Raw genomic sequence first — 57671 nt, 5'->3', positions numbered from 1 at the left:
TTGTAGAACCTGGGTTAACCACATACTGTAAATTTGGACGCAGCATGAGCCATTTAGCTAGGTTGTAGCTGTAATTCAGTTCAATATTGTATTCAGCATGCGCGTCATATTGCGCTTTGCCTTCAGAGAAACGGTCATTCACATGCACACGGTTTAGGCCCAAGCCAATATAGTCATTTGGCAATGCTGCAGACAGGCCCACATATTTCAAGCCAATTTGCTGTGAATTGTCCACCTTATTGGTGATGCGGTCATGCCAAGTAAAGTTTGCAAAGCTATGCAGCCCCTGTTTGCCTGCGCCCGTTGAAGTCAGCTGCTGTTCCACTGCCAGCCAGCCGGCAAACGTACGGTCTTGCTGCTCGCCGGTTTGAATGTCTTTTTGGTTTTTAACTTCATCGGCAGTATTGTACATGCCGCCAACACGGTAGCTGCCCGGCAGGCCATTCACAAAAGACTTCGGTGTCCAAATCAATTCCACAGGAATCGTTACACCGTCTGCATTTTTGGTATCTAAATTCCAGCCGTGGCGTTCCAAGGCATTTTCCGGGTTGTATTCATAAACCCCCACTTGCGCAGCCACTTCAGGGGCCGCTTGATATTTCACGCGTCCGCCCCATTGAGAAACCGGCGTATTCATCCAGATATTGCCTTGCCATTTGCCCATTTGCGCCGCGCAAAATGCATTGCTTTGGAAATCACAGGCCATGACATTAAAGTCCATGCCCAAACCTAGGCGGCCGGCTTTAATGCTGATGCCTTGTTCCTTAAAGTTCTTTTCAATGGACAGTTCAGACAGGCGGCTTTTTTGATTGCCGCGGCCAAAATTGGCTTGAACATTGGCCCACTGCGGCGCCGAAGGATCCTGCAAATCATCCAATGTGGTGCTTTGGCCTTGGCGCGCCGTCATCACGGCGCGCACAGTCATGCCATTCCAGCCCGCCAGTTTTTCCATATCGAATTGAGTGCCTAACCACAGCTGGCTGGCCACTGTTGCAGAATGCCCTGCGTTGCGGCCGCCATCCGCCAAATACGCCGCATCCGCTGCGATATTGGCTTCAAATTTCACGCCTTGCTGCGCTAATTCGCTGCGTTTGCCGTCCCAATCGCCCAGCATGTACTGGCCTTTGGTGTCGAAAGGCTGCTGCGCCGCTTGAGTTTGGGTCATGGCTGCCATTAAAAATGCCGGCAATAGAGCTAGACTGAACTTTTTCATTGGAAAAACCTGAATGCAATAACTTAATGTTTTCAATTCAATAAATTGAAATTAAATGAATAATTACATAATTGTTAAATTTTTAATCTGCAAAATTTTTATCATTTGCTAAACTTTTAGTTATTACTTTCTTAATTTTAATAACTAAATATTAAGTACTATCTATTAATTTCAATATTTATCAGAAACTTATTATCCTCCTATTTTTTTTAGTCGCTCAGAGCCGCCGCAATCATATCTTTTTAAAATTGACTATGCAGACTACTTTTTTAGGAAAAACAAAAAAGCGCTGGCTTTTACATCCATTTCGAAGCTTGCAATCCCTGCCATTCAGCCCGATATTAAGCGTATCCGCCACAGCTCTGTCCGCCCAATGCCTGAATTACCCGAAGTTGAAACCACCAAAACCAGCCTGCTGCCTTTGCTTGATCAAAAAGTTTTAAAGGTGGAGGTTCGCCAGCCCAGCCTGCGCTGGCCCATTCCAGAAGATATTCAAAAGCTGGCTGGGCAAAAGCTGCTGAAGCTGACGCGGCGCTCTAAATACATTTTGGCTGAATTTGAGCAGGACAGCATGCTGTGGCATTTGGGCATGTCCGGCAGCTTTAGAATTTGCGACGGTCATGAAGAACTGCGCAAGCATGACCATTTGATTATCCAGTTTGAAGGTTTGCAGCTGCGCTATCATGACCCTCGGCGTTTTGGCTGCATTCTTTGGCTGAATGCAGACTCACAGGTCAAACTCATTGACACCTTAGGGCCAGAGCCCTTAAGCGATGACTTTAATGCCGAATATTTATTCAGCAAATTCAAAACTAAAAATACCGCCGTTAAAGTCGCTATGATGGACAATCACATTGTGGTCGGCGTCGGCAATATTTACGCCACAGAAAGCCTATTCAATTTAGGCATTCATCCGGCGCAGCCAGCATCTAGCCTGACATTTCAGCAAGTTGAAAAAATGGTGATAGAAATCAAGCGCATCTTAAAACAGGCGATTGACTTAGGCGGTTCAACCTTACGCGATTACAGTAACGCAATGGGTGAAAACGGCTATTTTCAGCAAACCTTGCTGGCTTATGGCCGCGCCGGTGAAATGTGCATCAACTGTGAAACGACTTTAGAAAATTTAAAGCTTGGACAGCGCGCATCGGTATTTTGTCCTGAATGCCAGCCTTTAAAAAAGGTTAAAATAGCCAGCAAGAAAACCCTTAAAGGAAGCAAAGCATGAAGTCTGCGATTGTCCGTCACATCTTGGTCAAAGACAAAGACCTGTGTGAACAGCTGAAAAAGAAAATTAAAGCAGGCGCTGACTTTGCCAAAATCGCCAAACAGCATTCGACTTGCCCGTCAGGCAAAAAAGGCGGTGAGCTCGGCGACATTAAAAAAGGCCAGCTGGTCGGCCCAATTGATAAAGCGGTATTTACCCTAGCGGAACGTGAGCTGCATGGCCCAATCAAAAGCCAATTTGGCTGGCATTTGCTGGAAATTAAATTTCGGATGTAACATAGCACCCACATTGAACATGCTATAACGAGTATATCGTGAATATGTGCTTTTCATCTTAAAGCACATAATCCCAGTATTTTTTTCAATCGTTCAGAACATTGGCTGGCGGTTTTCAATCATATAATATAAATCATAGCAACCAGATAACATTGCACTAAATCAATTCTACTTAATAATAAATAAAGGACATTCCATTGGGCTATTACAACTATTTTCGTCTTGGCACTGTCGATACAACAGATTTTACGATCATTCGAGGTGAACGAAAGCATGCACTTATCCAAGCATTATATGATGATCAAGATATGAACCCTCATGGTGAAGTCCAGTTGGCACTAGATTTAGATGGGAATCGTAACGATGAATCAAAATGGTATGATGCGATACAGCAAATTAGCAAATTATCCAAAAATCACCCCTTGGTCTTATTTATATTAGGTCAACAAGCCTGCGCACCCGAATCACCTGAAGAAGCAAATGAAGTATTTACAGGCATTCGAAATGGCATTGTTTTTTCGACATCAGAACCTAAGTTTATGAAAATGACGCCTCAACAAAATTCACAATAAAAAACGGCGCTTTAAGCGCCGTTTCGTTTTTTAATGAATTAACCTTTACGTTTCAACTCATCACGAATTTCACGTAGCAATTCGATATCTTCTGGCGTAGCTGCTGGCGCTTCAGGCTCTGCAGGCTGCTGACGGCGCATTTTGTTCATAATTTTCACCAGCAGAAACACCACCCAAGCCAAAAGCAGGAAGTTGATTAAGATGGTCAAGAAATTACCGTAGGCTAAAACATTCAAGCCTGCGTCTTGCGCTGCTTTTAATGTATTCAGGTTATTGGGATTATCGCCCAATACCAAGAACCAGTTTGAATAATCCACATCACCGCCAAGGATCCAAGAGATCACAGGCATGATGATATCTTTCACCATGGAATCAATAATCTTGCCGAATGCGCCGCCAATGATCACACCGACAGCTAAATCCATCACATTGCCTTTTACGGCAAATTCTTTAAATTCTTGAACAATACTCATCTTTATCTCCAGCCAACATTCGATGCTATTCTTTATTAAATTTTTTAAGTGATTTACATCACCAATTGTAATGTATAAGCATATTTAATTCCTTGTAATTTACTCGGAAAATATCCGCTTTAATATACAGCTTTGCGAATTCTAAACAAAAAAAGCCATCAATCACTTGATGGCTTTTTTTTTAATGATGCTGCGCTCTTAAGCGCAGTTTCACTTTTAAATCTTATTTACCAGAACGGTTACGCTTACGTTCGTTTTCAGTCAAATAACGCTTACGGATACGGATTGACTTCGGTGTTACTTCAACTAATTCATCATCTTCAATGAATTCAAGTGCTTGTTCAAGTGTATATTCAACAGCAGGAACAAGAGTTAACGCTTCATCTGTACCAGACGCACGTACGTTTGTTAACTGTTTTGCTTTCGTTGGGTTCACAGTCATGTCGTCTGAACGTGAGTTAATACCCACGATCATGCCTTCATAAACTTCTAACTGCGGTTTAGCGAATAGACGGCCGCGGTCTTGAAGTGTGAACAACGCATAGCCCAGGCAAGTACCTTGAACCATAGAAATCAGCACACCGTTTTGACGTTTCGCAACAGTACCTTGTTTCATTGGACCGTAGTGCGAGAAGCTTGACGTCATGATACCAGTACCAGAAGTCATGGTCAGGAATTCAGAACGGAAACCGATCAAGCCGCGTGAAGGAACAGTTGCTTCAATACGGATACGGCCTTTGCCGTCAACTTCCATATTGGTCATTTCGCCTTTACGGTGGCCCATTTGCTCCATTACAGAACCTTGGTGCTGTTCTTCAACGTCAAATGTTACGTTTTCGTATGGTTCTTGCTTTTCGCCATCAACTTCTTTCAAGATTACTTGCGGACGAGAAACACCCATCTCGAAACCTTCACGGCGCATGTTTTCAATCAGAACTGAAAGGTGAAGTTCACCGCGGCCAGACACTTTGAAACGGTCTGGACTGTCAGTATCTTCTACACGTAATGCAACGTTATGAATCAATTCACGGTCTAAACGTTCACGGATGTTGCGTGAAGTTACAAATTTACCTTCTTTACCCGCAAACGGTGAGTTGTTTACTTGGAAAGTCATAGTCACTGTAGGTTCATCTACAGAAAGTGGCGGCAAAGCTTCAACGTTTTTCTGATCACAAATGGTGTCAGAGATATGAAGTTCATCAATACCTGTTACACATACGATGTCGCCTGCTTGAGCAGAATCTACATCGATACGTTCTAAACCGTGGTAACCCATGATTTTCAGGATACGGCCGTTACGCGTCTTACCTTCTTTATCAATCACAGTTACAGGTGTGTTTAAGCTGATTGAACCGCGCTGAATGCGGCCAACACCGATAACACCTACGAAGCTGTTATAGTCCAGTGAAGAAATCTGCATTTGGAATGGACCGTCAACATCAACTGCTGGCGGTTCAACAATGTCTACGATTGTTTGGAACAATGGCGTCATGTCGTCTGCAAGTTCTTCTGGAGAAGGACCAGCAACACCGCGAAGGCCTGATGCATAAACAACCGGGAAGTCTAACTGTTCGTCAGTACCGCCTAAGTTATCAAACAAATCGAATACTTGATCGATTACCCAGTCTGGACGCGCGCTTGGCTTGTCGACTTTGTTGATAATCACGATTGGCTTCAAACCGCGCGCGAACGCTTTTTGCGTTACGAAACGAGTTTGCGGCATTGGGCCTTCTTGAGAATCGACAAGAAGCAATACGCAGTCAACCATCGACATTACACGTTCTACTTCACCGCCGAAGTCAGCATGTCCCGGGGTGTCCACGATGTTGATGCGGTATTCAGTATCAGTACGCTTATCTAACCATTTGATCGCAGTGTTTTTTGCAAGAATGGTAATACCGCGTTCACTTTCAATAGCGCCCGAATCCATTACACGTTCGATCTCGCCTGCGCGATCACCAAGAGCACCTGATTGCTGTAAAAGTTTGTCTACAAGAGTCGTCTTACCATGATCGACGTGCGCAATAATGGCAATGTTACGGAGAGTTTTGATATCTGACATGTAAATTCGATACGCCTAAAGTTTGAGGGCAAATTATACAGAAAAAATATAAATTTTAGTAGTGACAGTTTATTGACAGGCTCATTTTTTTGACCAGTAGCATGTTTTTTGGGTTTGTAAAGCTGTGTAATCAGATTAGAATAGCGCCACCTTGCCTTAATTTGCCCTGCACATGTCTGATTTAAATCAATCTCCCAGCCCCAAAGATCAACTTGATTTAGTCTATGGACTGAATGACCGTCCGAAACCTCTTGTTGCATTTCTTGCTGCATTTCAGCACTTATTGGCGATCATTGTACCGATCGTCACGCCAGGCCTGCTGATCTGTTTAGCTTTAGGCGTGTCCAAAGAAGACACCAATATGATTCTTTCCATGTCATTGGTGATCTCAGGCATTGCCACTTTTTTGCAATGCAAAAAAGTGGGCCCCTTTGGCGCAGGCCTGCTGATCGTTCAAGGCACCAGCTTTAACTTTATCGGCCCAATTATTGGCATCGGTTCGGCGATGGTTGCGGCAGGCACGCCTGTTGAAGCTGTCATGGCCTCTATTTTTGGCGTTGTGATTGCGGGCTCATTTATTGAAATGGGTGTTTCGCGCATTCTTCCCTGGGTGAAGAAACTCATTACACCGCTGGTTACAGGCATTGTTGTGCTGTTAATCGGCTTGACCCTGATTAAGGAAGGCCTCATCAGCATGGGCGGCGGCTATCAGGCCATGAGCGATAAAACCTTCGCCAATACAGACAATTTAATTATGTCCTGTACGGTTTTGGCATTAATTATCATCCTAAACCGTGTGCGCATCACTTGGGTAAAAAGCTCCGCCATCTTAATCGCTTTAATTGTCGGTTATGTTCTTGCGGGCTTTATGGGGCATCTAAATTTCTCAGGCTTAGAAGATGCGCCGCTGGTGCAAATTCCAACACCAATGCACTTTGGATTAAGCTTCTCTTGGAGCTTATTCATTCCCATGGCATTCATCTACCTGGTCACCTCTTTGGAAGCCATTGGCGACATTACAGCGACCTCTAAACTGTCAAACCAGCCTGTAGATGGCCCTGAATGGATGCAGCGCATTAAAGGCGGCGTCTTGGTGAATGGCGCGAACTCTTTGCTTGCCGGCTTATTCAATACGTTCCCGAGTTCTGTATTTGCGCAAAACAATGGCGTGATTCAGCTCACTGGGGTTGCCAGCCGCTACGTCGGCATTTGGATTGCAGCGCTGCTGGTCATTCTCGGCTTATTGCCAGCCGTTGCAGGCGTGATTCAGGCTGTGCCGCAAGCGGTGCTGGGCGGCGCCGTCATGGTAATGTTTGGCGCAGTGGCGGCTTCAGGCATTAATATTCTTTCAGGCATCCATTTAGACCGACGCGCGCTGCTGATCATTGCGATTTCATTAGCATTAGGCTTGGGTGTTGCGCAAGTGCCGCAAATTCTAGAACACTTGCCTGAACTGTTCCGCAATATCTTCAGCTCCGGCGTCGCTACTGGCGGCATCGCAGCCTTGCTATTAAATATTATCCTTCCTGAAACGAAGAAATAATTTCATTTCAGTATGCACGGCGCCCAGCATTGTCTGGGCATCGTTTTTACTTAGGAGTAACAATCAATGGATCCAAGAAGTGAAGTGGTTCTTCGGCAGCAGGATTATCTGACGGGTTCTGTACTTTTTGTCAATGCGCCATGCGATGAATTGCAAGCGCATTTGCCTTCACAGGTCGATGCCCAGTTTTGGACATGGAATTACAACGAATCCCTGTACTTTCAGAAGCAGCAGGCCCCTATTCATTTTGGCATCGAACTGCCTGAAGCCGATTTTGAACAGGCGGTCATCTTTGTTCCCAAATCAAAAGAACTGCTGAATTATGTGCTGCATAATGTGCTCAGCCGTTTGAAAATTGGCTCATCTGTTTTTTTAGTCGGTGAGAAAAAAGGCGGTGTTGAACGTGCAGCTAAACAGCTGCTGCCTTATGGCAGCGCCATTAAACTGGACAGCGCGCGCCATTGCCAAATGTGGCAATTGACCAGCAGCATCCGTACAGAACTGAAGCCGCTTGCAAGCTGGGTGCAGGAATATACAGTCCCTACCCCAAATGGCGATTTGAGCATTTGCGCACTGCCGGGTGTCTTCAGTCAAAGCAAGCTGGATGTCGGCACAGCTGTTCTTTTGCCTTACCTTTCAAAAGTAACGTCAGGGAAAATTGCTGATTTTGGCTGCGGTGCAGGGGTCATCAGCGCCTATTTAGCCAAGCTGAATCCGAAAAACCGTATTTTCGCACTCGATGTGGATGCATTTGCTTTAGCCTCTACACAGCTGACTTTTGAGAAAAATAATCTTTTGCCAGAACAGCTTGAGATTAAAGCAGTCAGCGGCATTGAAGATGCGCCGCTTTTTTTGCATGCCATCGTCAGCAATCCCCCATTCCATCAAGGCATACATACCGATTACAATGCCAGTGAAAATTTATGCAAGACCTCGCGCCGCCACCTGAAATCAGGCGGTGAGCTGTGGATCGTTGCAAACCGTTTTTTAAATTATCCTGTATTAATTGAGCAAAATTTTGGTCAGTGCATTACAAAAACGGATCAGCAAGGCTTCAAAGTGCTCTTCGCCAGCACTCAAAAAAATCTTAAGGAACAACGATGAGCGAAACCTCTCAACCGGCGCATCTCCAGCGTAAGCTTGGCGCCCGCCATCTGAATATGATCGCAATCGGCGGTTCTATCGGTACAGGTTTATTCCTTGCTTCAGGTGCAACCATTGCGAATGCCGGCCCAGGCGGCGCTTTATTGGCCTACTGCCTCATTGGCGTGATGATTTACTTCCTCATGACCAGTTTGGGCGAATTGGCGACACACAACCCGACTTCTGGCGCTTTCTTCACTTACGGCACAAAGTATGTTGAAAGCGGCTTCGGTTTTGCGCTGGGCTGGAACTACTGGTACAACTGGGCTATTACCGTGGCTTTTGAACTGGTTGCGGTACAGTTCATTATGAAATTCTGGTTCCCCGATATTCCAGGTTTCTATTGGAGCGCCATCTTCCTTGCTGTCGTGTTTGGCATTAACGCGTTGTCGGTAAGAGGTTTTGGCGAGAGCGAGTTCCTTTTCTCCTTAGTTAAAGTCCTGGCGATTATCATTTTTATTGTCATTGGCATTTTTATGATTTTTAAAATCATGATGACGCCTAATGTCAGCGTTTTTGCAAACTGGACCAAAGGCGAAGCGCCTTTTGTTGGAGGCTTATCCGCCCTCATTGGTGTCGCCATGATTGCCGGTTTCTCTTTTCAGGGCACCGAAATGGTCGGTGTGGCGGCTGGTGAATCTAAAGACCCGCAAAAAACCATTCCTATTGCGATCAAACAGATTTTCTGGCGCATCCTCTTGTTCTATGTGGTGTGTATTTTCATTATCGGCACACTGATTGCATATGATGATCCGCGCTTATTGCAAGCCGCGTCCAGTGAAAATATTGCGCTGTCGCCTTTCACGCTGCTGTATGAAAAAGCCGGTTTTGCCTTTGCCGCCGGACTGATGAATGCCGTGATTTTAACTGCAATTTTATCTGCCGGTAACTCAGGCATGTATTCCTCTACCCGCATGCTGTTTGATATGGCGAAAAACGGCAGCGCGCCCAAAATTTTCTCCAAATTAAATGCCCGCGGCGTTCCAATGAATGCATTATATGCAACCACGGTAATTGCGGCGCTTTGCTTCTTAACCACCTTCATTGGCGAACAAGCGGTATTTAACTGGCTTCTGAACATGTCCGGCATGTGCGGCTTCATCGTGTGGCTGGGGATTGCCGTATCGCATTACCGCTTCCGCAAAGGATATTTAGCGCAAGGCCATAAACTGGAAGATCTTGCATACCGTGCGAAATTCTTCCCTTTCGCGCCTTGGTTTGCCTTTATTCTTTGCGCCATTGTGGTATTGGGCCAAAACTATCAAGCCGTTCTGAATGGCGATTTATTAGGTGTCATTTCAACATACATCGGCATCTTCTTATTCTTAGTGATTTGGCTAGGCTACAAGTGGAAATACAAGGCCAAACTGGTGTCTTACCAAGCGATGGATGTTCGCCCAATGAACATTGACCGCGAGTAATTCCATTCCCGGATTACGCTCAGCGCTTATAAAAAAACAGTCTTCGGACTGTTTTTTTATGTACAGCATAATCGATCTGCACTCTGTAAGAGCATAACCTGCTGACTGATTTATTCAGCTACAGTACCAACAAAAACCTTGATCATCGATAACAATGGCCAGCCAATAGATTGCTTTTTGACACTTCACTACAGTTTTAATACCGCCGCTGGCACAGCATCAAAAACGATCAAATCACAAATCGCGCGTTCATCTATTGCGTTAATCCATGCATGATTGCCAGCTGAGTCAAAAAATGCCATGAAGCATAATCACAACGCCTTCTTCTGCATGCTGTATTTGCCGAGAAGCCAATGCTGAAGGCCGTCATCTGCATCTGGTTGCCGCTTTTTTTCGCTGTTTAAACGCCATATTGATGAAGCCATGCTGAAAAATCATCTGCACGGCAAAAAGCTTATCGTTGGCGGCCAAGTTCTATAAGGATTTAGCCAGCGCTAAGCTTACACTCAACCTGCCTGTTCAATGACAACGGCTAAAATCATTCTAAAAATAATAAGCAATAAAAAAGCAGCCTTACGGCTGCTTTTTAGATCAGTTCAATAATAAATTATTGAGCTTGTTGACCTTCTACAACAACTGTACGGCTGCCAGAGATAGTCGCGAATACACGACGGTTCATAGCACGGCCTTCTTTAGTGTTGTTGTCAGCAATCGGTTGATCCCAAGCGAAACCTTGAGTAGTCAAACGAGATGCATCAACGTTGTAGTCATTTACAAGTGCAGATTTAACAGAGTTAGCACGAGCCAATGACAAACGTTCGTTCAATGCGCGTGGACCAGTGTTATCTGTGTGGCCTTCGATGCGAGCAGTAGCGTTTGGATATTCAACTAACTTCTCAGCAACTTTAGCGATTTCTGGCTTGTATTGATCTTTGATGTTTGATTTGTTTGTATCAAAGAACACACGAAGTTCCATGTTCAGATCTTCAGTCAACTCTTGTGGAGCTGGAGCTACAGGAGCTGGAGCTACAGGAGCAACTTCTACCACTGGAGCAGCTGGTTTCAAGTGACCGCCAAGAACTACGTTAAGACCTGCCAAAGCAGTGTAGTTCCAGAAATCTTCGTCGATGTTGTAAGTCGCGCGAGCTTCAGTACGTAGAGACAAAGCATCGTTTAAGCGCCAGAAAGCACCTAGGCCAGCATTACCCAAAGTACCTTCTTCCTCTAAACCGCGAGTATCACGGCCAGCAGCTGAATCAAGTTCGTATTTGTAGTGACCAGCACCTAATAATACGTATGGCTTGATTTTGCTGTCGTAGTTTTTAGTGATCAAATCAGAAGTAGCATAGAAGTTACCATTGATTTGAGTTTGTTTGTATTCGCCTTGGTTTTTATCTGAATCACCTTTTACTTGGTTGTATTCAGCTTCAAAGCCTAACCATGGAGTTAGTTCAACACCAAGCGCAGCGCCAACGAACAAGTCGTCTTGAAGCTCTTGGCCGCCATTAGTCAAGTTGCCACGGCTGTTGTTGTGCTCAGAATCTTGGAAAGTGTAACCAAGCATTAATGGAGTAACAGTTACGCCTGCGTTTGCAGCTGCTAAAGGAGCAGCTACGAGCATTGCTAATGCAATACGACTCATTTTCATGGATTTATCCTCCAGAGATAAAAATTGTTGTTCAAGCTTAAGCCTAAATAAATTTGGCTATCCTGAGATAGGCTTTCTAATACCCCAGTTTTATTTTTAAGCTATTCACGTTGAATCATACAAACACTTTATTCTTTTTCCAAGTGCTTGATTAATCTAATCAAGTAAATTATTGACAAAATTACTTACAATTTCCGTTGTAATTCGGTAATTTTTTACTCAATTTATTCTTGTGAATCGCCTATTGTCACTTGCCTTTATTTTAGCAGTTTTATCAATTCTTGAGTAATAAAATTAACTGCTCTGTATAAGCAAGCATCAAAACCCTTTACTAATACCACGATTTTTATAAAAACAATATATAACAACAGGTCTAATTTCATGTTTTCTCTAATAAAAAATGGCTTTACATTATTTGAGCTCATAATTTCAATTGCTGTTTTAGCCATCATCACCGCAATCGCTTTACCGCATTTTCAACAGCTCATGGCCGAACAAGAAGTTAAGTCAACTCTTTCCAAACTAGCCTTAGCAAACAGGTCTGCAAAAAATTTAGCGCTTGTGCATCGCGCCAATATTGTGATTTGTCCAAGCAAAACATTGACGCAATGCGAACCTACAAACTGGAACAGCGGCTTCATTGTATTTATCGATATCAATAAGAACCGGCTCGTAGACAGCGCGGAAAAGGTTTTACAAACCGAAGTGCTCGATCTGAAATATGGCTCTCTGGACTGGAAAGGAACACTCAGCATCCCCAGCCTTACCTTTCAAGCCCTATCCGGTTTGCCGATTGGTTCAAATGGCGGCTTTTATTACTGCTCATTGATGGGGCTGCCTCATCAAAAATTAAATCTCAGTAAAATGGGACATACACGAATTGAAAATATCAGTGCTTGCTAGAACTCATGGGTTTCATTCTGCACACCAATTGCGCTTTATTCTGTGAGATTTTTCAATATACTGCTCGGGTTAGGATATTTTTTAATTAAAAAATTTAGGAGAAATAACAATGACGGACATCGTAATTGTAAATGGCGCACGTACGGCTATGGGCGGTTTTCAAGGCAGCCTTTCTGGTTTAACAGCGCCTCAATTAGGCGCTGCGGCAATTAAAGAAGCTGTTTCTCGTGCAGGCTTGCAGCCGAACGATGTTGAAGAAGTCATTATGGGCTGTGTCCTTCCTGCCGGCTTAAAACAGGGCCCAGCGCGTCAGGCAATGCGTCTGGCTGGCCTACCAGATTCTACAGGCGCAGTCACTATTAATAAGCTGTGCGGTTCAGGCATGAAAGCCGTCATGCAGGCAGCCGATATGATCAAAGCAGGTTCCGCCTCTATTGCTGTTGCCGGCGGCATGGAATCTATGACCAATGCGCCTTATGTACTGACTAAAGCGCGCTCAGGCTACCGCATGGGCCATGGCGAAATCAAAGATCATATGTTCCTAGATGGTCTTGAAGATGCTGAAACAGGCCGTTTAATGGGTTCTTTTGCGCAAGATATGGCAAATACCAAGGGCTACACCCGCGAACAAATGGATGATTTTGCCATCCGCTCTTTAAAACGCGCGCAAACCGCGATTACAGAAGGCTATTTCGCCGATGAAATCGTGCCTGTAACCGTTTCTTCGCGCAAAGGCGATGTCGTTGTCGATAAAGATGAACAGCCGTTCAATGCCAACATCGACAAAATTCCGACTCTGCGCCCTGCTTTTGCCAAAGACGGCACCATTACGGCAGCCAACGCCAGCTCAATTTCAGACGGCGCTTCGGCTTTGGTGTTAACCTCTGCTGAGCATGCAGCCGCCAAAGGTTTAGCGCCGTTGGCTAAAATCGTGGCTTATGCATCTAACTCGCAGCACCCTTCTGAATTTACCATTGCACCGGTTGGCGCGATTCAAAAAGTGTTAAATCAAACTGGCTGGAATGCACAAGATGTCGATCTTTGGGAAATTAACGAAGCCTTTGCCATGGTTACCATGTGCCCAATGGATGAGTTCAAACTGGATGCCGAAAAAGTCAACATCAATGGCGGCGCTTGCGCATTGGGCCACCCAGTAGGTTCGACAGGTTCACGCATTATCTTGACGCTGATTCATGCGCTTAAGCGCACTGGCGGCAAAAAAGGCATTGCTGCGCTATGCATCGGCGGCGGTGAAGCGACTGCAGTTGCGATTGAAGTGCTTTAATGCTTTTTAGCCTTCCTGAGTAAAGGGCGATTTAGAGGGATTATTCTTTAATCCTCCCCTAACCCCTCCTTTAATAAAAATAAAGGAGGGGGACTGAAAATCCCTCTGTAAGAGGGATTTTTTATGCTTACATTTTTTAATAGATTCATCATTTAAAGTTCAGAAAATCGTCCTAGAATTGAAGGGAAACAATAACAAAAATGGATGTTCACTATGCAGCTGAATCACTATCTGAACTTTAAAGGCGATACTGAAGCCGCCTTTAACTTTTATAAATCCGTGTTTGGAGGAGAGTTTTCCGCGCTGATGCATTATGGCGACATGCCCGCCCAAGAAGGCGTATCCCTCTCTGATGATGATCAGCAGAAGATTATGCATGTCTCGCTGCCGATTAATGAATGTACCGTGCTGATGGCATCAGACGTCAATGATCAATTCTGCGCTCAAACCAACCAGCCCTTTACTGTGGGCACCAATCACTATATTTCGATCAATTTAGACAGCAGTGAACAGGATAAAGCGAAGCAGCTGTTTGATGCACTGTCAAAAGGCGGTTCGATAGAAATTCCGCTAGATAAAACCTTTTGGGGCGCACTGTACGGCGCATTTACCGATCAATTCGGCATTAAATGGATGGTGAATTGCCAACTCGAAAACTAGTCGCTCATATACAATCAATCTTGTTTTCAAAATAAAAAAAGCGACCTGATTTTAGGTCACTTTTTTTAATGTCTTTTCTTTTTTAATGCCTTGAAAATGTGATTTAAGCTGTTTGATCTAACCGAAATGAAGTCATGGTCAGTGATCCACCTACAGCTTTCGCATTAAAAATACTGAGTTCATCCTGTTCTTCTTGCAATGCCAGTGCATACAGCATTGGATAGTAATGATCAGGTGTCGGGATCGACAATTGGAAAGCCGAGCCTTGCTTGTCCCAATCAATCAGTGCTTGATGATTACGATCTAACAAAAAGTTCTGCATTTTTTGGTCAGCGTCTAGTGCCCAATCAAAACCATATTCACGGTTTATTTTATCAAATGCCACACACGGCCCAAGTTATGAACCAAATTTCCACTGGCCACAATCAGCACACCTTTTCGGCGCAAGCCTGCAAGCTGTTTCGCGAGATCATAATGATATTGCGCACCTTGACTATAATCGATGCTCAACTGCACGACAGGAATATTCGCTTCTGGAAAAACATGACACAGCACCGCCCAAGTCCCATGATCTAAGCCCCACTCATGGTCGTGATGAATATCAATGCTTTTAATTGCATCTACCGTTTCATCCACCAAAGCTTGATTGCCCGCGGCTGGATATTGCATATCAAACAACGCTTGTGGAAAGCCACCAAAATCATGAATGGTCCGAGGCATTTGCATTGCAGTAACCGCAGTACCGCCTTGTGTCAGCCAATGTGCCGAAATACATAAGATTGCCGTTGGAGCTGTCTCTAAATTTGCTCCGATTCTATTCCATTCACGGGTAAATTCATTGTCTTGAATCGCATTCATGGGTGAACCATGCCCTAAAAACAGCACAGGCATGGGTGCAGTATGTGGAAGTGTTGCATTCCAGTTTTTGAGAAGGGATAAATGACCTGTTGGCATGTGCATAATATTCACCTATATGATCGATGGTTTTATTATGCAAAGTTCATTCATGTATCGATAGCCAATTTAGATCAATACAACATTTCAAAAATAGAACGCTGAACTATTAATAATTACACTATTCGACTTCCAACATACTTTCTAAATTACTTAAAGTAGGAGCACTATAAAAACCTTGATTAGATTTCTTTAAGATTCCTGTAAATATCAAACGAGACAACTCACTTTCAGGTAACTGTTTTATTCGATTGTAAGGTTTCAGATCCCATTCTTCCGCAACAGCTTTCTCACCTTGATTTCGACATGAGGCAACTACCATATTCATGGCATGTTTTTTCGTATAATCACCCGATTGGTAAGCTCGTGTACTATTTGCCACCGCTCTAAAAATAATATTATAAATTTGCCCAACGGAAAAAACTTCCAGTAATTTATTAAAAGTTGCCGTAGTAATCTCCCCTATTACTGGACTATATCCAACATCATTCATCTGATAAGTAAAATAGCTTAGTACCTCATATAAAGCTAAATCTTGCCAAATTTTTAATAGCTCTTCTATAGATTCACAAATTTCGATTTCTGGATGCAATAATCTTTCAATAAGAAAACTATATTTATCATCATGATCGATATTTAAGCGATATTTCACCTCATAAGTATAATAACTGTTTGGAATCTGATCCTCATCAAATACAAAAGTATCCACTTCTGAATCAATTGATGGAATAAGAATACTTCTTGAAGTTAAATGCCTAATCAGTTTTGTTGTTAATTCATTACTTGGAGTTAAAGGCAGCAAACTGTTTTTAATTGGCGCAATATATTTTCCATCTTCAGATAAACAATTCCGAACAATAACGCTAAGAAAGATTTTTTCTGTTGCTCCTAATTCACTTTCTTCGATTTTTTTATATCTGTCGGGATTATACTCTTTTGTAATAGCCTCTCTTTTAGATAACAAAACTCTTTTCTTTTGAGCCTCTGCTAGAATTCTTTTTTCATTTTCAGCTCTTACACAAGCATCACATTGGCAAGAATAACCATTAGGCTTGTGACTACATTGAACACATTGAGCTGTTTGTTCCTCTAATAAACCATAACTATAAGTTTTACTTTGAAGTTCAAAAACAACTTTTCCACCACAATGACTACAAAAGTCAGCATAAATTAACGGTAAAAGCTTTTTGAATTTGGATGGGATAGTATTTATTGAATAAAGCTGGAGAATTTCTTTTACTGTTTTATCACTTTTATAATCAGAAATTAAGGATAACAGCTCGATTTCAGTAAGATGGCTTAATTCATTTGAGAGATTATCTAAACACAAGTTTTCTAAAGTTAATTCTTTTATACTACGAATCATATACATCTCCATTATTACAGAATTAGCATATAAAAAAAGCTGGACCTAAGTCCAGCTTTTTCAGTTGCTTAAATGATTAAGCCCCTGTTTGATAATGCGCTTGCGGCACAGCAGTCGACGCTTGGTAAGGATTGGTAAAATCACCTAAACCTGCAGCAGCTTCCTGAATGTCTTTGCCTTCTTTTACAACAAAAGAATCAAAGCCTGAACGTTTCATATAGTTCAATACATCTTTGAATACATCGCCAGTTGCGCGCAACTCACCTTGATAGCCTTGACGGCGTAAAAGTGCAGCAAATGAATAGCCTCGGCCATCATTAAAACCAGCAAAATCAATAAAGATGGTATCTAATTGATCAAGCGGGAATGTATTCACTTCTGGAGATGCATCCACAGTAATGAATAAGCCTTTTTTACCCGTTATATTCTGCAGCTGATCCAATTGCGCTACCGTCAAAACCACATCGCCTTGCGGCAGCGCGCCATCTTCACCAATCACTTGATAAGTATTGTCTGCAACAGAGCCGTCTTTAGAGAGGACTTGAAGTGCTGTATTAAGCATATGCGCGCTCCTTAAATGGCTGAATGCCGACACGGCGGTAAGTTTCAATGAACTCTTCGCCTTCTGTACGCAAATCTAAATACGTATTCAGGATTTCTTCGATGATGTCTGGAACCACTTCAGCCGCAAATGATGGCCCAAGGATGTCACCAATCGATGCATCATGGTCTGCATTGCCGCCCAAAGTGATTTGGTAGAACTCAGCGCCTTTTTTATCGACGCCTAAAATACCGATGTTGCCGACATGGTGATGGCCGCAGGCATTCATGCAGCCTGAGATATTCAGGTCAATGTGGCCAAGGTTGTACACCGTATCCAAATCATCAAAACGGCGTGAAATCGCTTCAGAAATTGGAATAGATTTCGCATTGGCCAATGAACAGAAGTCACCGCCTGGGCAGCAGATAATGTCGGTAATGAAACCGATATGCGCGCGGGCAAGGTTGTTCTTTTCAAGAATCTGCCACAACTCAAACAAGTCTTTTTGCGGCACATCCACCAAAGAAATGTTTTGTTCATGCGTTGTGCGCAATTCACCAAAGGTATATTTGTCTGCAAGGTCAGCAATCAGGTTCATTTCTTCAACCGTCATGTCGCCCGGCGCAACGCCTGCGCGTTTCAATGAAATCGTAACGATGCGGTAGCCTGAAACTTTATGCGCATTGGTGTTGATGTTGAACCATTGCTTGAATTTCGGCTCAGCCGCAAACTGCGCAGCAAAGTCTTCATCTGCATAACCTTGATAATCAAATGGCGTGAAGTTTTCATCCATTTTCTTTAAGGTATCGGCATCAATTTTTAAGGTTTTGATGGTATGGGCAAATTCAGCTTCGACTTTTTCTGCAAATACCGCAGGCGTTAACGCTTTCACTAAAATTTTGATGCGCGCTTTGTATTTGTTGTCGCGGCGGCCATGCAAGTTATACACGCGAAGCACCGCTTCTAAATAAGCGATTAAATCTTCACGCGGCAAGAAGTCACGGATAAAGCTGCCGATCACTGGCGTACGGCCTAAGCCGCCGCCGACTTTAATTTTATAGCCCATTTCGCCAGCTTCATTGCGCACGATATAGACTCCAATATCGTGGAATGAGGTTGCTGCACGGTCAATTTCTTCTAATGCAGACACTGCAATTTTGAACTTACGCGGCAGGAAAGCAAATTCTGGGTGGAATGTCGACCATTGACGGATCAATTCACATGTCGGACGCGGGTCTGCAATCTCACCAGCAACGACACCTGCATATTGGTCTGTTGTAGTGTTGCGGATACAGTTGCCCGACGTTTGAATGGCATGCATTTGAACCGATGCAAGCTCTTGCAGCATGTCCGGCACATTTTCCAGTGCAGGCCAGTTAAACTGAATATTTTGACGCGTAGATACGTGCGCATAACCGCGGTCATAGTCTTTTGCCAGCGATGCAACTTTGCGCAACTGTTTCGAATTCATTAGACCGTAAGGCACTGCAATACGCAGCATCGGCGCATAGCGCTGAACGTATAAACCATTTTGAAGGCGCAGTGGACGGTATTCATCTTCCGTCAATTTTCCTGCTAAATAACGTTCCGTTTGATCGCGGAACTGTGCAACACGTTCATTAACCAGTTGCTGGTCAAAATCAGTATATAAATACATGGCGTACAGCTAGTAATTTCTATTATAACGATGCACAGCATAACGAGATTTGATCTATCAAGAAAATGCGTTTTTTACATATTTCATAGCGGTTTTATTGATAAGGATATAGGGATTTCACTGATATAAAGCCTTTCGGCGCTTTTCATTCTATTTTTATCAATATTGATTATTTTATTCATTCTTTAGCATTTTTTCTCATAACAAAAAAGCCTGACGAATCAGGCTTTTTTCAACATGAGTTCAATGCTTATTTTTTATCCGGCAATGCATAGGCCACAATTGAGTCGCCCATCTTGGTGCCGAATGAACCGTGACCGCCCGCCATGATCACGACATACTGCTTGCCGTTGGCTTCATAAGTCATTGGCGTCGCTTGACCGCCAGCCGGCAAACGGCCTTTCCACAATTCATCACCATTGGTCACATTGATCGCGCGGATATAATTATCCTGAGTGGCGCCAATGAACATGACGTTGCCCGCAGTTGAGATTGAGCCGCCGAGCATTGGCACACCCATTTTAAATGGCGGCAATGGAATGCCCGGCATACTGTCACGGATCGTGCCGATGCGTCGTTTCCAAGCTGTTTCATGGGTATTCAAATCGACACCGGCAACATAGCCCCAAGCAGGCTGTTTGCACGGCAAGCCAAACGGAGACAAGAACGCGCTGATTTCAACGCCATAAGGCACGCCGTACATCGGCTGCACGCCAGCTTCGGTGCCTGCGCCTTTAGCGGTTTTAGGCCGGTTTGGATCTTCAGGAATCAGCCTAGACACAAATGGCAGACCAATTGGATTCATCACTGCGATTTGACGGTCCGGATTTACAGACATGCCGCCCCACTCAAACACGCCTAAATTCCCTGGGAAAACTAAAGTACCATTTTCTGAAGGCGGTGTATAAATGCCGTCATAGTTCAGTTTTTTGAATGACACACGGCAGATCATTTGGTCAAACATGGTTGCGCCCCACATTTGCTTATCTGTCAATTTATCTTTCGGCGCCATATCAAAATCAGAGAATGGCTGTGTTGAAGAATAGCGCTCGCCTTTGGTCTGCGGACCGCGTTTTACCGTTTGCGGTACTGGACGCTCGGTAATCGGCACAACCGCTTTACCTGTACGGCGGTCTAAAACAAAGGCATTGCCTGTTTTAGTCAACACATAGATCGCAGGAACCATATTGCCTGATTTATCTTTAATGTCCGCTAAAGTCGGCTGTGACGGCACATCCATATCCCATAGATCATGATGGGTGGTTTGGAAATTCCAGATCAGCTTCCCTGTGGTCGCATTCAGTGCCAGCATTGAGTTGGCATAGCGCTCATCCAATTCAGTGCGGTTGCCGCCCCAGATGTCCGGTGTGCCGACACCTGTTGGCACATACACAATATCCAGTTTGGCATCATAAGCCAAAGGCGCCCATGCATTAGGTGAATTATGCACAAATTTCTGACCCGGCGCGGGAATCGCATTCGGATCTTCTGCACCAGTATCAAAGACCCAAAGCAGTTCGCCGGTATTGACATCATAGCCGCGAATCACACCGGATGGCTCTTCGGTAGAATAGTTATCGGTGGTTGAGCCGCCAATAATAATGGTGGTTCCTGTCACCACGGGCGGAGAAGTCGGGATATAGCCGCCTGGATAAGGAAATGGCATATCTTTTTGCAGATCCACTTCACCGCTATGTCCGAAGTCTGAACATGGCTTGCCGGTATGTGGATTCACCGCAACTAAACGGCCGTCATTGACCGGAAGAATGACTTTTTGAGGGCATTCAGCAGAAGCCGTTCTTTTAGCCGCCAAACTGGCTTCAAAGCCTGCAGTATTATTGGCATCGTAATATGAAACGCCGCGGCAAGTTAAATGCTGATAGGTATTATCGGCTTTCAGCTTCGGATCAAAGGTCCATTTCGCCTTACCGGTAACGGGATCAAGCGCAGTCAATTTTTGGTGGGTTGTACAGATGTACATGTTGTCGCCCACTTTAATTGGCGTCACCTGATTGGTGGTCTCGCCAGAATCATTCTCCGTTTTAAATTCTCCCGTATGATACTCCCAAGCCACTTCAAGGTTTTTGACGTTATCCGAGTTAATTTGCTTTAACGGAGAATAACGCAAGCCTGACTGCGTACGGCCATACGCCGGCCAGTCTTCATCCGCAACACCCGGAATCGGCTGTGATACGGCAGGCTGTTTGGTGCTTAACTCGCCGCGGATTTCCTGAGGATCGTTAAATACAGAATAGATCATCACAGCAATGGTAATCGCCAATGCGCCTGTCAGCGCTATTTTTGCGCCTTTGCTATGGTCAAAACCGCGGGTGACTGCAGGAATCAGCAGCCACAAACCAAATACGCCTAAAATATCGAGGCGCGGCGCCAGAGCGAAAAAGTCTGAACCGACTTCCCATAAGCCCCAGACAACGGTTCCTAAAACCAGTGCCGCATAGACGATCAATGCTGAACTTTTTAATTTCTGCAGCAAGACTGCAGTCGCAATGAAGAGTAAACCTGCAATGATGTAGTACCAAGACCCGCCCAGCACTGCAAGGTATATCCCTCCTATCAGCAGAATCAAACCAAACAGCGCGGCTATGGCCGCGGTGAAAGTTTTAAATCCTGAACCCGAAGACGGAGTACCCATATAAGCCACCTTTTTCTTAGATTCTTTTTAAGCTCATCCTTTGTGAAAACAGAGCTGAGCGCCTGAATAGTTTTTAGATTTTAAGTATCTGCCAAGCCATTTCAGCCCACAGGTCAAAATGCTGAGCATGAACAGCTTTATTGTTTTCAAGTCAAATGAATCCAGTATTTGCCGCTGATGCCTGGCAAATACTTACGGATCTAGAAACTAAAATGCGGTCTGGAATTTAATTCCGCCGACCCATGCATTTTCACCATTTTTATATGCGCCAACATGGCGGATATATTGAATATTGGGGCGCACTGTCAGCCAATGGGCTGCATGAATGCCATAATAAATTTCAGCGTCGTATTCTTCACTTTGCAGGCCGCGCGCATCGACTGTGCTATTGGCAATATTGGCGTCATTCACATCATCATTAATACTGATGCGCCCGAGTCCAATGGCTATTTCATCCTGCGGGCGGGCATCGAAAGCGCCTTTGTAAACCAGGCCGATATTCTGCATATCCCTGACGCGGTTGGTATCAGCATCATGCACAGTCAGGTTAGCAAAACCGCTTAAACCGCGTGACGCATCATCTTTATGCGCCGTCAGCTGCTGCTTCGCGACAATCCAGCCGCCTTGATGATGATCTTTTGCATTGACAGCGCTGTGAATGACATCTGCATCCGCCGTGCTGTAGTAATAGCCGGCGCGGTATTCACCCGGAAGCGCTGCAGCGCCGGCTTTAGGCGACCAAACTACTTCTGCCGGAATGATTGCGCCATGTGAGCCATCGGTGCTTAAGTTCCAGCCTTTACCGCGCTCCAGATTTTCAGGGTTGTATTCATACACTCCCACTTGCGCAAATAAATCTGGACGGATGCTGTATTTTATCCGAGCCGCCCATTGGCTGACCGGCCAGTTGTACCATTGATCACCGACCCAGTTGCCGACTTGCGAACCGCAGAGCGCCAAATTTTGAAAATCACAGTCAAAGCTGTTGAAATCCTCGCCTTCACCAAACCGGCCGGCCTTTACATCCAGTTTTTGATCGAGGAATTTTTTCTTGATCCAAAAATCAGTTAAGCGCCAAGTTTGACCGCGGCCCCACACTTCTTGAACTGAGCTTAAATGCCCGTTCAGCGCATCAGAAGTTTGCGATAATGAATGGCCGTTACGCTCCGTCACGGTGATTTGCGCTTCAGTGTCTTGCCAGCCGAGAATTTTTTCTAAATCCAGATGAGCGCCAATTGCGAATTGATCGGCATATTCAGTGCCATGGCTGGATGAATGTTTTGCATCCAGCAATGTGGCCATTTCTCCGGTATATCCGAAGCTGAAATCATAGCCTTTTTGCTGCAAATCACTGCGCTGGCCATTCCAATCGCCAAACATCCAAGGGCTTTCAGCGCTGAAAGCTTCGGCAGCAGAAACACTTTGCATTCCTAGACTGAAGGCGCAAAGGCTGAGACAAAAACACCAACTGTTTCTTAATCTATTCATAATTGGTGACCTTTTCTATCTTTTTACTCATGTGAACAATACGCTTAATTCGTATAAAATCGCATGTTTTTGTTATTTCAAAGCCACTAAGCCACACCAATTATCATAATAAGAGATTTTACAATAAATCATAGCCTAATGATTTTCCTATAAATTCGTACCTTATTTTTGATCGTGAAAACTTAATCGGACAAGCTAATTGTTGTTCGTTTTTTGTACTCCCCTCTTGCAGCGGTACAGAAACCAGCCAGCCCCGCTCATCCGAAAGCGCGGAATGCAAAGCCTCATGCAAACTGAGTACAGGCTCAACGCATACATCCTGAGTTCTAAACATTTCATTCCATTCAGAAAAATCTTTAGTCAGCATCTTTTTCTGAATCTCCCGCTTAACAGCTGCCCGGTCTTCTGGAGCAAAGGATGCGCCTTTTTCAGCCACGATCGGCAACTCTAAAATCTGCGCCAAACCCAGCATAAATTGCGGTTCTAAACTGCCGATGGATAAATAGCGCCCATCGCGGGTTTGGTAATAATCATAAAATGTGCCGCCATTTAAATGTGAATGCTCTGGCTGCTGCCGCTCATTGCCTGCGATTTCCGCAGCCGCCGCCATATTGTTTAAGGCCACGGCGCAATCCGTCATGGAGATATCAATATACTGGCCTTGACCGCTTCGGCTGCGCTCAATGACTGCGCTCAAAATAGCAATCACGGCATGCAGCGAACCGCCGGCAACATCTGCAACCTGAATGCCCAGCGGAGGCGGCCCGCTGTCCTGACGGCCGCTGTGCCCAGCAATGCCCGATAGCGCCAGATAATTAATGTCATGCCCGGCGCGGTCTTTATAGCTGCCCGTTTGACCATAGCCGGTCACCGAGCAGTAAATTAATTGCGGATGAATTTCGGCAAGTGTTTGATAATCTAGGCCTAAGCGCTGCATGACCCCTGGCCTGAATTGCTCAACAACAATGTCGTATTCAGAAATTCTGGATTTCAGCAATGCAATACTGTCAGGGTCTTTTAAATCCAAAGCCACGGACCGCTTATTGCGGTTTAAGTAATTGTGCGATGCGGCCTGCCCATTGGAATACGGCGGCATCAGGCGTACAAGATCGGGGCGTGTCGGTGATTCAATATGCACAACTTCAGCGCCCATATCCGCCAAATACATGGTGGCGAATGGGCCTGGCAGCAGAGTGGAAAAATCAAGGACTTTCAAACCGTTTAGCGGATAATTCATTGGGTTTTTACTCTATTTATGTTGCATTTTCAGGCATATTAGAAATATAAAAGATTCAACACAATGTCATGTTCAGCCATTTACCTTGATAGTTTCGGCAATTTAACATGTGAAAATGGTAAATTTACTGTTGTAAATTGCCATACATACATTTTTTAGCGTCATTTAGGTCAAGCAATAGTGAACATTAAAGAGACTGAAGGAATTAACATGAGTCGCGATACGATCAGTATCCATTTCGTCAACGCCGCCCTGTCTGGTGTAAAGCGCCTTGGCATGGATGTCGAAACTTTATTGTCTCACGTTGGCATCGAGGCAGAGCTTCTGCGTCAGCCTAAAGCGCGTATTTCACCTGAACAGTACACCCGCTTCATTAAGATGCTGTGGATGGTGACGCAGGATGAACACGTCGGTTTTGATATTCAGCCGCGCCGTTTGGGCACTTTTGCCATTATGTGCCAGTTGATTATTCATGCAAAAACATTAGGTGATGCACTGGAGCTGTCCTCGCAGTTTTATAAATTATTTGGCGATGAATGGTCTGTTTCACTGGAGCGCGATAAGCACGAAGCGCGCTTAGTGCCCTTAATTCCAAAATCCATGGACCCGGATCATTTCATTACAGAAAGCATGCTGATGATTTGGCATGGCTTAGCGTCTTGGCTGATTGAACGCCGCTTGCCGCTGGAGCGTGTGCATTTCGGCTACAGCCGTCCAGAGCATGCTGACGAATACGATGCGCTGTTTTTTGCACCCGTGATGCAGTTTGATGCGCCGCGTACCGAAATTACTTTTGCAGCGGATTATTTAGATCTGCCGATTCGCCAAAATGAAGAATCTCTGGAAGAATTCTTAAAGGCGGCGCCTGCGCAATTGCTGGTGAAATTTAAAAACACCAATTCTTTAACGTCTCGCATCCGCGAAGTGCTAAAGAGCCAAATTGGTGAAGAAATGCCGACGCTGAATGATGTTGCATCGATGCTGTATCTTTCACCGCAAACACTGCGCCGCCGCTTGGCTGCTGAAGGCAAAAGCTATCAAGGCGTGAAAGACGCCTTGCGCCGCGACGCCGCCATTCATTTATTACTCAATCCAGCATTGACTCTGGAAGATGTGGCGCAGCAAGTCGGTTTCAGTGAAACCAGCACCTTCCACCGCGCATTTAAAAAATGGACTGGGGTAACCCCAGGCCTATACCGCCAGCTGCATGGTTATCATTAAGCCAAACTGTGGATAATTTTTGACTTATCCACTGAAGACAGTTTTTTTACAGAACAACTGTCCTCGCCCAAGCAACATGCTTGGGTTTTTTATGCCTTTTCAGCTGTTTAGCGCTATGCCGCATAGCAAAGGCTGAAACAACAAAGACTCTATGCCTTGCGGATAAATTGGCAGTTTCAATGCCTCCAGCCCTTGCGCACTGTACCATGCAGCGCGGTATACGGAACCATCTGACTCTTGGCCCATAATCTCCCGCATTGCATAAATGTGACGGTCAGAAAATTCGGCAGCATACACAAATACAATCTCATGCCCCTGCTGCCCATCAAAACTGAAAATATTCTCCAGCACCTGAAGCTGCTGCACGTGCTGAATCTCTTGCTGAATTTCTTCCCGCACTTCACGCCGAATTGCATCAACCGCACGCTCTCCAAACTCTATACCGCCGCCAATCGGCATTAAATAATGCTCATTCTTTGCAGAATCAAAACCTTGAGTTAAAAGTACGCGTCCATGGTGTCGAAATAAACACACCGCTTTACCCCGTATATTTTTCATGTTTCTCCCCTTCTCCATTCGGCATAGCTTAGCACGCGCATCAAAGAGAGGCTTAAAACATCATTTTGAGATCCCTGCGCTTTATTTTATTTAAGCCATATGCTCAGGATGAAAGTGGCAAAAAACCTCAAGTGATCTGAGCCGTTCTCGTCATTGCACTTCATTAATTAATCATTACACTCAAAAGCACATAAAAATTTTAATGCAGCAATTAAGGATAAATTATGAGTGAGGCTTACATCATTGATGCCATCCGCACACCGCGCGGCAAAGGGAAAAAAGACGGTTCATTGCATGAAGTAAAACCCATCAGTTTATTAACGGGGTTGCTCAATGAACTCAAAGACCGCCATCAATTTGATACCGCCGCCGTCGATGACATTGTTTTGGGCTGCGTCACGCCGATTGGCGATCAGGGGGCCGATATTGCCAAAACCGCGGCTATTGCTGCCGGCTGGGACAATGATGTTGCTGGTGTTCAGATTAACCGTTTCTGCGCATCAGGCTTAGAAGCTGTGAATTTAGCGGCGCAAAAAGTCCGTTCTGGCTGGGAAGATCTCGTGGTTGCCGGCGGCGTCGAGTCGATGTCCCGCGTGCCGATGGGTTCAGACGGCGGCCCTTGGGCGCTGGATCCTGAAACCAATATGGCCTGTGACTTTATTCCGCAAGGGATTGGCGCCGACCTGATTGCCACCATTGACGGCTATACGCGTGCCGATGTGGATGCCTTTGCTGCAGGCTCGCAAAAGAAAGCCGCTGCAGCCCAAGCCAATGGCTACTTTAAGCGTTCCGTTGTGCCTGTACAGGACAAAGCGGGCGTGACCATTTTAGCCAAAGACGAATTTATTAAACCGAGCACGACAGCTGAGGGCTTGGGCAAACTGAATCCAAGTTTTGCCATGATGGGGCAAATGGGCTTCGACGCCATTGCCCTGCAAAAATACCCTGAAGTGGGTGCAGTCAATCATGTGCATCACGCAGGCAACTCATCAGGAATTGTCGACGGCGCTGCGGTGCTGCTGCTGGCTTCTGAAAAAGCGGTCAAAGAACAAGGCCTCAAACCGCGTGCCAAAGTGCTGGCAACAGCTTTAGTCGGCACAGACCCAACCATCATGCTGACCGGCCCTGCACCTGCTGCCCGCAAAGCTTTAGCCAAAGCAGGCCTGACGATTGATGACATTGACCTGTTTGAAGTCAATGAAGCCTTTGCCGCTGTAGTGATGCGCTTTATTACCGAACTCAAGGTTGATCCTGCCAAGGTCAATGTGAATGGCGGCGCCATTGCTCTAGGCCATCCACTCGGTGCAACGGGCGCGATGATCTTGGGCACTCTGCTGGATGAACTGGAACGTCAAGGCAAAAAACGCGGCTTAGCCACTTTATGTGTCGGCGGCGGGATGGGCATCGCTACAATTATTGAATTGGTATAAGGAGAAGAAAAATGAGCGCAATTCAATTTGAAAAAAATGCCGACAATATCGTTATTTTGACGCTGGATTCTCCAAACCAGTCGGCCAACACCATGAATGCCGACTTCCGCACTGCACTGGCAGAAACGGTAGAAAAACTGCAAGCAGACGAAAATATCGCAGGGATTATTTTCCGCTCGAACAAAAAAACCTTCTTTGCCGGCGGTGACCTAGATGAACTGATTCAAGCCACACCTGAACATGCAACTGAATTCTTCAACATGATTGAAGATATGAAAGCCAAACTGCGCTATATCGAAACCCGCGGCATTCCTGTAGCAGCGGCACTGAATGGCACGGCGTTGGGCGGCGGCTGGGAGCTGGCGATTGGCTGTCATTACCGTGTCGCACTCAATGATGCCAAGGCTAAATTTGGCCTGCCTGAAGTGACTTTAGGCCTGCTGCCGGGCGGCGGCGGTATTGTGCGCATGGTGCGTTTGCTCGGCTTGCAGAATGCTTTTCCATTTTTAATGGAAGGCAAACAGTTTGCTGTCGATAAAGCCGAGTCGCTCGGGCTGATTCACGACACAGCCGAATCTGAACAAGAGCTGCTGGACAAAGCCATTGCTTGGGTCAAAGCTAATCCTAAGTCGCAGCAGCCCTTTGATGTGAAAGGCTATAAAATTCCGGGCGGCACACCCTCCACTCCTGCGGTCGCGCAAATGCTGGCGATTGCCCCTGCGATGCTGCGTGATAAAACAAAAGGCTGCTACCCTGCGCCTGAAGCCATTATGGCTGCCGCGGTTGAAGGCGCTCAGGTCGATGTCGATACCGCGCTTACGATTGAATCGCGCTACTTCACTTATCTGGCGACCGGCCAAATTTCTAAAAATATGATCGGCACCTTCTGGCATGGCCTGAATGCCATTAAATCAGGCGCCAGCCGTCCGAAAGATGTGGCGAAATGGCAAGCCACTAAAGTCGGGATTTTGGGTGCAGGCATGATGGGTGCAGGCATTGCTTATGCCACAGCATCGAAAGGCATTGCTGTGGTGCTCAAAGATGTATCTGTTGAAGCCGCTGAAAAAGGCAAAGCCTACAGCCAAAAGCTGCTGGATAAAAAAGTTTCACAAGGCCGTTTAAGCGCAGAAAAGCGTGATCAAATTTTATCGCTCATCCATGCCACAGCTGACGCTGCCGATTTGCAAGGCTGTGACTTAATCATTGAAGCGGTATTTGAAAATCAGGAACTGAAAGCCAAAGTCACTCAAGAAGCTGAACCGCATCTGACCGCTGAAGGCATTTTTGCCTCGAATACATCAACCTTGCCGATTTCTGGCTTGGCCAATGCTTCAAACGACCAAGCCAAATTTATTGGCCTGCATTTTTTCAGCCCTGTCGACAAAATGCAGTTGGTCGAAATCATCAAAGGTAAAAACACCTCAGCAGAAACACTGGCCAAAGCCTATGACTATGTGCAGCAAATTGGCAAAACCCCAATTGTGGTCAATGACAGCCGCGGTTTCTTTACCAGCCGCGTGTTCGGCACCTTTGTACAGGAAGGCTTGCGCCTGCTGGCAGAAGGCGTGCATCCTGCGCGCATTGAAATGGCAGCGCTGAAAGCCGGCATGCCCGTTGGCCCATTGGCGATTCAGGATGAAGTTTCACTGACGCTTTCGGAGCATGTGGCAAACGAGACCCGTAAGGCCCTGCAAGCCGAAGGCAAAGACCTGCTGCGCTCAGGTGCTGATGATGTCATTCAAACTATGATTCATGAATTTGGCCGCAAAGGCAAAGCTGCCGGCGCGGGTTTTTATGACTATCCGGAAGGCGGCAAAAAGCATCTTTGGGATGGCTTAAGCAAATGGCAGAAAGACAATGACATTTCAGAACAGGAAATGATTGACCGCTTCCTGTTTGTACAGTCACTGGATACTTTGCGCTGTCTTGAAGAAGGTGTTTTAGAGTCAACTGTCGATGGCAATGTCGGTTCAATCTTCGGCATTGGCTTCGCGCCTTGGACAGGCGGCGCTTTGCAGTTCTTGAACCAATACGGTTTAGAAAAAGCTTTGGTCCGCGCCAATACGCTTGAAGCGAAATACGGCGAACGCTTTAAAGCGCCGCAATTGCTGAAAGATAAAATCGGTAAAGCTGAGCTGATTTAATCCACGCATCTCTGCATTCAAAATCAGATTCAAAAAGGAGCTGCGGCTCCTTTTTTTCGTATTTTATTCTAAGAAAAGATGCCTGCGCCGTCCCCCGCAAATCAGCGCAAAAAGACCACGGGACTATACTTAAAACGCGAAAGCATTTGAGTGACTTAAAACTTATTTTGCTTGACGGGGAAACCCGCAAACGGTTTCAGCTCTTTTAAAATAAACATGCTTTGCATTTCCTTAATGCCTGGCAAGCGCCGAATCACCGACATCGAAAACTCGGCATAAGTGTCTAAATCAGGCGACACCACCTGCAGCAAAAAGTCAGCATCTCCGCCCACGCTGTAACATGCCACTACATTCTCCAGCTCAGCGACTTTTTCCTCAAATTTCCGCGCTTCAGCTTCACTATGGCTGTCGATGCTGACGCGGATAAACACCATGACGCCTAGGCCTAATTTTTTGCGGTCAAGCAAGACGCCATAACCGCGGATCACCTGCTCGTCTTCCAAGCGCTTGACTCTGCGCCAGCACGGTGAAGCAGACATACTAATCTGCTCAGACAGCTGCTGATTGCTGGTGCGGGAATCCTGCTGTAAAAGGCGCAGTATTTTTTCATCGGTGCGGTCTATTTTCATTTAGGGAACAACCTGCCTTTTTTATTTAATTTATAAATAATTTATACCCTAAAAGCATTAAATTTTAAAATAAATAGATCAATTCCACCTGTCTGTTTGCCGAACAATAGGGCTGTTTGCACACTGGAATAAAGCCCATGAATTTACTGATGCTGCTCGGCAGCTATACGTTTACTTTAGCGCTGGCGGCGCTCATTCCCGGGCCCGGCATGACTGGGCTGCTGTTTAAAACCCTGAGCCACGGCTCAAGCCATGGCCTCAAAATGCTGGCTGGGCTGGTCACTGGGGACCTTCTCTATCTGATGCTGGTTTTATCCGGACTCAGCTGGCTGGGACATGCATTAAACAGCATATTTGCATCTGCGCTGATCCTTTGCGCATGCGCCTATCTGCTGTATTTGGCTTACCGTTTTTGGAATACAGCGCTGTTTTTTGATATGCAGGGGGAATCTTCCAATAGGTCATCCAGCTATAAAGAAGGCTTGCAGATTACGCTGGCCAACCCCAAAACCATCTCCTTTTATTTAGCGCTGGTTCCATCCATTTTAGGCACGGCTGCACTGCAGCCTGCGGTGCTGAGCGCAGTGGTGCTGCTGACCGTTGTGACCTTATTGGCTGCCGGCAGCCTGTACATCTTCAGTGCGGCTAGAATGAAGGATTTGCTGCGCAGTCCAAGCGCGCTGCGAACTTTGCTCAGAGGAACAGCGCTCATCATGGCTGGGTTTGCCTGCAGCGGCATTTTTTTAGAAGGTTCCCGCTTGATGTACTAAGTAAAATGTGCACCGTATTCAAGGGCTAAGTGAAAACCATAAAAAAATCATGGTTATCTGATAATTCCCCATCACGCGCCAATCCATGTTATAAAGTAACAAATATTTATTCTTTTTATTTTGACTGAGTAGGCTGTTATGACAGATCAATCATCTCCTGAAAAATCACCTTGGGGCTGGAAAGCGCTCATTATTGCCTGTATTTTAGGTGCAGTATTCATGGGTTTCTTTTGGCTGGCGGTCAGCAATGAGCCAGACTATATGCCAAGTCAGCAGAAGAAAGACAATACTCAGCAGCATGCATTCAAGAATGCGCCTGCAATGTCTCAGGAACAAATGGCTGAAGCGCAGCAGCAGAAAGAAGCCCGTGAAGCCGCTCAAAAACAGTCAGCAGCGGACATGAACATGACTGAAGGTGAACATGCGCATATGGATGATATGCAGCACGAAACTGCACCTAGCCATGGTCACTAAACTGTAAATAAAATTCAATAAAAAAGCACTGTTCATTCAGTGCTTTTTTATTTTCGACCCTTGATCAGCAGCTGGAGGCTCATTTTTTACTTTAACAAAGATGCCTTCATTTGCTGCATCGCAGACTGCATTGCTTTGGCTTTATCCTGCGGCTGCAGATCGGTGCCTTCTGCATCAATAAACTCGACATCATCAATACCGACCAGCCCCAAAAAAGCAGTCAAATAGAGTTAACGGCATCGGCTGCCAAACATTGATGAATACCGCCTCTTGAACTGAAAACAGTCGCATTTTTGCTCTTACACACCCACATCAAACTTGATCTGATCGCCCACAGTACAACAGCATCGGATTGATGCTTAGCCACTGTGATGCGCGGATGATGAAAGTTTCAAATACATCTCAATATGCGCAATGCCGCAGTCCAGATATTCATCGCCCTGCACCTGAAAACCCAGACCTGCATAAAACTGAATGGCATGCACTTGCGATGACAGCTTTAAAAATTCACGCTGTTCAGATTTCGCCTGCTGGATAATGGCGTGCATCAGCAATTTGCCAATGCCCAAACCGCGGTGTGACTTCAACACCGCTACCCGGCCAATGCTGTTGTTTTGCAATAATCGTGCAGTCGCAATGGGCTGATGCTGATCATAAACCGCAAATTGCAGGGATACGGCGTCTTCTGCATCCCATTCATCTTCTGGGGTAATCTGCTGCTCCTGAATAAACACTGCGTCCCGAATCGGCTTAATCGCCTGCTGCAAGGCATCCCATGATCCCGAAACAATCTTAAATTGGCTCATTTTCATTCCTCAGCACTTGCAGCCAATATCCTGCTGATCCCATTGATCCTGCAGCAGCAGCTCTAAAGAATGCTTCTGAATGCCGTACATCTGTTTCAAGGCCTGAATTTGCGCCAAAACCTGCTGATCCGGCGCTTGATAATCTTGACGCTTGGTGGCCAGAATCATTTTATTTTTACTGGTATGTTCCAGTGCCACAAATTCAAAGACTTTGGTGTCATAGCCATAAGCTTTGAGCAATAAAGCACGGATGGTATCGGTCAGCATTTCCGCCTGCTGTCCAGCATGAATGCCGAATTGCAGCATCGGCTTCAGCACTTCAGGACTTTTCAATTGTGGGCGCAATTCTTTATGACAGCACGGCGCGCACATGATCATTTGCGCATTTAAGCGGATACCGGTATGAATGGCAAAGTCAGTAGCCACATCACAGGCGTGCAGGGCAATCATGACGTCCAGCTGTTCTGGATTATAGGTCCGTACATCGCCCTGAAAGAAATCTAACTGCGTGAAGCCTGCTTCAGCCGCAACGTGCTGGCAAAACGCCACCATTTTAGGATTGAGCTCCACCCCTGTGACAAATGGCGTCTGGCCGTGTTTGGCCAGATAATCATATAAGGCAAAGGTTAAATAGCCTTTGCCTGAACCGAAATCCACTATGTGTAAGGGTTTTTCAGCCGGCTGAATTTGTTCTAAAGCCCCCGCGCAAATTTCAACAAACTTATTAATCTGCTTCCACTTGCGTGCCATGCTTGGAATAATCTGCGCTTTGGCATCGGTAATGCCCAGCGGCTGTAAAAATTGGCTGTCTTGATCGACATAACGCTGTTTAATTCGGTCATGCCCCTGCTGTTCCGTACCATCTTTAGATGCCGATTTATTTTTACTGAGGGTCAGCATGGCTTTTTTCTTATTTTTTTTCAGCTGCAGTTCTTCATCTAAAGTCAATAAATTCGCCTGTTTGCAATGCTGAAGTAAAGCGGCCACCTGTGCCGAAGCCTCCCTTAAAGGGTAGTTTTTAGTGACATCCTGGGTTTTATAGCGATACAGGCAGCTCAATGCCGGCTCATTTTGCAAAGAAATAACCCGCAAGGTTATTTTTTCCAGTTGTGCGAGTTCACCCTTATACTGACTCAGGATTAAGCGTTCAAAACGCTGTGCATCAACGGCTTGCTGAAACGCATCGAGGAATTGCTGTTCCTGTGGGAAGATCGAAGCCGAAGCAGACATATATAAAACCTAAAAAGAATTGCTGTTAAAGTTTAAATCTTCTTACACGAAAAGCAAAATTGAATTACTATACATATGTATATTTAAATATGAGCGACATTAAATGACGAATAACGCTCCGCTTGTTCAAGACTATGACCAGTTTGAAGAACGCTTGAACTTTCTCAGCCACGGCCTTGGCGCAGTATTATCCATCATTGCGGGTATTTTATTGATTATAAAGGGATCATACCTGCCTGCTGGGCAATGGTTTGGGCTGTGGGTCTATGCGTTGAGCATGATTCTGCTGTTCTCTGCATCAACGCTCTACCATATGGCAACCACTGCTGACCGCCGCTACTTTTATAAAAAACTAGACCATACCGCCATCTATTATTTAATTGCAGGCACCTACACGCCTTTTCTGGCGATTGCCATTCCAACGGCAAAAGCCCACTATTTGCTGATTGCCTTATGGGTCATTGCCCTAATTGGCACACTATTCAAGTTAATATTCATTAACTCTTTCCATAAAATTTCACTGATCGCTTATTTGCTCATGGGCTGGCTGGCGATACTGGTCATTGATGATATGCAGCGCTTCCTAAGCGCTCAAGCTTTGACCTACCTCATCATTGGCGGGCTTTCTTACACCGTCGGCGCATTGTTTTATGCATTAAAAAGAGTAAGATATACCCACGCTATCTGGCACATTTTTGTACTGATAGGTGCAGGATCACACTTCCTGTCTATCTATCTATACGTGATTTAATCATCTCATTCTTCATTTCAGCGACCCTGAGCGAGCGGAATAGAGGCGATTGCTGTTGTTTTTTTAAGAAATTACGCCTTTTTTAAAAAGATTGCGCTTTTAAAACTAAGCTTTTTTATTTTTAGTAAGTGTAAGGTCTATCATGGCGTCAACAAATACAGCTGCAGCTCAAGAGCCGGCAGCCAATTCAAAATTCCGCGTACTTACAGCCAGCCTTGTAGGTACAACAATCGAATTCTTCGATTTTTATATTTATGCAACAGCCGCTGTGCTGATCTTCCCGCATTTGTTCTTCCCTGCAAGCACAGATCCTACAACTGCCACCATTCAGTCTTTAGCGACATTCGCGATTGCCTTTATTGCCCGCCCGATTGGCGCGGCATTCTTCGGCCATTTAGGCGACCGTATTGGACGTAAAGCCACTTTGGTTGCCGCTCTGCTGACCATGGGCATATCGACCGTCAGCATTGGCTTGCTTCCAACCTACGCGCAAATTGGCATTGCTGCGCCGTTATTGCTTGCACTTTGCCGCTTAGGCCAAGGGCTTGGATTAGGCGGCGAATGGTCTGGCGCTGTCCTGCTTGCAACTGAAAATGCGCCTGAAGGCAAACGCGCCTGGTATGGGATGTTCCCGCAATTGGGTGCGCCGATTGGTTTCATTTTAGCGACAGGCTCATTCCTGACCCTTGGCGCATTCATGTCTGAAGAAGACTTTATGCAATGGGGCTGGCGTATTCCATTCATTGCCAGTTCACTATTAGTAATTGTGGGTTTATGGATCCGTTTAAAGTTGCATGAAACCCCTGCGTTCCAAAACGTGTTAAACAAGCAAAAAGAAGTCAACATCCCGTTTAAAGAAGTCATGACCAAACACTGGGGCATGCTGATTCTGGGTACAATCGCCGCGATTTGTACATTCGTGGTGTTCTATTTAACCACCGTTTTTGCCTTAAACTGGGGAACAACCAAACTTGGCTATTCACGCGCTGAGTTCTTAGAACTTCAATTGCTTGCAACGCTTTGCTTTGCTGCCTTTATTCCGCTTTCTGCAATACTGGCGGAGAAATTTGGCCGTAAAACCACCTCTATCGCGGTTTGTATTGTTTCTGCACTATTCGGCTTAGTGTTCTCTTCGATGCTTGAATCTGGCAGTACCGTTGTGGTGTTCCTATTTCTGTGTATTGGTTTATCCATCATGGGCTTAACCTATGGCCCGATCGGCACTGTACTGTCTGAAATTTTCCCAACATCAGTACGCTACACAGGTTCGGCTTTGACTTTTAACTTAGCAGGCATTTTCGGCGCTTCATTTGCACCTTTAATTGCAACCAAGCTTGCCACAGAATATGGCCTATATGCTGTTGGCTACTATCTCACCGCGGCATCACTGCTTTCACTTCTTGCCTTCCTGGCAATCCGTGAAACCAAAAATGATGATGTAAACAATCAAATCTAAAGCTGGTTTCAGCATGCAATAAAAAAAGCCGATGCAAAATGCATCGGCTTTTTTTATTGCTGGGCTGGCCTATTGAACAGCTTATAGTGACTGCTGCAGATCCTCCATCATCAGCTGATAAGTATCTGAAAATACTTCCCGGTCGCCCCCTGAATTATAGAAACTCGGCACAATATAGGTCACCGCCTGCTGATGATCCTCAGTGAAATACAAGACATTCACCAAGGGTTCAATGTCTGCTTCAGACAAGCCATTTTGCGCAGCCAGCTGCTGAAATTTTTGATAAAAATCGGCAGAAAAAGATTGATTTTCGACTTGAGCAGCTGTGGAAAAGTCCTGTACCAGCTGATTTAACCCCTGCTCCAGCTGTGCTGACTGCAGCTCAGAGAGTCCAAATAACGTTCCAACTTCCTTATGAAATTCTGACATATTGTTCTACTCTTATTATTCACTATGCTTTGTGTTAAAGCCGGAGCTTCAGAATCAGCAGATATGCACGCCTTTCAGGCAATGCCATGCTGCCGCTTCATTTAAACTTTGCGTTTAACTATTTTAATATAATGTGAAATACGTCTACATAACAAGCTAAAAAATCAGATTAATTCAATAATATCAATTGTTGGCCGCACCCTGAATCGGAAAGGCACGCCAACCATGCCGGTGCCCACGGTCACAAAGACATCCGCATGCTCATGCTGATACAGCCCTTTTTTATGGCCCAAAATAGAGACCTTTTTCATCACAAAGTCGGTTAGCCACGGCAGCTCAACTTGCCCGCCATGCGTATGCCCTGACAGCATTAACGGCCGGGTCGGAAGCGCAGGCACCATATCTACGGTATCCGGGTTATGCGACAAAATAATCCATGGCTTGTCCTGCGGCAATTCCGGCATAAAGCGCATATCCGCCTTGCCAGCCCACAGGTCGCCAATGCCAATCAGTCTGAATTCATTGAATTCGACCACCTGCCCTTCAATATCCATGACATTGTTCTGCTGCAGCGCGCCTTGCAATAATTGCTGAATAGGCGGTCCAGGATACTGCTCATCATGATTGCCATTCACAGAGTATACGGGCGCTTGAATCTCTTTGAGCACCGCCAGCTCTTCCGCCAGTTTATTTTCAGGTTCATAGGTCCAATCCCCGGCTACCACCACCAAATCCGGCTGGGCTTTATTCAGCTTTTTCACAATCAGCTTTAACTGGCGCTCATGGCCTGAAAATAAGCCGATATGCAGATCGGCAACCAAAGCGATTTTCACAGGCTTCAGCATCGCTTTATCGTCATGCAGCTGATAGCGTGTTGTTTTCAGCTGAATAAGATGCGGTTCTATAAAGCGCGCATAGCACAGCACGCCGCTGACCAAAAACACAAAAACCGCTTCATGCGGAAAGTAATAACCGCTCCAACCTGCATATATGCTGAAAAAAAACAAAGGAATAAGCAAATATGACAAATAAAAAGCCAGCAAATGCACAAAAGCTTTAAAAGGATGAATGGTTTCCGTGCGCAATTGGCTCAGCCACGCCTGAGAAATCCCCCAGAGCGCCAGCAGCCCCATACCAATATAAAAATAAATCACAACGGAATTTTGATCCCACATACGAATACTCAACAAATTGACCAGCTGGAATTCACCGACCTTATATTTATCTTTTCATAGCTCGCAATTATACTCAATTCTAATTTTTTGATTTTCTGCACGCATGATCAATACCGCACATGGCATTACGGGCGCTGTAAAGCCGCTGAATTATTCTAAATCAGCAGCGGCTGCACTCGGTTTCAGCTTGATTTTAGGGCTTCCTGCATGCTCGACGTTGCCCAAGCAAACCGTGCAGCCTATGGAGTATGCCTTCAGCACCCCCACTGAAGCGACCGCCTTGGCAAAAATTGTCCTGCCGCTGCGCGATGCCAATCCGGGCCTAACAGGCTATCATGTGCTTTACGACCCGCTGGAAGCGCTGGCGGCCCGTATGGAGCTGATCAATAAAGCCGAAAAATCGTTGGATCTGCAATATTATATTTGGGACAATGACAAAATCGGCTCGATGGCCCTGCATTCCATTATTCAAGCCGCAGACCGCGGGGTCAAAGTCCGCCTGCTGATTGATGACAACAATGCAAAAAAAATGGAAGGCATTTATCTGGCGCTGGATCAGCATGCCAATATCGAAGTCAAACTCTATAATCCTTACCGCTTCAGGCATTACCGCGCGATGGATATGCTCTTAAACTTAAAGCGCATCAACCGCCGCATGCACAATAAAAGCTTTATTGCCGACAATCAGATCGCCTTGATTGGCGGGCGCAATATGAGCAATCAATATTACAATTTCAGCGACAATTATCAGTTTTCAGATGTCGATGTCATGCTGGTCGGCGCGGCTTCAGACGAAATCATTCATTCTTTTGATGAATACTGGAATGATGACTATGCATTTCCAGTCAAGCAGCTGGTCAATCCGCGCCATTATACCCTGCGTTTTGACGGGCTGAAGCAGCAGCTGAATGATTTCAATCAGGAAATTACCATACAAAACTACCTCGACTTGGCCAACCGGTCGCATGCCTTTGACAAATGGCTGAATAATCAAATTCAGTTCGACTGGGTCAAAGCCGAAGTGGTCAAAGACTCGCCAAGCAAAATTAAAGCCAAAGCAAAAAAAGAAGAGCATCTCAACTTTCAGCTGCTGAACCACTTAAGCAATCCAGAACAGAGTGTGGATATTGTGTCGGCCTACTTTGTGCCGGAAAAGCACGGCGCAAAAAAACTGAATGACTTAAGTCAGAACGGCGTGCAGGTTCGTGTCCTGACCAACTCATACAAAGCCAATGATGTCCCGCTGGTGCACGCTTTTTATCAAAAATACCGTCAGAATTTATTGGAAAATGATGTGCAGCTGTATGAGTTTCTGTCCAATCCCAACGCGGAAAACCTGAATATCAATACCGATGAACTGGCCAGCAAAGCCAAAGTCAGCATCAAAGGCCTGAGCCGTTCCAGCCTGCATGCCAAACTGATGGCGCTGGATGAAAAACAGGTGTTTATCGGTTCTTTTAACTTTGACCCGCGCTCAGCCTACTTAAATACCGAAATCGGGGTACTGCTGAACAGCCCGTCTTTGGCGCGCGCAGTTCATACCACGATGGATCAGAACCTCAGCAAATATGCCTATAAGCTGGTTTTGGACGCCAATCAGCACATCAACTGGAAAATTAAGCTGGAAAACGGTCAAACCCGTACTTACTATAAAGAACCCAAAATGAAATGGTGGCAGCGCGCCGGCATGAAAATCATCTCCTGGCTGCCGGCAGAAGGCTTTATGTAAGCCTTTTATCGGGCATTAAAACAATAGCAAACGCTGCCTATCCTGCAGGCTGATTCAGCACCAGCGCATGCAATTTCACCAAACCTTCAGTCATTTTCAGCTGAACTTCCTGAGTCAGGCTCTCCACGGTGTGCCCGGCCGTATCAATCGCCGGCAGCGCCATCAAATGCGCTGTGACTTTCGGCATTTCCAGCACGCTCTGCACATGCTTGGCAAAAGAAACTTCATCGACATAGGGCGCAATCATATCCAGCTGCCCCTGCTGATTCACATAGCAAATCAGGCAAATCTGCACAGGCCGCTGCGCTTCAATCGCCGCCCCAAGCAGGCGTCCATGCACTTTTTTTATCCGCGTGCCATCCGATGTCGTCGCTTCTGGAAAAAACAGCACGGGGCTGTCCTGCTTTAAAAACGCCGTCATTTGCTCACGGATTTTAATGGAATCGCCAGAACCGCGCTTGATGAATAACGTCCCGCCGCCTTTCGCCAGCTTACCCAGCAAAGGCCATTTTTCTATTTCAGCTTTGGCCAAAAAGAACACCCGTGCGCCCGAGCCCAATACGGCCACATCCAGCCAGGAAATATGATTGCTGACCCATAATGCCGGACGGCGCGGGATCTCGCCATGCACTTCAACTTCAATATTGAAGACCTTGCACAGTTTGCGGCAAAAAAACTGCACATAACGCGTATTGGCAGGATTATTCGGATCTTTATACAGCTGATAGTAATACACCAGATAAAAACCTTCAGCTATCGCGCCAATCGACGCAATCACCTTGCGCACATACAGGGAAAAGCGCGAGAACCCTTTTAAATTTGACGATGTCGGTGCAGCAGATTCATTCATACAGTTATCACTAGTCACAAAACGGCTAAATTTTTAACCACAATCTGCATAGCATACTATACCGAAGCGCACCACTTTGCATTGATCATAAAAACCGAAACTGGGCATCAGCATTTCCCATTTCCATCGATCATATAAATATTTAAAAATATTATTATCGTTTTTACAAATAGAAAGCCCCTATGAATGATCAGCACAGCAGTAAAACGGCAGCGCCTTATTGGGCTGCATTAACATTCATCGGCGCCGCATCCACCATATACAGCGCGCTGATAATTATTTTTGCGCATGGCTTTTACAGCACAATTTAAATTCAGCATTCCCCCGCTCCAGCTCATTTTCGCCTAGAATAGTGTTTTAGTCAGGAGGTTTTGCAGATTGGATCATTTAAAGCAGCAGCGCGGTGAAAAGGTTATCTTGGTCAGTGTTTCGGTACAAATGCTGGAAGATTTGGATGCCGAAGAATTTCATTTGCTTGCACAGTCTGCAGGCGCTGAAATTTTAGAGCACGTTCATGCGCAGCGCATCAGACCTGATGCCAAACTGTTTATTGGTTCCGGCAAAGCCGAAGAAATTGCAGCCCTTGCAGAACAGCATGAAGCGGATCTGGTGATTTTTGACCATGCGCTGACCCCGGCCCAAGCGCGCAATCTGGAAAAAATCATGCATTGCCGCGTGGTTGACCGCACCGAATTGATTTTAGATATTTTTGCACAGCGCGCGCGCACCTATGAAGGCAAGCTTCAGGTTGAACTGGCACAGCTGCAGCATCTGTCTTCCCGCTTAATCCGCAGCCGCGGCGACTTAGACAGTCAAAAAGGCGGCATCGGCTTGCGCGGGCCGGGTGAAACGGTTTTAGAAACAGACCGCCGCCTGCTGCGCATCCGCATGGGACAGCTGAAAGCTAAAATCGAAAAAGTCAAACAAACCCGTACGCAGGGCCGTGTCGCCCGTCAAAAAGCCGCCGTTCCAACGGTGTCTTTAGTCGGCTATACCAATGCCGGAAAATCAACCCTATTCAACATTCTGGCAGACAGTGATGTCTATGCGGCAGATCAGCTGTTTGCGACACTGGATCCAACTTTACGGCGCTTGAATTGGGATGGCATCGGCAATTTAGTTTTAGCCGATACGGTGGGCTTTGTCCGCAACCTGTCGCACTCTTTAGTAGAGTCTTTTAAAGCGACGCTGGAAGAAACCGTTGAAGCGACTTTACTGCTGCATGTGATTGATTCCAGCAGCCCAGACATGCTGGAACAGATTGAAGCGGTCGAAAAAGTGCTGAAAGAAATTGGCGCAGACGTGCCTGTGCTTCAGGTGTACAACAAAATTGATGCCACGGGCGAGCAGGCCAAAATCATTTATACGGCGCCGCACCAGCCCGGCCGTGTCTATATCTCGGCGCATACGCAGCAGGGCCTAGACCTTCTCAGGCAAGCCGTGCATGAATGCCTGATGGGCAATATCCAAAGTTTTGAACTGAAGTTAAAACCCGCGTACGGCAAGCTGCGCAATCAGCTGTATGAACTGAATGTGATTCAGTCTGAACAATATGATGATCAAGGCAATCTGCATCTGCATGTCATCATGGCGCCACATAAATTAGAACAGCTGATTAAACAGGCGCATTTGCCTATCTCTGAAATTTTAGGCGACCGCGCCCGCCTATTTCAAAAACCGCTTGAAGAATTTGAAATCAAAGACTAAATCGGTTAAAACGTGATTAGTTAAATTTTAATGAAAGATCAAAATGGACTGGATCAAGCGCATCGACTGGAAAGCATGGATAGGTACAATTGCTTTAATTATCATCTTCCGTGAAGGTGCCGTCTGGGTTATGAAACAATTCGGCCACCCGGAACTGGGCAATTTAGCCGGCCTCATCAGCCTGCTGTCGGTGCTTGCTTTGTGGCGAAAATTCAAGAAAATTCCAGCAAGTTTAGTCGATACCAACAACAAGATTATGAAAGAAAGCGCTTTTGCCTTTCTGCCGATCAGCGCAGGCTCACTGCTGATGATGATGCATTTGGGCGATGAAACGCCGATGTTCTTAATCGTCCTGTTCGTCAGCACCCTCATCCCGCTCTGGGTGTATGCAAAAATGTCCAAGAAGTGGCTGTAGGAGAATCAACATGCTTGCAATAATTTCCGCATTCTTCATCACATTGATTGCCTATCTTGCGGCCAAACCGATTAATAAAAAATTACCGCAAATTCCAGTCATTGTGATTGGCATGTTTTTTGTGATCGGCATGCTGTACCTCTTTGGCATCCCTTATGAAAACTACATGGCGCAAGTGAACCCGCTGTTCAACACCTTACTGGGTTATGTCACGGTGGCCTTGGCGATTCCTTTAGCGGCGATGCGCTATGATGATTTGCCATTAAAGGCGGTAGGCGGCATTTTAGTCTTTGCCAGCATCAGCGCTGTTGCCTTGCCGATGGGATTGGCGTACCTGCTTCACTTATCCGATCCGACCATTATGGCTTTTGCAACCCGGGCAGTGACCACCCCGATTGCGATTAACATCGCCGCGCTGCTGCATTCGCCGGTGCCGCTGGTCATCTTAATTGTGATTCTTTCCGGCGTAATTGGCGCTGCTTTTTCCCCTTTAATTTTGCGGCATATCAACGATGAACGCGCTTCCGGCTTAGCGCTGGGACTGGCTGCGCACGCCATCGGCACAGCTCAGGCATGGCAGCGCGGCAGTGTGGCTGGACGCTACGCCGCGTTTGGCATGGCCGTGAATGCGGTCTTTACCGCTGTTTGGCTGCCCTCATTTATCTTTTTCCTGCAAAAAATGTGACTGAACAATCATTTTTAAACAATTGTTTTGCCTAAAAATCCAGCATATGATCAAGAGACGTTTTTCATATTAAAAAAGGATGATTTTGATGGGAAAATTTAAATTGACCGCTGCGCTAATGCTGAGCAGTTTTTCAAGCATGCTTTGGGCCAGTGATATTTCGGGGCTATGGAAAAATATTGATGACAAAACGGGCTCTTCAAAAGCAGTCCTGGAAATCCGCCAAGAATCTAACGGCACTTATACGGCTAAAATTATCAAAGTCACGCCGCGCCCAGGCTATACGCCTAAAGAAACCTGCGTCAACTGCCCTTCACCCTATACCAACAAACCGATTCTCGGCTTAGATGTATTGACTGGGTTAAAGCCAAGCGGTGAAAACAACTATGCCGGCGGGAAAATTCTCGACCCGCTTTCAGGGAAACTTTACAGCACCAAAGCGAAATTAAGCCCAAATGGCAAGCGTATAACTCTGCGCGGCTATGTCGGAGTTTCAGCATTAGGCCGCAGCCAAACATGGATACGTCAGGATTAACCGCAACCGCGCAGCTGTTTTTTATTAAAATGCGGTTTTAAAATATTTTTCTAAAGCTCAGTTGCATAATAGCTTCACCTTGCATAGCATAAAATTAGATTCAGAAATTGGATTTCAGGCGATAAAAAGGAAGAATAAAAATGCAGAGAAATATTATATGGGCTTCATTCGCAGGTTTACTTTCATTCAGTTCTACACTCTTTGCCCAAGATCTTACGGGAATTTGGCAGCAGATTGATGACAAAACAGGATCCCCTAAGGCGCTGATTGATATCCGCAAAGAACAAAACGGGACATTTACCGGAAAAATCACCAAAATCACGCCGCGTCCCGGCTATACCCCGCGTGAAAAATGTGTCGATTGCCCTTCCCCTTATACCAACCAGCCTATTCTTGGCTTAGATGTTTTTAAGAATTTAAAATCTGACGGTGAAAATGTGTACTCTGGAGGGAAAATCCTTGATCCGCTTTCAGGTAAAATTTACAATTTGAAAGGCAAGCAGTCAGCTAACGGTAAACGCTTGCTTTTAAGAGGATATATTGGCATATCCGCGATTGGCCGTACACAGACATGGATTCGCCAAGATTAAAGTTTTATATCCATATCTGTTTATTTTGTGACGAATCATTTAGGGGTTTTATGAAGCGGAATTTGAAATTGGGGCTCCTTTTGCTTGGCGCCGCATTTAGCGGTTCAGCATTAGCGCAGGACTTAACAGGCACTTGGCAATCTATTGATGATAAAACAGGGTCGCCAAAAGCGGTTATTGAAATCCGTAAAGAAGATAATGGCACCTATACCGGTAAAATTGTCAAAATTACGCCTCGACCGGGCTACACACCTCAAAAGACATGCAATGACTGTCCAGCGCCTTACAAGAATCAGCCTATTTTAGGCATGGAGATTCTCAAGGGCTTAAAATATGTTGATGGCACTGGCAATTACGAAAAAGGCCGTGTCATCGATCCGCTTGCAGGAAAAGTGTACAACGCAAAAGTAAAACTGAATGCGACTGGCAAACGCCTGACTTTACGCGCCTATATGGGGGTTTCAACCTTAGGCCGCAATCAAACTTGGCTGCGCATTGATTAATTTTATTTCAAAAAAAAGCCGCAATTATTTGCGGCTTTTTTTATTGTTTCTGCTTTTTACAGCATAATCATTTTAGAACATCGGATTATCCACACGGAATATTTCCTGATCCTCCAAACGGCAGGCAATCAGCTGATTGCCCCAGACACAGCCGCCATCGACATTCTGTATGCGGTCAGAGATTGTTCTTCCCTGCAATGCCGCCCAATGGCCAAAGAAAATCCGGTGGGTTTTTGCAGCCTGCGATTCAAATTCAAACCACGGCCGGAAGCCCTCGGGCATCGGCTCATCCAAAGCATCTTTGAAGCTGAATTCCATACGGCCTTCAGCATCTGTGAGGCGCATGCGGGTCAAATAATTGGTAATGCAGCGCAAGCGCTCATTGCCTTGCAGCTCATCCGACCAAAGCGCTGGTTTTTTACCATACATTTCTTTTAAAAAGCCGTCGAGCACAGCAAGATCATCATGGCCAATCACCGCCTCAACTTCTTTGGCTAAGGCCACTGCCTGCGCTGCAGTCCAATTGCAGGGAATGCCGGCATGCGTCAGCACCGTACCGCCATCCGGAAGCAGGCACAAAGGCTGCTTGCGCAGCCAGTCAATCAAATCATCACTTTCCAAGGCATTAATCACGTCTTGGGTATTGTCCTGTTCCTTGATTTCTTTGATGCCGCGTGCAACAGCCAGCAAATTAAGGTCATGATTGCCCAGCACCGTGGCGGCTGCACCGCAGTCCACCAACTTTTTAATAAAACGCAATGCGCCAATTGAGTTTTCACCGCGCGCCACCAAATCGCCAGCAAACCAGATAAAATCCTGATCCGCATCAAATTGAATATGCTTCAGCAATGCTTTTAAAGCTTCAAAACAGCCCTGCACATCACCAATAACATAGTTATAGCGCGCCATCTTATGCATCCACCATCTGATCCGCCAAAGCGACAAATTGCGCTAGGGTTAAAGTTTCAGGACGCGCCATCGGATCAACGCCAGCACTCTCGAAACCATCTTCCGCCAGCATGCCTTTTAAGCTGTTGCGCAATGTTTTGCGGCGCTGCGTAAAGACATGCGAGACCAAGCGCGCCAAGGCTTTTTCATTTTTCGCCACAATCGGCTTAACGGCATAAGGCTCTAAACGAAAAACGGCCGAAGTCACTTTCGGCGGCGGGTTAAATGAGCCAGGCGGCACTTCAAACAAAAAGGTCGGCTTGCAGAAATACTGAATCATGACGGACAGACGGCCATATTCTTTGGTGTTCGGCGATGCTGTAATGCGGTCCACGACTTCTTTTTGCAGCATGAAGTGCATGTCTTTGACTTTGTCACCAAATTCCAAGAGATGGAACAGCAATGGCGTCGAGATGTTGTATGGCAAGTTGCCGACTACGCGCAGCGGGCGGCCATCCTGAAATAATTCAGTAAAGTCATACTTCAGCGCATCTGTTTCAACAATGGTCAGACGCTCTGGATGCGGAACACGCCCCGGCAGGCCGGCAGCCAAATCACGGTCAAGCTCGACCACAGTCAAAGCGTCACATTCGCCAATTAAAGGTGACGTTAAAGCGGCTAAACCCGGGCCAATTTCCACGACATTATCGCCGGCGCGAGGATTAACTGAACGGACTATTTTTGCAATGACACGTTGGTCATGTAAGAAGTTTTGACCAAAACGCTTGCGCGTGTGATGCCCTTCATCTTTTGGGTTTAAGGCATTAATTTGATACATAAAAACATTTCCAACGTGAGTAATGGGTAAAAATCAGCGGCGAGCCAAATCGAGGGCTAAATCAACAGCGGCATGCAAGCTTGAACTTTTTGCCAGTCCTGTACCCGCAAGGGAGAGCGCTGTGCCATGATCTACAGAAGTGCGGATAAAAGGCAAACCTAAAGTAATATTAATGGCTTCACCGAAGCCTTGTGATTTTAACACAGGTAAACCCTGATCGTGATACATCGCCAAAACGGCATCCGCATCTTTTAAATTTTCAGGGGTAAATAAAGTATCGGCCGGCAAGCTTAAACTCATATTTACACCTTGAGCGCGGTAGCTTTCCAGTACAGGATTAATCACTTCAATTTCTTCCATGCCCAGATAACCGCCCTCGCCGGCATGCGGATTAAGGCCGCAGACCAAAATATGCGGATGTTCAATTTTGAATTTGGTTTTCAAATCATGAATAAGGATATCAATCACTTGATGCAGGCGCTCTTGCGTAATGGCATCCGGCACATCACGCAAAGCCAAATGTGTTGTTGCCAGAGCCACACGTAAAGTTTGAGTTGCCAGCATCATCACCACCCGTTCTGCACCCGCAAACTCTTGGTAATACTCGGTATGGCCGCTGAAATGCATCCCAGCGTCATTGATAATTGATTTCTGGACGGGCGCCGTCGCAACGCCCACACTTTTTCCCGACATTGCATAATCCGCAGAACGGCGCAGCTGCTCCAGCACATAGGCCGCATTCTTGACATCCAGCTGCCCCATCACCACAGGATTAGCTAAAGGCACATGCTCTACATAAAGTTGACCTTGTGCAGACGTTTCTGTTTGCCCCATATATTCAATGATTTGAATATCTTGTTTCAGCATATTGGCACGATCACGCAGCATGTTGATGTCTGCCAGCACCACAATTGGACGTTCATCAATACGTTCTGCCAAACTCAAACAAATATCCGGGCCAATTCCAGCAGGTTCACCGCTGGTCACATATAAAGGAAGCATGAGGTTCTTCTGCATTATCAATTGCCCCTATTTTAGTACAAATTTACCGCCTAAAAAGCTTATACAGCATTGCTGCGTAATTTTAGGTTCACCCTGAAAGCAATAAAGGGCATTCTCCGCAGCTGCAGCGCAAACCAAAAAACCTGTTAAATTCCGCCTGTCTAGCGCTATGTATCTTTTTAGCTTATTTTTTAAACCGCATGCTAGGTTTTTCATTTAAAGTGGTATAAAATACAGCGCTTGAAATTTAATATTTTCATTTGTGATTCTTCACGTTTTCGTTTAGAATCGCGTCTCCTTTTGTTTGGACAGATTCCATAGTCCAAACCAACTATAATAGGTAGTGGTTTAATGAAAACTCTCAGCGCTAAGCCAGCTGAAGTTCAACACGACTGGTACGTTGTTGATGCTTCTGGCAAAACTTTAGGTCGCCTTGCGACTGAAATCGCTCGTCGTTTACGCGGTAAGCACAAAACTTCTTATACTCCTCACGTTGACACTGGCGATTATATCGTTGTAATCAATGCTGAAGAAATTACTGTGACTGGTAAAAAAGCTCACGATAAGAAATACTATCGCCACACTGGTTTCCCTGGTGGTATCCGTGAGACTAACTTTGAAAAGTTAATCGCTCACAAACCAGAAGCAGTTTTAGAAAAAGCTGTTAAAGGTATGTTGCCAAAAGGTCCTCTTGGTTATGCAATGATCAAGAAAATGAAAGTGTATGCAGGTACAGAGCATCCACATGCTGCTCAACAGCCACAAGTTTTGGACATCTAAGGGATAACAGCACATGGCTACTAATTATGGTACAGGTCGCCGTAAGACCGCAACTGCACGTGTTTTCTTGTCAGCTGGTACAGGCAAACTCGTAATCAACAACCGTACTCTTGAACAGTATTTCGGTCGTGAAACTGCTCGCATGGTTGTAAATCAACCTCTAGAGCTTTTAGAAGCTACTGAAAAATATGACCTTTACATCACTGTTGCTGGTGGTGGTATCGGCGGTCAAGCTGGCGCAATCCGTCACGGTATTACTCGCGCATTGATCGCTTCTGACGAAACGCTTAAGCCTGCTCTTCGTCAAGCTGGTTTCGTTACTCGTGATGCTCGTGAAGTTGAACGTAAGAAACTTGGTTTACGTAAAGCGCGTAAACGTCCTCAATTCTCTAAACGTTAATTCGTTTACCGAATCGGACAAAAAAGCCTTGGATTATCCAAGGCTTTTTTTATTCCATCAATCAAGCAAAACAGCGTATAAAACATTGACGTGACATCATCAGCCCCTCCCCAAAGAGCAGACCAATAACACCGTCTTCAATAGTTTTTACAATGAGGCCAGCATCAGCCTCAAAATAAGAAGCAGGATAGCTTGATCCGGCCGCAACCAGCTGATCATCCAAAAAAGAATGCCGCGCCGTGCAAAGAGAAGTGCTGTCAAATTCCAAGATCAGGCAACATCGATTAATTCAAACTGTTTCGTGATTTTATGGGTGTTTTTTAGTATCCTATCTCATTCAAAACCGATTGTTCAGGATTTATGTCACTCGAAAATGCCCCTCCTCAAGGAATCACGCTGTATAGCCATGCAGATGATTTTCGATCCCACTGGATCCGCTATGTCCTTGCGGAAAAGCAAATCAAGTACAACCTGGTTTTGACCGATGAAGATGATGAAGATCTCGCCAGCTTAAATCCTTACAATCAGCTGCCCATGCTGGTCGAAAATGAACTAAAGCTGTTTAAAGCCAGCATCATTTCTGAATATATCGACGACCGTTACCGTCAAAATAAGCTGTATGCCGATGCTCCAGCGCCGCGCGCAGAACAGCGCCAGTATATTTGGCGCTTTGAGCAGGACTGGCTCAATCTTGCCGATATCATGCTGCGCCATGCAGATTCATTGGATATCAATGCTCAAAAAAAAGCGCAAAGCAAACTGCGGGATACACTGGTCTCACTCACCCCATTATTTCAGCATTTTCCCTTTTTCATGTCAGAGCATTTCAGTATCCTGGACTGCATGCTGGCGCCCATTTTTTTACGCTTAAAAACGATGGGAATTATTCTGCCTCAACAACACTGCCGTCCGATCCACTTGTATTGCCAGCGCATTTTCAACCGTCCTGCTTTTGTAAAATCCATGACATTGCAGGAAAAAAACCGTTACAGTGAATTATTGTCGAATTAATCGAGCCTCATATGTCTGAACAACAATTAAACCTCAGCCCAACCCGCCCTTACATGGCCCGCGCCATTTATGAATGGATTTGCGATAATCAGCTCACACCTTACCTGCTTGTGGATGCAACACAGCCCAATACCATGGTGCCAGAGCAGTTTATTCAAGACGGCCAAATCACTTTAAATCTTGTACCGCATGCAGTACACGCCCTAAACATGAGCAATGATGCAATCACCTTCTCGGCACGTTTTGGCGGTGTTTCACGTGATTTGTACGTACCGTTTTCAGCGGTGCTTGGCATCTATGCCCGTGAAAATGGTCAAGGCTTATTCTTTGATCCAACTGAATATCAGCATATCCAAAATAGCGAAGATGCTTTAAAATCAGACACTGAACAAAAAAATGAACAGCCAAAGAAAAAACCTAGCTTAAGGCTATTAGATTAAAAATATGGAGCAGTAAAATGGCTTTTGACTTAGTACAGTACTTTGCAGAACAATTAGAGACTCAAAAGCCTGAGCTTCTCCCCCATCTCTCCAAGGAAGATAAGCGGAGCCATATTGCTGAAATAAATGCTTTAACTCTCGGTGAGCTCATTAGCCAATGGCGCTTAAATGACAAAAAAGTTTATCAAGAAATTACTTCTCCAGATGATTTATACGTGCAGGAAGTTGCACGGCATTTAACAACCTCTAAAGAAAATGCCTCCAGCCTTCCCCGTACGGAGCTTGAGGAATTAACCGCTGCAATATTCAAGCGCCAGCTCACCGAACTGAAACAGCTGCATGATACAGGCAATCACACGCTGCAGAGCATCCGCGAACTGCTGCTTGGCCAAATCGAGCATTTATCCGGGCAAGCCGACAATTGGGTTTGGTCAACAAACAACCTTTTAGAATTAAAAGGTTCCAAACCTATAATTGCAGATGAGCTATCATTAGAGGAATCAATGAAGGAGTTCAATCAGATGGTGAATCAGCACACAGGCCACGAACAGGAAGAAGCTGCCCCGATCATTCCAGCATGGTCAAAAGTAGCAGAACCTCTCGTAGCCGTTGTTATTTTATGGGTACTTTATTCTGCTGTTTGCAATATATTTGCTTAAAAGCAAGCATAAAAAAAGATCAGTCAATACTGATCTTTTTTTATGTCAATATTTCAGAATACCGACTAAATTAATCAACAATGTATACTTTTGTAAAAAAGTGAAAATAATGATGAACATTTCGCATATATTTCTACCGAATTACATTTCTTTACACAAATTTAAGGCAGTAAAAAAAAGAGCGTTCAAACACTAAAAAACAAAATAATTGATACTTCCATCACGCTTAGCATCAGGCCATTTGTAAAAAAAAAAGACAAAAATACAAGCAAATTAACGCATCAAAATTATTTTATTGAAATGTCATGCCCCCCTCCTATAATTAAATTAAGTAATTAACAAAGTCTTTAATTACCGGCTTCAACACAATAAATAATCATTTACAAAACCAGTAAGAGGGAAAAAATCATGGCTAAAGTTTCATTAGATTCACTTACCAATATTGATGGTTTTATTGCGGCAGCGCTTGTTGATGGGGAAAGCGGGCTAGCGCTTGCAACACAAGGCGGAGGCGGAATTGATTTAGAGCTTGCGGCGGCGGGAAATACTGAAGTCGTACGCTCAAAGCGCCGTGTAGCTCAATCATTGAACTTGAATGACCATATCGAAGATATTCTGATTACGCTCGGTAAGCAATATCATTTGATCCGCCCATTGGAACAAAATGCAAATGTCTTCCTGTATCTGGTTCTTGACCGCTCTAAGTCAAACCTCGCCATGGCTAGGCATGAGCTCAAAGCTTATGAAAAAGAATTAGACTTTAGCTAAATACCTTAAATTCCCTGCATATCAAAATATGCAGGGAATTTTTAATTGGCCTACACAAAATTCCACCAGCAGATAGAGAGATAACAATGAGTAAGCAATATATTAATATTGCAATATCAGGTTTAAGTATCCATGATGCGGAGGAGCTGAAATCCCAGCTTGGCAATATTATTAATGAAAAATTCTCCATCCAATGGAAAACAGCTTCAGACATTAATTTAGACTGCTTATTTATTCATGAAAATTTCTTCGAAACCGAGGGAATACAAAGAGTTCTGAACAACCGTAAATTTCCATGGCTTAAAGTTGCCAAAGATGACTCCCTTTGCGGAAAATTAAGAAATAATACCTTGTATTTGCCGCTGCTTGATTCTGTAGAATTAGATGAATGGATTAAAAACTATATTGTTCAAAACAATCAGCCAATAGATGATGAAGCAAAACATATAACTAATCAGCATCTCTATACAGTATTGCCTGAAGACCACCATTTCTCTGAAAGCTATTTTAAAGAAATGCATAATGCTGAAGCGCATAACAAATTGCACATTTTTGACACTCACGGATCACTCGGCGTCATCGATATTGCAAACAATCTAGCTTACAGCAATCCAGAAAGAACTTTAAATCATACAGATTTCAGTTTTAATTATGATTTTGCATCAACGACAGATCTGACTAAAGTATCTAGAAAAAACAGCCACATTCTTCAAGATTGGATTTGGAACTTATTCTGGAAATCTCCTAATTTTTATCAAATAGCACCAGATGATGGCCACTACCGCATCCATTTTTGGCCTAAGCCTTATGATACAAAGCACCGTAAAAAAATATTTCAGATGTCTGCGTGTTTTGTGCAAGGCGCAAAAATTTCTAAAATTGCAGAGCAGCATAATATTCCAATAGAAATGGTCCGCCAATTTATCGCCGCTAATATGGCCGCTGGAAATATCAGCAAAATCAATCTTTGGGATAACCATTACACTCCCCCTGAAAAAGCAGACACTCATTCTGAAGAAAACATGATTGCAAGCTTTTTTGGAAAATTACGCAGAAAATTCGGTTTCTAGCGACAGGAGAAGTTGCATGATTTTACAGCAATACAAAATAGTATTTGCAGGAACAATGGGCGCTGGAAAAACAGAAGCCATCCGTTCGCTTTCAGATATACCAGTGCTTCTTACTGAAGCATTTAATACAGATCAAGAAAGCCATGCAAAAATGGAAACCACTGTCGGCATAGATTATGGCGAAGTAACGCTAGAAGATGGCGTTAAAATTGGGTTATATGGCACCCCAGGGCAAAGCCGATTTGATTTTATTTGGCCTGTTATATGCCAAGGCGCGATAGGCGCCATTATTTTAATTGACCATAATTGTGATGCGCCATTGCAAGAGCTTGAAACCTTTTTAGAAACTTTCCAAAACTATACGGATAATTTTGCGATTGGCATTACACATGTTGATGTTAATAGCAACCATCACTCATTGTCCATTTATAAAGAATGGCTAATTGGGCAAGATTTATTCTGCCCTTTATTTTTTATAGATGCCCGAAAAAAAGAAGATGCTTTGCTTTTGCTTGAAGCCCTTATTACAGCTGTAGAAGTCAATCACAACATTAGCGCTTAAGGAGCATATATGTTCAATATTAAAGAAAAACGAGCTGCTTCAGCTGAATTGATCGACAAAGCAAAGCAAGAATTGCAAGACATCATATCCAATGTGCGCGGTGTCAATTTTGTTATGGTTTGTTCAACTGATGGCTTTGAACTTGCCAGCCTTTATAAAAGAGATATTTACAATAAAGGCAAACTCGCTGCTGTCAGCAGCTCAATTTTGGCAATGGTTACGGCATTTACGCAAGAAATTCACCTAACAGGCTGTCAATCCATTACATTAGATGCCGAAAATGGCAAAGTCGTACTTTCCGCGATAGCTGCAAAAAATCATCCAATGATTATTGTTGCTATGGCAGATAAAGATGTTTTATTGGGACAGCTCTTATATGCTATTAAAAAGACAACCCATGCGATTAAATCAGCTGATTTAGAACTGATTTAGCAATTATTTCCTATTTTTCTTTCCCGCGCATAAAAAAACACCCCCTGCACTAGTCAGGGGGTGTTTTCGAATAATGAGCTGGCGATGACTTACTCTCACATGGGTAACCCCACACTACCATCAGCGCTAAGAGGTTTCACTTCTGAGTTCGGGAAGGGATCAGGTGGTTCACTCTTGCTATTGTCGCCAGCACAACTGTTATGACTTTGCATTTGGTCTTATCTTTTCAGTGCCGTTGCTTGGTCAAATGAGTTATTAACAGAAGTACTTGAGTTCATTTAATTTGTTCATTGTATCTAGCTTTTTAACTAAATCAAGTTTGATTGATTATATGTGAATCAATTGAAGCATGATATACAGCTGCTTGGGCGTTGTATAGTCAAGCCTCACGAGCAATTAGTACTGGTCAGCTTCATGCGTCACCGCACTTCCACATCCAGCCTATCAACGTCGTAGTCTTCAACGGCTCTTTAGAGGACATAAAGTCCTAGGGAAATCTTATCTTGAGGTAGGCTTCCCGCTTAGATGCTTTCAGCGGTTATCCCTTCCGAACATAGCTACCCGGCGATGCGACTGGCGTCACAACCGGTACACCAGAGGTTCGTCCACTCTGGTCCTCTCGTACTAGGAGCAGATCCTCTCAAATTTCCAGCGCCCACGGTAGATAGGGACCGAACTGTCTCACGACGTTCTAAACCCAGCTCGCGTACCTCTTTAAATGGCGAACAGCCATACCCTTGGGACCTGCTTCAGCCCCAGGATGAGATGAGCCGACATCGAGGTGCCAAACACCGCCGTCGATATGAACTCTTGGGCGGTATCAGCCTGTTATCCCCAGAGTACCTTTTATCCGTTGAGCGATGGCCCTTCCATACAGAACCACCGGATCACTAAGACCTACTTTCGTACCTGCTCGACTTGTGGGTCTCGCAGTTAAGCGCGCTTTTGCCTTTATACTCTACGCGTGATTTCCGACCACGCTGAGCGCACCTTCGTACTCCTCCGTTACTCTTTAGGAGGAGACCGCCCCAGTCAAACTACCCACCAGACATGGTCCTCGCTCCAGATTATGGAGCAGAGTTAGAACCTCAATATTACCAGGGTGGTATTTCAAGATTGGCTCCACCGCAACTAGCGTCGCGGTTTCAAAGCCTCCCACCTATCCTACACAAGTAAGATCAAAGTTCAATGTCAAGCTGCAGTAAAGGTTCACGGGGTCTTTCCGTCTAGCCGCGGGTACACCGCATCTTCACGGCGATTTCGATTTCACTGAGCCTCTGCTGGAGACAGCGCCCCCATCATTATGCCATTCGTGCAGGTCGGAACTTACCCGACAAGGAATTTCGCTACCTTAGGACCGTTATAGTTACGGCCGCCGTTTACTGGGGCTTCGATCAAGAGCTTCGCTTACGCTAACCCCATCAATTAACCTTCCAGCACCGGGCAGGCATCACACCCTATACGTCCACTTTCGTGTTTGCAGAGTGCTATGTTTTTAATAAACAGTTGCAGGGGCCTGGTTTCTGTGGCTGCCAGCAGCTCAAGAAGCAAGTTCTATCACCGCCGGCAGCGTACCTTCTCCCGAAGTTACGGTACCATTTTGCCTAGTTCCTTCAGCAGAGTTCTCTCAAGCGCTTTGGTCTACTCGACCTGACCACCTGTGTCGGTTTCGGGTACGATTCCTGTGCAACTGAAGCTTAGAGACTTTTCCTGGAAGCATAGTATCAGCCACTTCACTGTACAAGTACAGCTTGCTATCAGATCTCAGCATAGAGTACCCCGGATTTGCCTAAGATACATGCCTACATCCTTTCACCTGGACAACCAACGCCAGGCTGACTTAACTTACTCCGTCCTCTCATCGCATTACACAGAAGTATTGGAATATTAACCAATTTCCCATCGACTACGCCTCTCGGCCTCGCCTTAGGGGTCGACTCACCCAGCCCCGATTAACGTTGGACTGGAACCCTTGGTCTTTCAGCGAACGGGTTTTTCACCCGTTTTGTCGTTACTCACGTCAGCATTCGCACTTCTGATACCTCCAGCAGACTTCTCAATCCACCTTCATCGGCTTACAGAACGCTCCCCTACCACTTGCAATAAATTGCAAATCCGCAGCTTCGGCATATAGTTTTAGCCCCGTTACATCTTCCGCGCAGGCCGACTCGACTAGTGAGCTATTACGCTTTCTTTAAAGGGTGGCTGCTTCTAAGCCAACCTCCTAGCTGTCTATGCCTTCCCACATCGTTTCCCACTTAACTATAATTTTGGGGCCTTAGCTGGCGGTCTGGATTGTTTTCCTCTTGACTACGGACGTTAGCACCCGCAGTCTGTCTCCCGGATAGTACTCATTGGTATTCGGAGTTTGCATCGGTTTGGTAAGTCGGGATGACCCCCTAGCCGAAACAGTGCTCTACCCCCAATGGTATTCGTCCGAGGCGCTACCTAAATAGCTTTCGGGGAGAACCAGCTATCACCGAGTTTGATTAGCCTTTCACCCCTATCCACAAGTCATCCCCTGGCTTTTCAACGACAGTGGGTTCGGTCCTCCAGTTAGTGTTACCCAACCTTCAACCTGCTCATGGATAGATCACCCGGTTTCGGGTCTACACCCAGCAACTAAACGCCCTATTAAGACTCGATTTCTCTACGGCTCCCCTATTCGGTTAACCTCGCTACTGAATGTAAGTCGCTGACCCATTATACAAAAGGTACGCAGTCACCGGACTAAGCCGGCTCCCACTGCTTGTATGCATGCGGTTTCAGGATCTATTTCACTCCCCTCACAGGGGTTCTTTTCGCCTTTCCCTCACGGTACTGGTTCACTATCGGTCAGTCAGGAGTATTTAGCCTTGGAGGATGGTCCCCCCATATTCAGACAAGGTTTCACGTGCCTCGCCCTACTCGACATCATCATATAAGCCCTTTCGTGTACAGGACTATCACCCACTATGGTTGCACTTCCCAGAGCATTCCACTAGAACTTATATGACTTAATGGGCTGTTCCCCGTTCGCTCGCCGCTACTGAGGGAATCTCAATTGATTTCTTTTCCTAAGGGTACTGAGATGTTTCACTTCCCCTCGTTCGCCTCATACACCTATGTATTCAGTGTATGATACCTGCCTTATGACAGGTGGGTTTCCCCATTCAGAAATCTCCGGATCACAGGATATTTGCCGCCTCCCCGGAGCTTATCGCAGGCTATTACGTCTTTCATCGCCTCTGACTGCCAAGGCATCCACCACATGCACTTAATTACTTGACTATACAACCCCAAACAGCCGACGATGCCTACAAGTAGCATCTTCAACATTTTAGTTCAGAGTTCTGTGAACTTAATCACTGTACAGCTTCAATTAGATTCATATACCAAAACGCTTGATTCAGTTAATTTCGCTAGTAACTCATTTCATTCAACATTAACAATTGCTTGTTAAGTTAACTAAAACGAGTATGAACAAATTATTTCAACTCAAATATATTCTGTTAATGATTTTTCCAGCCTTCGTCAGGTCAGGAAACCGTGATAAATCACAGAGATTATCAAGTCCGCGTATCATAACGCTTATACTTGCTAATCTCTAGGATCTAAAACTTCGTTTGCTTAAGGACTAAACTAACAGCCTTTTGACTGTTCATTTATTAACTTAACCATATCGCAAAGCGATATATGGTGGAGACTAGGAGAGTCGAACTCCTGACCTCCTGCGTGCAAAGCAGGCGCTCTACCAACTAAGCTAAGTCCCCAGCTTATCATCTAGATTCAATGCATCTTCTTTCTGTACAGCTAGTCAGAATGGTGGGTCTGACAAGACTTGAACTTGTGACCCCACGCTTATCAAGCGTGTGCTCTAACCAACTGAGCTACAGACCCTCAGATACATCAATGAAGAACAACTTGTTGTGGATTCTTACCGGTCGTCAATCTTTCGTTAAGGAGGTGATCCAGCCGCAGGTTCCCCTACGGCTACCTTGTTACGACTTCACCCCAGTCATCGGCCACACCGTGGTAAGCGTCCTCCTTGCGGTTAGACTACCTACTTCTGGTGCAACAAATTCCCATGGTGTGACGGGCGGTGTGTACAAGGCCCGGGAACGTATTCACCGCGGCATTCTGATCCGCGATTACTAGCGATTCCGACTTCATGGAGTCGAGTTGCAGACTCCAATCCGGACTACGATCGGCTTTTTGAGATTAGCATCCTATCGCTAGGTAGCAACCCTTTGTACCGACCATTGTAGCACGTGTGTAGCCCTGGTCGTAAGGGCCATGATGACTTGACGTCGTCCCCGCCTTCCTCCAGTTTGTCACTGGCAGTATCCTTAAAGTTCCCGGCTTAACCCGCTGGCAAATAAGGAAAAGGGTTGCGCTCGTTGCGGGACTTAACCCAACATCTCACGACACGA

Annotated in this window: 55 protein-coding genes, 2 tRNA genes and 3 rRNA genes (1 of these 60 running past the window's edge); 32 read left to right on the top strand and 28 right to left on the bottom strand. The window is 45.3% G+C overall.

Annotation, left to right across the window (positions count from 1 at the left end; genetic code table 11):
* Positions 1-1213 carry the 5' portion of a carbohydrate porin gene (locus F941_RS03255; protein WP_005007843.1) on the bottom strand. It extends 53 nt beyond the left edge of the window, so only the first 1213 of its 1266 coding nucleotides appear in the window; its start codon is at positions 1211-1213; its stop codon lies beyond the left edge, outside the window.
* A gap of 373 nt (positions 1214-1586) precedes the next feature.
* On the opposite strand from F941_RS03255, the gene mutM reads away from it, so the two are divergent.
* From mutM to F941_RS03240, 3 genes are all read left to right on the top strand, one after another.
* Complete coding sequence (mutM, locus tag F941_RS03250; RefSeq protein ID WP_005007842.1) at positions 1587-2441, top strand: bifunctional DNA-formamidopyrimidine glycosylase/DNA-(apurinic or apyrimidinic site) lyase; 855 nt, start codon at positions 1587-1589, stop codon at positions 2439-2441.
* Positions 2438-2716, top strand: coding sequence for a peptidylprolyl isomerase (locus F941_RS03245; protein ID WP_005007841.1), 279 nt, complete (start codon positions 2438-2440; stop codon positions 2714-2716). Before mutM ends, F941_RS03245 begins: the two co-directional genes overlap by 4 nt.
* Positions 2717-2913: 197 nt before the next feature.
* Complete coding sequence (locus tag F941_RS03240; RefSeq protein ID WP_005007840.1) at positions 2914-3288, top strand: hypothetical protein; 375 nt, start codon at positions 2914-2916, stop codon at positions 3286-3288.
* A 38-nt stretch (positions 3289-3326) separates the two neighbouring features.
* Here F941_RS03240 and mscL read toward each other — a convergent pair whose 3' ends face one another.
* Together mscL and typA are read right to left on the bottom strand one after the other, a co-directional pair.
* Positions 3327-3761: a large conductance mechanosensitive channel protein MscL gene (gene mscL, locus F941_RS03235; RefSeq protein ID WP_005007838.1), complete on the bottom strand. Its 435-nt coding sequence runs from the start codon at positions 3759-3761 to the stop codon at positions 3327-3329.
* Between the two features lie 223 nt (positions 3762-3984).
* Positions 3985-5823, bottom strand: a complete 1839-nt coding sequence (typA, locus tag F941_RS03230) for a translational GTPase TypA (protein ID WP_005007836.1) — start codon at positions 5821-5823, stop codon at positions 3985-3987.
* 172 nt (positions 5824-5995) lie between these two features.
* On the opposite strand from typA, the gene F941_RS03225 reads away from it, so the two are divergent.
* From F941_RS03225 to F941_RS03215, 3 genes are all read left to right on the top strand, one after another.
* A complete protein-coding gene (locus F941_RS03225) occupies positions 5996-7366 on the top strand; it encodes a uracil-xanthine permease family protein (protein WP_005007834.1) in 1371 nt (456 codons plus the stop codon).
* A gap of 66 nt (positions 7367-7432) precedes the next feature.
* Positions 7433-8470 (top strand): class I SAM-dependent methyltransferase, encoded by a 1038-nt coding sequence (locus tag F941_RS03220; RefSeq protein WP_005007832.1) that lies wholly within the window; start codon positions 7433-7435, stop codon positions 8468-8470.
* Positions 8467-9930, top strand: a complete 1464-nt coding sequence (locus F941_RS03215; protein WP_005007828.1) for an amino acid permease — start codon at positions 8467-8469, stop codon at positions 9928-9930. The genes F941_RS03220 and F941_RS03215 overlap by 4 nt, the downstream gene beginning before the upstream one ends.
* 607 nt (positions 9931-10537) lie before the next feature.
* Here F941_RS03215 and omp38 read toward each other — a convergent pair.
* Positions 10538-11578: an outer membrane protein Omp38 gene (gene omp38 / locus F941_RS03210; RefSeq protein ID WP_005007826.1), complete on the bottom strand. Its 1041-nt coding sequence runs from the start codon at positions 11576-11578 to the stop codon at positions 10538-10540.
* A gap of 381 nt (positions 11579-11959) precedes the next feature.
* Here omp38 and F941_RS03205 point away from each other — a divergent pair, with 381 nt between their 5' ends.
* From F941_RS03205 to F941_RS03195, 3 genes are all read left to right on the top strand, one after another.
* Positions 11960-12481, top strand: a complete 522-nt coding sequence (locus F941_RS03205) for a GspH/FimT family pseudopilin (RefSeq protein WP_005007822.1) — start codon at positions 11960-11962, stop codon at positions 12479-12481.
* 109 nt (positions 12482-12590) lie between these two features.
* Positions 12591-13766, top strand: a complete 1176-nt coding sequence (locus F941_RS03200) for a thiolase family protein (RefSeq protein WP_005007816.1) — start codon at positions 12591-12593, stop codon at positions 13764-13766.
* A gap of 213 nt (positions 13767-13979) precedes the next feature.
* Positions 13980-14426 (top strand): VOC family protein, encoded by a 447-nt coding sequence (locus F941_RS03195; RefSeq protein WP_005007813.1) that lies wholly within the window; start codon positions 13980-13982, stop codon positions 14424-14426.
* A 103-nt stretch (positions 14427-14529) separates the two neighbouring features.
* On the opposite strand, the gene F941_RS16855 is transcribed toward F941_RS03195, so the two are convergent.
* The 8 genes from F941_RS16855 to F941_RS03155 form a co-directional block, all read right to left on the bottom strand.
* The gene (locus F941_RS16855) at positions 14530-14736 is read right to left on the bottom strand and encodes a hypothetical protein (protein WP_228128326.1); all 207 of its coding nucleotides are present in this window, start codon (positions 14734-14736) and stop codon (positions 14530-14532) included.
* Positions 14737-14792: 56 nt separating this feature from the next.
* Positions 14793-15386, bottom strand: a complete 594-nt coding sequence (gene ygiD / locus F941_RS03185) for a 4,5-DOPA-extradiol-dioxygenase (protein WP_005007810.1) — start codon at positions 15384-15386, stop codon at positions 14793-14795.
* Positions 15387-15501: 115 nt separating this feature from the next.
* Positions 15502-16746, bottom strand: a complete 1245-nt coding sequence (locus tag F941_RS03180) for a hypothetical protein (RefSeq protein WP_005007807.1) — start codon at positions 16744-16746, stop codon at positions 15502-15504.
* A 76-nt stretch (positions 16747-16822) separates the two neighbouring features.
* Positions 16823-17308 (bottom strand): DUF934 domain-containing protein, encoded by a 486-nt coding sequence (locus F941_RS03175; protein WP_005007804.1) that lies wholly within the window; start codon positions 17306-17308, stop codon positions 16823-16825.
* Positions 17301-18944, bottom strand: a complete 1644-nt coding sequence (locus tag F941_RS03170) for a nitrite/sulfite reductase (RefSeq protein WP_005007802.1) — start codon at positions 18942-18944, stop codon at positions 17301-17303. Before F941_RS03170 ends, F941_RS03175 begins: the two co-directional genes overlap by 8 nt.
* Positions 18945-19194: 250 nt before the next feature.
* Positions 19195-21597, bottom strand: a complete 2403-nt coding sequence (locus F941_RS03165; RefSeq protein WP_005007794.1) for a glucose/quinate/shikimate family membrane-bound PQQ-dependent dehydrogenase — start codon at positions 21595-21597, stop codon at positions 19195-19197.
* 207 nt (positions 21598-21804) lie between these two features.
* On the bottom strand, positions 21805-23025 hold the full coding sequence (locus F941_RS03160; RefSeq protein WP_018572672.1) for a carbohydrate porin: 1221 nt from the start codon (positions 23023-23025) through the stop codon (positions 21805-21807).
* A gap of 178 nt (positions 23026-23203) precedes the next feature.
* Complete coding sequence (locus F941_RS03155; RefSeq protein WP_005007791.1) at positions 23204-24322, bottom strand: CaiB/BaiF CoA transferase family protein; 1119 nt, start codon at positions 24320-24322, stop codon at positions 23204-23206.
* A gap of 210 nt (positions 24323-24532) precedes the next feature.
* Between F941_RS03155 and F941_RS03150 the strand changes: the two genes are divergently transcribed.
* Positions 24533-25543: an AraC family transcriptional regulator gene (locus F941_RS03150; protein ID WP_005007790.1), complete on the top strand. Its 1011-nt coding sequence runs from the start codon at positions 24533-24535 to the stop codon at positions 25541-25543.
* 99 nt (positions 25544-25642) lie between these two features.
* Here F941_RS03150 and F941_RS03145 read toward each other — a convergent pair whose 3' ends face one another.
* Positions 25643-26101 (bottom strand): NUDIX hydrolase, encoded by a 459-nt coding sequence (locus F941_RS03145; RefSeq protein ID WP_005007787.1) that lies wholly within the window; start codon positions 26099-26101, stop codon positions 25643-25645.
* A gap of 224 nt (positions 26102-26325) precedes the next feature.
* Between F941_RS03145 and F941_RS03140 the strand changes: the two genes are divergently transcribed.
* A complete protein-coding gene (locus F941_RS03140; RefSeq protein ID WP_005007785.1) occupies positions 26326-27531 on the top strand; it encodes an acetyl-CoA C-acetyltransferase in 1206 nt (401 codons plus the stop codon).
* 11 nt (positions 27532-27542) lie between these two features.
* Positions 27543-29675, top strand: coding sequence for a 3-hydroxyacyl-CoA dehydrogenase NAD-binding domain-containing protein (locus tag F941_RS03135; protein ID WP_005007783.1), 2133 nt, complete (start codon positions 27543-27545; stop codon positions 29673-29675).
* A 155-nt stretch (positions 29676-29830) separates the two neighbouring features.
* Here F941_RS03135 and F941_RS03130 read toward each other — a convergent pair whose 3' ends face one another.
* Positions 29831-30304, bottom strand: coding sequence for an Lrp/AsnC family transcriptional regulator (locus tag F941_RS03130; RefSeq protein WP_005007781.1), 474 nt, complete (start codon positions 30302-30304; stop codon positions 29831-29833).
* Between the two features lie 137 nt (positions 30305-30441).
* Here F941_RS03130 and F941_RS03125 point away from each other — a divergent pair, with 137 nt between their 5' ends.
* Both F941_RS03125 and F941_RS03120 read left to right on the top strand, forming a co-directional pair.
* Positions 30442-31074, top strand: coding sequence for a LysE family translocator (locus F941_RS03125; protein WP_005007778.1), 633 nt, complete (start codon positions 30442-30444; stop codon positions 31072-31074).
* 138 nt (positions 31075-31212) lie between these two features.
* The gene (locus F941_RS03120) at positions 31213-31548 is read left to right on the top strand and encodes a hypothetical protein (RefSeq protein ID WP_005007776.1); all 336 of its coding nucleotides are present in this window, start codon (positions 31213-31215) and stop codon (positions 31546-31548) included.
* Positions 31549-31634: 86 nt separating this feature from the next.
* Here F941_RS03120 and F941_RS16450 read toward each other — a convergent pair whose 3' ends face one another.
* The 3 genes from F941_RS16450 to F941_RS03110 form a co-directional block, all read right to left on the bottom strand.
* Positions 31635-31772, bottom strand: a complete 138-nt coding sequence (locus F941_RS16450; RefSeq protein ID WP_018572669.1) for a hypothetical protein — start codon at positions 31770-31772, stop codon at positions 31635-31637.
* A gap of 135 nt (positions 31773-31907) precedes the next feature.
* Positions 31908-32354, bottom strand: a complete 447-nt coding sequence (locus F941_RS03115; protein WP_005007775.1) for a GNAT family N-acetyltransferase — start codon at positions 32352-32354, stop codon at positions 31908-31910.
* Positions 32355-32363: 9 nt separating this feature from the next.
* On the bottom strand, positions 32364-33584 hold the full coding sequence (locus tag F941_RS03110; protein WP_005007773.1) for a class I SAM-dependent methyltransferase: 1221 nt from the start codon (positions 33582-33584) through the stop codon (positions 32364-32366).
* A gap of 103 nt (positions 33585-33687) precedes the next feature.
* Between F941_RS03110 and trhA the strand changes: the two genes are divergently transcribed.
* Positions 33688-34335 (top strand): PAQR family membrane homeostasis protein TrhA, encoded by a 648-nt coding sequence (trhA, locus tag F941_RS03105; protein ID WP_005007771.1) that lies wholly within the window; start codon positions 33688-33690, stop codon positions 34333-34335.
* 142 nt (positions 34336-34477) lie between these two features.
* Positions 34478-35791 (top strand): MFS transporter, encoded by a 1314-nt coding sequence (locus F941_RS03100; RefSeq protein WP_005007770.1) that lies wholly within the window; start codon positions 34478-34480, stop codon positions 35789-35791.
* Positions 35792-35872: 81 nt separating this feature from the next.
* Here the strand turns inward: F941_RS03100 and F941_RS03095 are convergent, their stop codons facing one another.
* Entirely contained in the window at positions 35873-36220 is a 348-nt protein-coding gene (locus F941_RS03095; protein WP_005007768.1) for a hypothetical protein, read from the bottom strand.
* 164 nt (positions 36221-36384) lie between these two features.
* Positions 36385-37395, bottom strand: coding sequence for a metallophosphoesterase (locus F941_RS03090; protein ID WP_005007766.1), 1011 nt, complete (start codon positions 37393-37395; stop codon positions 36385-36387).
* 103 nt (positions 37396-37498) lie between these two features.
* Here F941_RS03090 and F941_RS03085 point away from each other — a divergent pair, with 103 nt between their 5' ends.
* On the top strand, positions 37499-39124 hold the full coding sequence (locus F941_RS03085; protein ID WP_005007764.1) for a phospholipase D family protein: 1626 nt from the start codon (positions 37499-37501) through the stop codon (positions 39122-39124).
* A gap of 37 nt (positions 39125-39161) precedes the next feature.
* On the opposite strand, the gene F941_RS03080 is transcribed toward F941_RS03085, so the two are convergent.
* Entirely contained in the window at positions 39162-39974 is an 813-nt protein-coding gene (locus F941_RS03080) for a lysophospholipid acyltransferase family protein (protein ID WP_005007762.1), read from the bottom strand.
* Between the two features lie 378 nt (positions 39975-40352).
* On the opposite strand from F941_RS03080, the gene hflX reads away from it, so the two are divergent.
* The 6 genes from hflX (at position 40353) to F941_RS03050 (ending at position 44409) form a co-directional block, all read left to right on the top strand.
* On the top strand, positions 40353-41681 hold the full coding sequence (gene hflX, locus F941_RS03075) for a ribosome rescue GTPase HflX (protein ID WP_005007758.1): 1329 nt from the start codon (positions 40353-40355) through the stop codon (positions 41679-41681).
* A 43-nt stretch (positions 41682-41724) separates the two neighbouring features.
* Positions 41725-42096 carry a hypothetical protein gene (locus tag F941_RS03070; protein WP_005007756.1) on the top strand — a complete coding sequence of 124 codons (372 nt, stop codon included), beginning with the start codon at positions 41725-41727 and terminating at the stop codon, positions 42094-42096.
* A gap of 10 nt (positions 42097-42106) precedes the next feature.
* Positions 42107-42781 carry an LrgB family protein gene (locus F941_RS03065; RefSeq protein WP_005007753.1) on the top strand — a complete coding sequence of 225 codons (675 nt, stop codon included), beginning with the start codon at positions 42107-42109 and terminating at the stop codon, positions 42779-42781.
* Between the two features lie 88 nt (positions 42782-42869).
* The gene (locus tag F941_RS03060) at positions 42870-43316 is read left to right on the top strand and encodes a DUF2147 domain-containing protein (protein ID WP_005007752.1); all 447 of its coding nucleotides are present in this window, start codon (positions 42870-42872) and stop codon (positions 43314-43316) included.
* A 140-nt stretch (positions 43317-43456) separates the two neighbouring features.
* Complete coding sequence (locus tag F941_RS03055; RefSeq protein ID WP_005007750.1) at positions 43457-43906, top strand: DUF2147 domain-containing protein; 450 nt, start codon at positions 43457-43459, stop codon at positions 43904-43906.
* A gap of 50 nt (positions 43907-43956) precedes the next feature.
* Positions 43957-44409 carry a DUF2147 domain-containing protein gene (locus F941_RS03050; RefSeq protein WP_005007748.1) on the top strand — a complete coding sequence of 151 codons (453 nt, stop codon included), beginning with the start codon at positions 43957-43959 and terminating at the stop codon, positions 44407-44409.
* A 72-nt stretch (positions 44410-44481) separates the two neighbouring features.
* Here the strand turns inward: F941_RS03050 and F941_RS03045 are convergent, their stop codons facing one another.
* The 3 genes from F941_RS03045 to pdxA are packed head-to-tail and all read right to left on the bottom strand — an operon-like array spanning position 44482 to position 47137.
* Positions 44482-45327, bottom strand: a complete 846-nt coding sequence (locus F941_RS03045) for a symmetrical bis(5'-nucleosyl)-tetraphosphatase (RefSeq protein ID WP_018572666.1) — start codon at positions 45325-45327, stop codon at positions 44482-44484.
* Positions 45320-46135 (bottom strand): 16S rRNA (adenine(1518)-N(6)/adenine(1519)-N(6))-dimethyltransferase RsmA, encoded by an 816-nt coding sequence (gene rsmA, locus F941_RS03040; protein ID WP_005007744.1) that lies wholly within the window; start codon positions 46133-46135, stop codon positions 45320-45322. Before rsmA ends, F941_RS03045 begins: the two co-directional genes overlap by 8 nt.
* A gap of 33 nt (positions 46136-46168) precedes the next feature.
* The gene (pdxA, locus tag F941_RS03035; RefSeq protein WP_018572665.1) at positions 46169-47137 is read right to left on the bottom strand and encodes a 4-hydroxythreonine-4-phosphate dehydrogenase PdxA; all 969 of its coding nucleotides are present in this window, start codon (positions 47135-47137) and stop codon (positions 46169-46171) included.
* Positions 47138-47488: 351 nt separating this feature from the next.
* On the opposite strand from pdxA, the gene rplM reads away from it, so the two are divergent.
* From rplM to F941_RS02985, 9 genes are all read left to right on the top strand, one after another.
* Complete coding sequence (rplM, locus tag F941_RS03030; protein ID WP_005007737.1) at positions 47489-47917, top strand: 50S ribosomal protein L13; 429 nt, start codon at positions 47489-47491, stop codon at positions 47915-47917.
* A gap of 13 nt (positions 47918-47930) precedes the next feature.
* Positions 47931-48317, top strand: a complete 387-nt coding sequence (rpsI, locus tag F941_RS03025) for a 30S ribosomal protein S9 (protein WP_005007735.1) — start codon at positions 47931-47933, stop codon at positions 48315-48317.
* A gap of 360 nt (positions 48318-48677) precedes the next feature.
* The gene (locus tag F941_RS03015; protein ID WP_005007733.1) at positions 48678-49328 is read left to right on the top strand and encodes a glutathione S-transferase N-terminal domain-containing protein; all 651 of its coding nucleotides are present in this window, start codon (positions 48678-48680) and stop codon (positions 49326-49328) included.
* A gap of 11 nt (positions 49329-49339) precedes the next feature.
* Positions 49340-49768, top strand: coding sequence for a ClpXP protease specificity-enhancing factor (locus F941_RS03010; RefSeq protein WP_005007731.1), 429 nt, complete (start codon positions 49340-49342; stop codon positions 49766-49768).
* Between the two features lie 17 nt (positions 49769-49785).
* Positions 49786-50427, top strand: coding sequence for a hypothetical protein (locus tag F941_RS03005; RefSeq protein ID WP_005007729.1), 642 nt, complete (start codon positions 49786-49788; stop codon positions 50425-50427).
* Between the two features lie 408 nt (positions 50428-50835).
* Positions 50836-51195: a roadblock/LC7 domain-containing protein gene (locus tag F941_RS03000; protein ID WP_005007727.1), complete on the top strand. Its 360-nt coding sequence runs from the start codon at positions 50836-50838 to the stop codon at positions 51193-51195.
* 86 nt (positions 51196-51281) lie between these two features.
* The gene (locus tag F941_RS02995) at positions 51282-52265 is read left to right on the top strand and encodes a hypothetical protein (protein ID WP_005007726.1); all 984 of its coding nucleotides are present in this window, start codon (positions 51282-51284) and stop codon (positions 52263-52265) included.
* Between the two features lie 16 nt (positions 52266-52281).
* The gene (locus tag F941_RS02990) at positions 52282-52827 is read left to right on the top strand and encodes a GTP-binding protein (RefSeq protein ID WP_005007723.1); all 546 of its coding nucleotides are present in this window, start codon (positions 52282-52284) and stop codon (positions 52825-52827) included.
* Between the two features lie 9 nt (positions 52828-52836).
* The gene (locus tag F941_RS02985; protein ID WP_005007718.1) at positions 52837-53259 is read left to right on the top strand and encodes a roadblock/LC7 domain-containing protein; all 423 of its coding nucleotides are present in this window, start codon (positions 52837-52839) and stop codon (positions 53257-53259) included.
* A 76-nt stretch (positions 53260-53335) separates the two neighbouring features.
* On the opposite strand, the gene rrf is transcribed toward F941_RS02985, so the two are convergent.
* The 5 genes from rrf to F941_RS02960 all read right to left on the bottom strand — a co-directional run.
* A 5S ribosomal RNA gene (gene rrf, locus F941_RS02980) occupies positions 53336-53450 on the bottom strand.
* 184 nt (positions 53451-53634) lie between these two features.
* Positions 53635-56529 (bottom strand): 23S ribosomal RNA (locus F941_RS02975).
* Positions 56530-56935: 406 nt separating this feature from the next.
* A tRNA-Ala gene (locus F941_RS02970) sits at positions 56936-57011 on the bottom strand.
* Between the two features lie 50 nt (positions 57012-57061).
* A tRNA-Ile gene (locus tag F941_RS02965) sits at positions 57062-57138 on the bottom strand.
* Between the two features lie 59 nt (positions 57139-57197).
* Positions 57198-57671, bottom strand: a 16S ribosomal RNA gene (locus tag F941_RS02960); the annotation flags it as partial.

The sequence above is a fragment of the Acinetobacter bouvetii DSM 14964 = CIP 107468 genome (genome assembly GCF_000368865.1).
In the GTDB taxonomy this organism is placed as follows: domain Bacteria; phylum Pseudomonadota; class Gammaproteobacteria; order Pseudomonadales; family Moraxellaceae; genus Acinetobacter; species Acinetobacter bouvetii.
This window is presented reverse-complemented; position numbering and strand designations above follow the sequence as displayed.

Coding starts and splice junctions, on each gene's coding strand:
- mutM (WP_005007842.1), top strand. CDS start 1,587: ATGCCTGAATTACCCGAAGTTGAAACCACCAAAACCAGCCTGCTGCCT.
- F941_RS03245 (WP_005007841.1), top strand. CDS start 2,438: ATGAAGTCTGCGATTGTCCGTCACATCTTGGTCAAAGACAAAGACCTG.
- mscL (WP_005007838.1), bottom strand. CDS start 3,761: ATGAGTATTGTTCAAGAATTTAAAGAATTTGCCGTAAAAGGCAATGTG.
- typA (WP_005007836.1), bottom strand. CDS start 5,823: ATGTCAGATATCAAAACTCTCCGTAACATTGCCATTATTGCGCACGTC.
- F941_RS03225 (WP_005007834.1), top strand. CDS start 5,996: ATGTCTGATTTAAATCAATCTCCCAGCCCCAAAGATCAACTTGATTTA.
- F941_RS03220 (WP_005007832.1), top strand. CDS start 7,433: ATGGATCCAAGAAGTGAAGTGGTTCTTCGGCAGCAGGATTATCTGACG.
- F941_RS03215 (WP_005007828.1), top strand. CDS start 8,467: ATGAGCGAAACCTCTCAACCGGCGCATCTCCAGCGTAAGCTTGGCGCC.
- omp38 (WP_005007826.1), bottom strand. CDS start 11,578: ATGAAAATGAGTCGTATTGCATTAGCAATGCTCGTAGCTGCTCCTTTA.
- F941_RS03205 (WP_005007822.1), top strand. CDS start 11,960: ATGTTTTCTCTAATAAAAAATGGCTTTACATTATTTGAGCTCATAATT.
- F941_RS03200 (WP_005007816.1), top strand. CDS start 12,591: ATGACGGACATCGTAATTGTAAATGGCGCACGTACGGCTATGGGCGGT.
- F941_RS03195 (WP_005007813.1), top strand. CDS start 13,980: ATGCAGCTGAATCACTATCTGAACTTTAAAGGCGATACTGAAGCCGCC.
- ygiD (WP_005007810.1), bottom strand. CDS start 15,386: ATGCACATGCCAACAGGTCATTTATCCCTTCTCAAAAACTGGAATGCA.
- F941_RS03180 (WP_005007807.1), bottom strand. CDS start 16,746: ATGATTCGTAGTATAAAAGAATTAACTTTAGAAAACTTGTGTTTAGAT.
- F941_RS03175 (WP_005007804.1), bottom strand. CDS start 17,308: ATGCTTAATACAGCACTTCAAGTCCTCTCTAAAGACGGCTCTGTTGCA.
- F941_RS03170 (WP_005007802.1), bottom strand. CDS start 18,944: ATGTATTTATATACTGATTTTGACCAGCAACTGGTTAATGAACGTGTT.
- F941_RS03165 (WP_005007794.1), bottom strand. CDS start 21,597: ATGGGTACTCCGTCTTCGGGTTCAGGATTTAAAACTTTCACCGCGGCC.
- F941_RS03160 (WP_018572672.1), bottom strand. CDS start 23,025: ATGCAAAGTGTTTCTGCTGCCGAAGCTTTCAGCGCTGAAAGCCCTTGG.
- F941_RS03155 (WP_005007791.1), bottom strand. CDS start 24,322: ATGAATTATCCGCTAAACGGTTTGAAAGTCCTTGATTTTTCCACTCTG.
- F941_RS03150 (WP_005007790.1), top strand. CDS start 24,533: ATGAGTCGCGATACGATCAGTATCCATTTCGTCAACGCCGCCCTGTCT.
- F941_RS03145 (WP_005007787.1), bottom strand. CDS start 26,101: ATGAAAAATATACGGGGTAAAGCGGTGTGTTTATTTCGACACCATGGA.
- F941_RS03140 (WP_005007785.1), top strand. CDS start 26,326: ATGAGTGAGGCTTACATCATTGATGCCATCCGCACACCGCGCGGCAAA.
- F941_RS03135 (WP_005007783.1), top strand. CDS start 27,543: ATGAGCGCAATTCAATTTGAAAAAAATGCCGACAATATCGTTATTTTG.
- F941_RS03130 (WP_005007781.1), bottom strand. CDS start 30,304: ATGAAAATAGACCGCACCGATGAAAAAATACTGCGCCTTTTACAGCAG.
- F941_RS03125 (WP_005007778.1), top strand. CDS start 30,442: ATGAATTTACTGATGCTGCTCGGCAGCTATACGTTTACTTTAGCGCTG.
- F941_RS03120 (WP_005007776.1), top strand. CDS start 31,213: ATGACAGATCAATCATCTCCTGAAAAATCACCTTGGGGCTGGAAAGCG.
- F941_RS03115 (WP_005007775.1), bottom strand. CDS start 32,354: ATGAGCCAATTTAAGATTGTTTCGGGATCATGGGATGCCTTGCAGCAG.
- F941_RS03110 (WP_005007773.1), bottom strand. CDS start 33,584: ATGTCTGCTTCGGCTTCGATCTTCCCACAGGAACAGCAATTCCTCGAT.
- trhA (WP_005007771.1), top strand. CDS start 33,688: ATGACGAATAACGCTCCGCTTGTTCAAGACTATGACCAGTTTGAAGAA.
- F941_RS03100 (WP_005007770.1), top strand. CDS start 34,478: ATGGCGTCAACAAATACAGCTGCAGCTCAAGAGCCGGCAGCCAATTCA.
- F941_RS03095 (WP_005007768.1), bottom strand. CDS start 36,220: ATGTCAGAATTTCATAAGGAAGTTGGAACGTTATTTGGACTCTCTGAG.
- F941_RS03090 (WP_005007766.1), bottom strand. CDS start 37,395: ATGTGGGATCAAAATTCCGTTGTGATTTATTTTTATATTGGTATGGGG.
- F941_RS03085 (WP_005007764.1), top strand. CDS start 37,499: ATGATCAATACCGCACATGGCATTACGGGCGCTGTAAAGCCGCTGAAT.
- F941_RS03080 (WP_005007762.1), bottom strand. CDS start 39,974: ATGAATGAATCTGCTGCACCGACATCGTCAAATTTAAAAGGGTTCTCG.
- F941_RS03070 (WP_005007756.1), top strand. CDS start 41,725: ATGGACTGGATCAAGCGCATCGACTGGAAAGCATGGATAGGTACAATT.
- F941_RS03065 (WP_005007753.1), top strand. CDS start 42,107: ATGCTTGCAATAATTTCCGCATTCTTCATCACATTGATTGCCTATCTT.
- F941_RS03060 (WP_005007752.1), top strand. CDS start 42,870: ATGGGAAAATTTAAATTGACCGCTGCGCTAATGCTGAGCAGTTTTTCA.
- F941_RS03055 (WP_005007750.1), top strand. CDS start 43,457: ATGCAGAGAAATATTATATGGGCTTCATTCGCAGGTTTACTTTCATTC.
- F941_RS03050 (WP_005007748.1), top strand. CDS start 43,957: ATGAAGCGGAATTTGAAATTGGGGCTCCTTTTGCTTGGCGCCGCATTT.
- F941_RS03045 (WP_018572666.1), bottom strand. CDS start 45,327: ATGCATAAGATGGCGCGCTATAACTATGTTATTGGTGATGTGCAGGGC.
- rsmA (WP_005007744.1), bottom strand. CDS start 46,135: ATGTATCAAATTAATGCCTTAAACCCAAAAGATGAAGGGCATCACACG.
- pdxA (WP_018572665.1), bottom strand. CDS start 47,137: ATGCTTCCTTTATATGTGACCAGCGGTGAACCTGCTGGAATTGGCCCG.
- rplM (WP_005007737.1), top strand. CDS start 47,489: ATGAAAACTCTCAGCGCTAAGCCAGCTGAAGTTCAACACGACTGGTAC.
- rpsI (WP_005007735.1), top strand. CDS start 47,931: ATGGCTACTAATTATGGTACAGGTCGCCGTAAGACCGCAACTGCACGT.
- F941_RS03015 (WP_005007733.1), top strand. CDS start 48,678: ATGTCACTCGAAAATGCCCCTCCTCAAGGAATCACGCTGTATAGCCAT.
- F941_RS03010 (WP_005007731.1), top strand. CDS start 49,340: ATGTCTGAACAACAATTAAACCTCAGCCCAACCCGCCCTTACATGGCC.
- F941_RS03005 (WP_005007729.1), top strand. CDS start 49,786: ATGGCTTTTGACTTAGTACAGTACTTTGCAGAACAATTAGAGACTCAA.
- F941_RS03000 (WP_005007727.1), top strand. CDS start 50,836: ATGGCTAAAGTTTCATTAGATTCACTTACCAATATTGATGGTTTTATT.
- F941_RS02995 (WP_005007726.1), top strand. CDS start 51,282: ATGAGTAAGCAATATATTAATATTGCAATATCAGGTTTAAGTATCCAT.
- F941_RS02990 (WP_005007723.1), top strand. CDS start 52,282: ATGATTTTACAGCAATACAAAATAGTATTTGCAGGAACAATGGGCGCT.
- F941_RS02985 (WP_005007718.1), top strand. CDS start 52,837: ATGTTCAATATTAAAGAAAAACGAGCTGCTTCAGCTGAATTGATCGAC.